The organism is Hydrogenophaga aquatica (genome assembly GCF_054780915.1).
In genome coordinates this window covers 453,751-510,038 of sequence record NZ_BAAGVK010000011.1, presented here as the reverse complement: position 1 = coordinate 510,038, position 56,288 = coordinate 453,751, and the positions used below count along the sequence as shown (strand labels likewise).

Annotated in this window: 51 protein-coding genes and 4 tRNA genes (2 of these 55 only partly in view); 28 read left to right on the top strand and 27 right to left on the bottom strand. The window is 65.0% G+C overall.

The window, feature by feature from the left end; genetic code table 11:
• The 3 genes in view from ACYVHH_RS09785 to ACYVHH_RS09775 are tightly spaced (at most 47 nt apart) and all read right to left on the bottom strand, a layout consistent with a single transcriptional unit that may run on beyond the window.
• Positions 1-273, bottom strand: partial view of a chromate transporter gene (locus ACYVHH_RS09785; RefSeq protein ID WP_460564953.1) — the beginning only. The gene continues 339 nt to the left of window position 1, outside the view; the window shows 273 of its 612 coding nt (coding positions 1-273); the start codon lies at positions 271-273; its stop codon lies off the left edge, out of view.
• Between the two features lie 14 nt (positions 274-287).
• On the bottom strand, positions 288-1,031 hold the full coding sequence (fabG, locus tag ACYVHH_RS09780) for a 3-oxoacyl-ACP reductase FabG (protein WP_460564952.1): 744 nt from the start codon (positions 1,029-1,031) through the stop codon (positions 288-290).
• Between the two features lie 47 nt (positions 1,032-1,078).
• Positions 1,079-1,684, bottom strand: coding sequence for an IMPACT family protein (locus ACYVHH_RS09775; protein ID WP_460564951.1), 606 nt, complete (start codon positions 1,682-1,684; stop codon positions 1,079-1,081).
• An 84-nt stretch (positions 1,685-1,768) separates the two neighbouring features.
• Here ACYVHH_RS09775 and ACYVHH_RS09770 point away from each other — a divergent pair, with 84 nt between their 5' ends.
• Positions 1,769-2,731, top strand: a complete 963-nt coding sequence (locus ACYVHH_RS09770; RefSeq protein ID WP_460564950.1) for an asparaginase — start codon at positions 1,769-1,771, stop codon at positions 2,729-2,731.
• Between the two features lie 69 nt (positions 2,732-2,800).
• Here the strand turns inward: ACYVHH_RS09770 and adk are convergent, their stop codons facing one another.
• From adk to ACYVHH_RS09740, 6 genes are all read right to left on the bottom strand, one after another.
• Positions 2,801-3,457 (bottom strand): adenylate kinase, encoded by a 657-nt coding sequence (gene adk / locus ACYVHH_RS09765; RefSeq protein WP_460564949.1) that lies wholly within the window; start codon positions 3,455-3,457, stop codon positions 2,801-2,803.
• A gap of 156 nt (positions 3,458-3,613) precedes the next feature.
• Positions 3,614-4,399, bottom strand: coding sequence for a 3-deoxy-manno-octulosonate cytidylyltransferase (kdsB, locus tag ACYVHH_RS09760; protein ID WP_460564948.1), 786 nt, complete (start codon positions 4,397-4,399; stop codon positions 3,614-3,616).
• On the bottom strand, positions 4,396-4,611 hold the full coding sequence (locus tag ACYVHH_RS09755; protein ID WP_460564947.1) for a Trm112 family protein: 216 nt from the start codon (positions 4,609-4,611) through the stop codon (positions 4,396-4,398). Before ACYVHH_RS09755 ends, kdsB begins: the two co-directional genes overlap by 4 nt.
• A complete protein-coding gene (lpxK, locus tag ACYVHH_RS09750) occupies positions 4,592-5,707 on the bottom strand; it encodes a tetraacyldisaccharide 4'-kinase (protein ID WP_460564946.1) in 1,116 nt (371 codons plus the stop codon). The genes ACYVHH_RS09755 and lpxK overlap by 20 nt, the downstream gene beginning before the upstream one ends.
• Positions 5,697-6,116, bottom strand: coding sequence for an ExbD/TolR family protein (locus ACYVHH_RS09745; RefSeq protein WP_460564945.1), 420 nt, complete (start codon positions 6,114-6,116; stop codon positions 5,697-5,699). Before ACYVHH_RS09745 ends, lpxK begins: the two co-directional genes overlap by 11 nt.
• Positions 6,117-6,136: 20 nt before the next feature.
• Positions 6,137-6,772: a MotA/TolQ/ExbB proton channel family protein gene (locus ACYVHH_RS09740; protein WP_460564944.1), complete on the bottom strand. Its 636-nt coding sequence runs from the start codon at positions 6,770-6,772 to the stop codon at positions 6,137-6,139.
• A 277-nt stretch (positions 6,773-7,049) separates the two neighbouring features.
• On the opposite strand from ACYVHH_RS09740, the gene xseA reads away from it, so the two are divergent.
• Positions 7,050-8,354, top strand: a complete 1,305-nt coding sequence (gene xseA, locus ACYVHH_RS09735) for an exodeoxyribonuclease VII large subunit (protein WP_460564943.1) — start codon at positions 7,050-7,052, stop codon at positions 8,352-8,354.
• 49 nt (positions 8,355-8,403) lie between these two features.
• Positions 8,404-8,985 carry a superoxide dismutase gene (locus ACYVHH_RS09730; RefSeq protein WP_460564942.1) on the top strand — a complete coding sequence of 194 codons (582 nt, stop codon included), beginning with the start codon at positions 8,404-8,406 and terminating at the stop codon, positions 8,983-8,985.
• A 72-nt stretch (positions 8,986-9,057) separates the two neighbouring features.
• Here ACYVHH_RS09730 and ACYVHH_RS09725 read toward each other — a convergent pair whose 3' ends face one another.
• Positions 9,058-9,564: a DUF192 domain-containing protein gene (locus ACYVHH_RS09725; RefSeq protein ID WP_460565274.1), complete on the bottom strand. Its 507-nt coding sequence runs from the start codon at positions 9,562-9,564 to the stop codon at positions 9,058-9,060.
• Positions 9,565-9,677: 113 nt separating this feature from the next.
• Here ACYVHH_RS09725 and icd point away from each other — a divergent pair, with 113 nt between their 5' ends.
• From icd to sbcB, 5 genes are all read left to right on the top strand, one after another.
• Positions 9,678-10,931, top strand: a complete 1,254-nt coding sequence (icd, locus tag ACYVHH_RS09720; RefSeq protein ID WP_460564941.1) for an NADP-dependent isocitrate dehydrogenase — start codon at positions 9,678-9,680, stop codon at positions 10,929-10,931.
• 245 nt (positions 10,932-11,176) lie between these two features.
• On the top strand, positions 11,177-13,417 hold the full coding sequence (locus tag ACYVHH_RS09715) for an NADP-dependent isocitrate dehydrogenase (protein WP_460564940.1): 2,241 nt from the start codon (positions 11,177-11,179) through the stop codon (positions 13,415-13,417).
• A gap of 122 nt (positions 13,418-13,539) precedes the next feature.
• On the top strand, positions 13,540-13,887 hold the full coding sequence (clpS, locus tag ACYVHH_RS09710) for an ATP-dependent Clp protease adapter ClpS (RefSeq protein ID WP_460564939.1): 348 nt from the start codon (positions 13,540-13,542) through the stop codon (positions 13,885-13,887).
• 78 nt (positions 13,888-13,965) lie between these two features.
• A complete protein-coding gene (gene clpA / locus ACYVHH_RS09705; RefSeq protein WP_460564938.1) occupies positions 13,966-16,311 on the top strand; it encodes an ATP-dependent Clp protease ATP-binding subunit ClpA in 2,346 nt (781 codons plus the stop codon).
• An 82-nt stretch (positions 16,312-16,393) separates the two neighbouring features.
• The gene (gene sbcB / locus ACYVHH_RS09700; RefSeq protein WP_460564937.1) at positions 16,394-17,851 is read left to right on the top strand and encodes an exodeoxyribonuclease I; all 1,458 of its coding nucleotides are present in this window, start codon (positions 16,394-16,396) and stop codon (positions 17,849-17,851) included.
• On the opposite strand, the gene ACYVHH_RS09695 is transcribed toward sbcB, so the two are convergent.
• From ACYVHH_RS09695 to ACYVHH_RS09685, 3 genes are all read right to left on the bottom strand, one after another.
• Positions 17,821-20,415 carry a sensor domain-containing protein gene (locus ACYVHH_RS09695; RefSeq protein ID WP_460564936.1) on the bottom strand — a complete coding sequence of 865 codons (2,595 nt, stop codon included), beginning with the start codon at positions 20,413-20,415 and terminating at the stop codon, positions 17,821-17,823. The genes sbcB and ACYVHH_RS09695 overlap by 31 nt on opposite strands.
• A 93-nt stretch (positions 20,416-20,508) precedes the next feature.
• Positions 20,509-20,997, bottom strand: coding sequence for a DUF1499 domain-containing protein (locus ACYVHH_RS09690; RefSeq protein WP_460564935.1), 489 nt, complete (start codon positions 20,995-20,997; stop codon positions 20,509-20,511).
• On the bottom strand, positions 20,994-22,529 hold the full coding sequence (locus ACYVHH_RS09685) for a helicase HerA-like domain-containing protein (protein ID WP_460564934.1): 1,536 nt from the start codon (positions 22,527-22,529) through the stop codon (positions 20,994-20,996). Before ACYVHH_RS09685 ends, ACYVHH_RS09690 begins: the two co-directional genes overlap by 4 nt.
• 88 nt (positions 22,530-22,617) lie before the next feature.
• Between ACYVHH_RS09685 and ACYVHH_RS09680 the strand changes: the two genes are divergently transcribed.
• Genes ACYVHH_RS09680 through ACYVHH_RS09645 form a run of 8 tightly spaced genes read left to right on the top strand, consistent with a single transcriptional unit; the run spans position 22,618 to position 29,600 of the window.
• A complete protein-coding gene (locus ACYVHH_RS09680) occupies positions 22,618-23,343 on the top strand; it encodes a YebC/PmpR family DNA-binding transcriptional regulator (RefSeq protein ID WP_460564933.1) in 726 nt (241 codons plus the stop codon).
• A gap of 8 nt (positions 23,344-23,351) precedes the next feature.
• On the top strand, positions 23,352-24,632 hold the full coding sequence (purD, locus tag ACYVHH_RS09675) for a phosphoribosylamine--glycine ligase (protein ID WP_460565273.1): 1,281 nt from the start codon (positions 23,352-23,354) through the stop codon (positions 24,630-24,632).
• Positions 24,629-25,549: an oxygen-dependent coproporphyrinogen oxidase gene (hemF, locus tag ACYVHH_RS09670; protein WP_460564932.1), complete on the top strand. Its 921-nt coding sequence runs from the start codon at positions 24,629-24,631 to the stop codon at positions 25,547-25,549. Before purD ends, hemF begins: the two co-directional genes overlap by 4 nt.
• Positions 25,550-25,581: 32 nt before the next feature.
• Positions 25,582-26,193, top strand: a complete 612-nt coding sequence (gene nadD, locus ACYVHH_RS09665) for a nicotinate (nicotinamide) nucleotide adenylyltransferase (RefSeq protein ID WP_460564931.1) — start codon at positions 25,582-25,584, stop codon at positions 26,191-26,193.
• Complete coding sequence (rsfS, locus tag ACYVHH_RS09660; RefSeq protein ID WP_460564930.1) at positions 26,190-26,972, top strand: ribosome silencing factor; 783 nt, start codon at positions 26,190-26,192, stop codon at positions 26,970-26,972. Before nadD ends, rsfS begins: the two co-directional genes overlap by 4 nt.
• Positions 26,969-27,436 (top strand): 23S rRNA (pseudouridine(1915)-N(3))-methyltransferase RlmH, encoded by a 468-nt coding sequence (gene rlmH, locus ACYVHH_RS09655; protein WP_460564929.1) that lies wholly within the window; start codon positions 26,969-26,971, stop codon positions 27,434-27,436. Before rsfS ends, rlmH begins: the two co-directional genes overlap by 4 nt.
• Positions 27,433-28,053 (top strand): Maf family protein, encoded by a 621-nt coding sequence (locus ACYVHH_RS09650; RefSeq protein WP_460564928.1) that lies wholly within the window; start codon positions 27,433-27,435, stop codon positions 28,051-28,053. The genes rlmH and ACYVHH_RS09650 overlap by 4 nt, the downstream gene beginning before the upstream one ends.
• Before the next feature lie 8 nt (positions 28,054-28,061).
• The gene (locus ACYVHH_RS09645) at positions 28,062-29,600 is read left to right on the top strand and encodes an Rne/Rng family ribonuclease (protein WP_460564927.1); all 1,539 of its coding nucleotides are present in this window, start codon (positions 28,062-28,064) and stop codon (positions 29,598-29,600) included.
• A gap of 31 nt (positions 29,601-29,631) precedes the next feature.
• Here ACYVHH_RS09645 and msbA read toward each other — a convergent pair whose 3' ends face one another.
• On the bottom strand, positions 29,632-31,422 hold the full coding sequence (gene msbA / locus ACYVHH_RS09640; protein ID WP_460564926.1) for a lipid A export permease/ATP-binding protein MsbA: 1,791 nt from the start codon (positions 31,420-31,422) through the stop codon (positions 29,632-29,634).
• Between the two features lie 177 nt (positions 31,423-31,599).
• Here msbA and tolB point away from each other — a divergent pair, with 177 nt between their 5' ends.
• The 7 genes from tolB (at position 31,600) to ACYVHH_RS09605 (ending at position 36,609) form a co-directional block, all read left to right on the top strand.
• Positions 31,600-32,889, top strand: a complete 1,290-nt coding sequence (gene tolB / locus ACYVHH_RS09635; protein WP_460564924.1) for a Tol-Pal system beta propeller repeat protein TolB — start codon at positions 31,600-31,602, stop codon at positions 32,887-32,889.
• Between the two features lie 44 nt (positions 32,890-32,933).
• Complete coding sequence (pal, locus tag ACYVHH_RS09630) at positions 32,934-33,530, top strand: peptidoglycan-associated lipoprotein Pal (protein ID WP_460564923.1); 597 nt, start codon at positions 32,934-32,936, stop codon at positions 33,528-33,530.
• Positions 33,527-34,336: a tol-pal system protein YbgF gene (ybgF, locus tag ACYVHH_RS09625; RefSeq protein WP_460564922.1), complete on the top strand. Its 810-nt coding sequence runs from the start codon at positions 33,527-33,529 to the stop codon at positions 34,334-34,336. The genes pal and ybgF overlap by 4 nt, the downstream gene beginning before the upstream one ends.
• A gap of 37 nt (positions 34,337-34,373) precedes the next feature.
• The gene (locus ACYVHH_RS09620) at positions 34,374-35,489 is read left to right on the top strand and encodes a YeeE/YedE family protein (protein WP_460564921.1); all 1,116 of its coding nucleotides are present in this window, start codon (positions 34,374-34,376) and stop codon (positions 35,487-35,489) included.
• A gap of 17 nt (positions 35,490-35,506) precedes the next feature.
• Positions 35,507-36,352 (top strand): tRNA threonylcarbamoyladenosine dehydratase, encoded by an 846-nt coding sequence (locus ACYVHH_RS09615; RefSeq protein ID WP_460565272.1) that lies wholly within the window; start codon positions 35,507-35,509, stop codon positions 36,350-36,352.
• A gap of 54 nt (positions 36,353-36,406) precedes the next feature.
• Positions 36,407-36,482 (top strand) — tRNA-Lys (locus ACYVHH_RS09610).
• A gap of 51 nt (positions 36,483-36,533) precedes the next feature.
• Positions 36,534-36,609: transfer RNA gene (locus ACYVHH_RS09605), tRNA-Lys, on the top strand.
• 44 nt (positions 36,610-36,653) lie between these two features.
• On the opposite strand, the gene ACYVHH_RS09600 is transcribed toward ACYVHH_RS09605, so the two are convergent.
• On the bottom strand, positions 36,654-37,535 hold the full coding sequence (locus tag ACYVHH_RS09600; protein ID WP_460564920.1) for a LysR family transcriptional regulator: 882 nt from the start codon (positions 37,533-37,535) through the stop codon (positions 36,654-36,656).
• A 113-nt stretch (positions 37,536-37,648) separates the two neighbouring features.
• Here ACYVHH_RS09600 and ACYVHH_RS09595 point away from each other — a divergent pair, with 113 nt between their 5' ends.
• Both ACYVHH_RS09595 and ACYVHH_RS09590 read left to right on the top strand, forming a co-directional pair.
• On the top strand, positions 37,649-37,993 hold the full coding sequence (locus tag ACYVHH_RS09595) for an HPF/RaiA family ribosome-associated protein (RefSeq protein ID WP_460564919.1): 345 nt from the start codon (positions 37,649-37,651) through the stop codon (positions 37,991-37,993).
• 48 nt (positions 37,994-38,041) lie between these two features.
• Positions 38,042-38,644: a flavin reductase family protein gene (locus tag ACYVHH_RS09590; RefSeq protein WP_460564918.1), complete on the top strand. Its 603-nt coding sequence runs from the start codon at positions 38,042-38,044 to the stop codon at positions 38,642-38,644.
• On the opposite strand, the gene thpR is transcribed toward ACYVHH_RS09590, so the two are convergent.
• The 12 genes from thpR to ACYVHH_RS09530 all read right to left on the bottom strand — a co-directional run bounded on the left by thpR (position 38,614) and on the right by ACYVHH_RS09530 (position 53,529).
• On the bottom strand, positions 38,614-39,165 hold the full coding sequence (gene thpR, locus ACYVHH_RS09585; RefSeq protein WP_460564917.1) for an RNA 2',3'-cyclic phosphodiesterase: 552 nt from the start codon (positions 39,163-39,165) through the stop codon (positions 38,614-38,616). The two genes, ACYVHH_RS09590 and thpR, sit on opposite strands and share 31 nt — an antisense overlap.
• Complete coding sequence (locus tag ACYVHH_RS09580) at positions 39,162-42,848, bottom strand: DUF748 domain-containing protein (protein WP_460564916.1); 3,687 nt, start codon at positions 42,846-42,848, stop codon at positions 39,162-39,164. Before ACYVHH_RS09580 ends, thpR begins: the two co-directional genes overlap by 4 nt.
• Before the next feature lie 22 nt (positions 42,849-42,870).
• The gene (locus ACYVHH_RS09575; RefSeq protein ID WP_460564915.1) at positions 42,871-45,153 is read right to left on the bottom strand and encodes a patatin-like phospholipase family protein; all 2,283 of its coding nucleotides are present in this window, start codon (positions 45,151-45,153) and stop codon (positions 42,871-42,873) included.
• A 20-nt stretch (positions 45,154-45,173) separates the two neighbouring features.
• A complete protein-coding gene (locus ACYVHH_RS09570) occupies positions 45,174-47,159 on the bottom strand; it encodes an ABC-F family ATP-binding cassette domain-containing protein (protein ID WP_460564914.1) in 1,986 nt (661 codons plus the stop codon).
• Positions 47,156-48,100 (bottom strand): 50S ribosomal protein L3 N(5)-glutamine methyltransferase, encoded by a 945-nt coding sequence (gene prmB / locus ACYVHH_RS09565; protein WP_460564913.1) that lies wholly within the window; start codon positions 48,098-48,100, stop codon positions 47,156-47,158. Before prmB ends, ACYVHH_RS09570 begins: the two co-directional genes overlap by 4 nt.
• Positions 48,097-49,275 (bottom strand): succinyl-diaminopimelate desuccinylase, encoded by a 1,179-nt coding sequence (gene dapE, locus ACYVHH_RS09560; RefSeq protein WP_460564912.1) that lies wholly within the window; start codon positions 49,273-49,275, stop codon positions 48,097-48,099. The genes prmB and dapE overlap by 4 nt, the downstream gene beginning before the upstream one ends.
• Before the next feature lie 15 nt (positions 49,276-49,290).
• Entirely contained in the window at positions 49,291-50,454 is a 1,164-nt protein-coding gene (locus ACYVHH_RS09555; RefSeq protein WP_460564911.1) for a PilT/PilU family type 4a pilus ATPase, read from the bottom strand.
• 29 nt (positions 50,455-50,483) lie between these two features.
• Entirely contained in the window at positions 50,484-51,308 is an 825-nt protein-coding gene (dapD, locus tag ACYVHH_RS09550) for a 2,3,4,5-tetrahydropyridine-2,6-dicarboxylate N-succinyltransferase (RefSeq protein WP_460564910.1), read from the bottom strand.
• A 6-nt stretch (positions 51,309-51,314) separates the two neighbouring features.
• Positions 51,315-52,553: a succinyldiaminopimelate transaminase gene (gene dapC / locus ACYVHH_RS09545; RefSeq protein WP_460564909.1), complete on the bottom strand. Its 1,239-nt coding sequence runs from the start codon at positions 52,551-52,553 to the stop codon at positions 51,315-51,317.
• A gap of 19 nt (positions 52,554-52,572) precedes the next feature.
• Positions 52,573-52,649 (bottom strand) — tRNA-Arg (locus tag ACYVHH_RS09540).
• A gap of 48 nt (positions 52,650-52,697) precedes the next feature.
• Positions 52,698-52,774 (bottom strand) — tRNA-Pro (locus ACYVHH_RS09535).
• Positions 52,775-52,824: 50 nt separating this feature from the next.
• On the bottom strand, positions 52,825-53,529 hold the full coding sequence (locus tag ACYVHH_RS09530) for a glutathione binding-like protein (RefSeq protein WP_460564908.1): 705 nt from the start codon (positions 53,527-53,529) through the stop codon (positions 52,825-52,827).
• Positions 53,530-53,765: 236 nt separating this feature from the next.
• Between ACYVHH_RS09530 and rimP the strand changes: the two genes are divergently transcribed.
• The 3 genes in view from rimP to infB are tightly spaced (at most 45 nt apart) and all read left to right on the top strand, a layout consistent with a single transcriptional unit that may run on beyond the window.
• The gene (rimP, locus tag ACYVHH_RS09525) at positions 53,766-54,341 is read left to right on the top strand and encodes a ribosome maturation factor RimP (protein WP_460564907.1); all 576 of its coding nucleotides are present in this window, start codon (positions 53,766-53,768) and stop codon (positions 54,339-54,341) included.
• Between the two features lie 45 nt (positions 54,342-54,386).
• Positions 54,387-55,886, top strand: coding sequence for a transcription termination factor NusA (nusA, locus tag ACYVHH_RS09520; protein ID WP_460564906.1), 1,500 nt, complete (start codon positions 54,387-54,389; stop codon positions 55,884-55,886).
• Positions 55,887-55,915: 29 nt separating this feature from the next.
• Positions 55,916-56,288 carry the 5' end (the start) of a translation initiation factor IF-2 gene (infB, locus tag ACYVHH_RS09515; RefSeq protein WP_460564905.1) on the top strand. 2,486 nt of this gene lie beyond the right edge of the window, so only the first 373 of its 2,859 coding nucleotides appear in the window; its start codon is at positions 55,916-55,918; its stop codon lies off the right edge, out of view.

Genomic DNA, 56,288 nt, shown 5'->3' with positions numbered 1-56,288 from the left:
CAGCGCGCCCGGCAGGCCGAAGTAGCGCCCGCCGATCATCAGCGAGAGGTTCACCACGTTCGGCCCAGGCAGTATCTGTGCCACGGCCCAGTCCTCGACGAACTGGTCGCGTGTCAGCCAGCGCTTCTTGTCGACCAGCTCACGTTGCACGACGGCCAGCACCCCGCCAAAGCCCTGCAGTGCCAGCCAGGTGAAGGACAGGAACAGATCCGTCTTGGAGCGAGGTTGACCCGCCACCTGGGGGCCTTCGGCAGGGGCGTTCGCCAGTGTCATCCAGTCACCTGCGGTCAGACCGTCATGCCGCCGCAGACCTCGATCACCGCGCCGTTGACGTAGCTGGCCTCATCGCTGGCCAGGAAGGCGTAGACGTTGGCGATTTCCTCGGGGCGGCCCAGGCGCTTGAGGGGCACCTTGTGCTCCATTTCCTGCAGCACCTTTTCGGGAATGGTCTGCAGGATGGGGGTGCTGACAAAGCCCGGCGCCACGGCGTTGACACGCACGCCTTTGGGCCCGAGTTCGCGGCTCCAGGTCTTGGTGAAACCGATCACGCCGAACTTGGTGGCGGCATAGTTGGTCTGGCCGAAGTTGCCGTAGATGCCCACGACCGACGAGGCGTTGAGGATGACGCCACTGCCCTGTGCCACCATGGCGTCGGCCACCGCCTGGGCGCAATGGAACACGCCACGCAGGTTCACGTCGACAACACGGTCGAACTGCTCTTCGGTCATTTTCTGCAGCCGCGCGTCCTGGGTGATGCCCGCGTTGTTGACCAGCACGTCAACGCGGCCCAAGCGCTGCAGCACCTGCTTCACGACGTCGTCCACCTGGGCACGCTGGGTCACGTCCATGGTGAAGCCGTGGGCTTGCGCGCCCGCAGCCAGGCATTGCGACACCACGTGGTCCACGTTGGCGGGGTTGACGTCGCAGACGATGACGACCGCGCCTTCCTGTGCGAACTTGAGCGCCGTGGCGGCGCCGATGCCCTGGCCCGCGCCGGTGACGATGCTGACTTTTCCTTCAAGACGTTTCATGCGGAGTGCGGGCGCCAAGCCCGGAAATGGACGAAATACTTCACATCTTAATCAACTGCGGCGCTGTCTTCCTTGAGCCAGCGAAGCTTGCCTTGTCCGCCTTCGTTCAGGCGTTCGACCAGGCCTGCGGCCAGGGGCTCGGGCAGGCGCCAGCGCAGCGTCACTTCGTCTGCGTGGCTCACGTCCAGCAGTTGGGCCTGGACGGCCTGCAGTTCGCGCCGCAGCCAGCCCTCCTGGGCGTACGGCACCTGGCAGACCAGGGTGGTCTGGCGTTCGCGGGCCACTTTGGGCGCGTCCAGCAGAGCCTGGGCCACCGCGTCGGTGTAGGCGCGCACCAGTCCGCCCGCGCCAAGCTTGACGCCGCCGAAATAGCGAACCACGGTGGCCAGCACCCCTTCCAGCTCCTGGTGGCGCAACACGTCCAGCATGGGGCGGCCGGCCGTGCCGCTGGGCTCGCCGTCATCCACGGCCGCCGACTGGCCGCCCGCAAGCAGCGCCCAGCACACGTGTGCCGCACCGGGGTGCTGCTGCCAGAGCTGCTGCACGATGGCCTGCGCCTCAGCCCGGCCTTCCACAGGCTGCACACAGGCAATGAAGCGGCTCTTCTTGATGACGAGCTCGTGGTGTACCGGATGGGGCAGGGTGAAGGCCATGGGGGCAGAAGCTTAACGGATGCGGGCGTGCCCAGCGGCTAGACTAGGCCCATCGATGATTCAGACAGTGCAGAGGAATGGGCAATGAAGGCGAACAAGCTGGTTGTGCTGGGCATGGGTGGCACGATTGCAGGGCGGGCAGCAAAGACGGCGGACCACGTGGGTTACGTGGCTGGCGAGGTGCCTGTTGGTGACCTGCTGGCGGGATTGCCCACCCCCGAGGGCGTGCAGGTGGGCTGCGAACAGGTGGCGCAGCTCGACAGCAAGGACATGGGCCCTGCCGCGTGGCGCGCCTTGCTGCAGCGTGTCGACGCCTGCCTGACCGACCCCGAGGTGAGAGGCGTCGTGGTGACGCACGGCACGGACACCCTGGAGGAAACGGCGTTCCTGCTGCAGGCCGTGCTGGCACCGGCCAAGCCTGTGGTGTTGACCTGTGCCATGCGGCCTTCCACGGCCCTGGTGCCAGATGGGCCGCAGAATCTGGTGGACGCCATGCAGGTGGCCAGCGAACCTGGCGCGCGTGGTGTGGTGGCCGTGTGTGCCGGGCAGGTGCATTCGGCGCGTCTGGTGCAGAAGGTGCACACCTACCGGACGGATGCCTTCGATTCCGGCGACGCAGGGCCTTTGGGTTTGGTGGAGGCCGGGCGGCTGACCCAGTGGCAGCCCTGGCCTTCCGAAACGCCTCCGGTGCCAGCCTTGCTGGAAAAGCTGTTGGCCGCGGCGGAATGGCCGCGTGTCGAGTGGGTCACCAGTCACGCGGGTGCGGATGGCCTGCTTGTGCGGGCGTTGCTCTCTCAGTCGCGTGAACCCGGTGTGCCGCCGCTGCGCGGCCTGGTGGTGGCTGGCACCGGCAACGGCACCCTCCATCAGGATCTGGAAGCCGCGTTGCTGCAGGCAGAAGCTGCTGGCGTGACCGTGTGGCGCACCACGCGTTGCGCCCGTGGGCGTGTCCTGGCCGCAGACCAGGCACGCTGGCCCACCGCGCCCGGGCAGCTGCCGCCAGCCAAGGCGCGTCTGGCGCTGCAGTTGCATCTGCTGTCACGCTGAGCGCCGGTTGCCCGTGCAAAACGAAACAAGCCCGGCATGCCGGGCTTGTTTCATGAGCATGATCCAGGGTCAGCTGGACAGTGCCTCGAATGCGCGGGAAGTGATGTCTTCCACGCTCCCGGTGCCGCTGATCTTGCGGTACTTGGGTGCGTTGCCGGGCTCCTTGGCGGCCCATTGGCTGTAATAGTCCACCAGCGGACGGGTCTGGTTGCTGTACACATCCAGCCGCTTCTTCACGGTTTCTTCCTTGTCGTCGTCGCGCTGCACCAGAGGCTCGCCGGTCACGTCGTCCTGGCCCTCGACCTTGGGTGGGTTGAACTTGACGTGGTAGGTGCGGCCCGAGGCCGGGTGGGAGCGGCGACCGCTCATGCGTTCGATGATGGCATCGAAAGGCACATCGATCTCCAGCACATAGTCCAGCTTCACGCCAGCCGCCTTCATGGCGTCGGCCTGCGGAATGGTGCGGGGGAAGCCGTCAAACAGGAAACCATTGGCGCAGTCTGCCTGGGCGATGCGGTCCTTGACCAGGTTGATGATCAGGTCGTCGCTGACCAGGCCGCCTGCGTCCATCACCTTCTTGGCTTCCAGGCCCAGAGGCGTGCCAGCCTTGACGGCGGCGCGCAGCATGTCGCCGGTGGAAATCTGGGGAATGCCGTACTTCTGGCAGATGAAGGTGGCCTGTGTGCCTTTGCCAGCGCCGGGCGCGCCCAACAGAATCAGTCTCATGACTTTCCTTTTCTTTCAAGTTTCAAATCTTCACGGCCAGCCTGTCTCCCAGGGCCGCTCCCTCTGGTACGGGTTCAACGCCCGAGGATAGCATGTGCTTACCCGACGCTGGCTTACAGCGCCCATACCCCGTGGGCTACCCGACGCCTGAGCCTCTCAGGTGCCCGTCACGAGGCGGCGGACCCGTTCCAGGTCTTCCGGCGTGTCCACGCCCGCACCGGGGGCCTGTTCGGCCACATGCACGGCAATGCGTTCACCGTGCCAGAGCACGCGCAGCTGTTCCAGCGATTCGCAGGTTTCCTGAGGACCAGGGGTGAGAGTGGGGAAGCGTTTGAGGAACCCCACTCGGTACCCGTAGATGCCGACGTGGCGCAGCGGTTGGGGGGCGGTGGGCACGGCTTTGATGCCTTCGTTCCAGGCCTGCGCCATGCCGTCTCGCCACCAGGGGATGGGGGCGCGGCTGAAATAGAGGGCGGTACGCTGCTTGTCCAGCACCACTTTCACGACATTCGGATTGGCGAAATCGGCCGGGGTGTCGATGGCGTGGGCGGCGGTGCTGACCACGCAGTCCGGCCGTTGCTGCAGCTCGCTGGCCACGGCCTGGATCAGCTCGGGGTCGATCAGGGGCTCGTCGCCCTGCACATTCACCACGATGGCGTCGTCTGGCAGACCGAGCAGGGTGCATGCTTCGGCGAGGCGGTCACTGCCGGAAGGGTGGTCCTGGCGGGTCAGCACCACGCTGATGCCGGCATCCTCGCAAGCCTTCACGATGCTGGGGTCGTCTGCGGCCACCACGCAACTGGCGGGCTGGCTCAGCGCCGCCCGGTGCGCCACGCGCACGATCATGGGCAGTCCGCCGATGTCGGCCAGCGGCTTGTTGGGCAGGCGAGTGGATGCCAGACGTGCCGGGATCAGCACGTGGAATGGGGCGGGGTGGTTCATGCCTCGTCCTGCGCGCTGGAACGGGGTGCGTCGCGTGAAGCTTCTTCCTCGGAAATCTCGCGGGCTTCGTTTTCCAGCAGGATCGGAATGCCGTCGCGGATGGGATAGGCGAGGCGCGCGCTGCGCGAAATGAGTTCCTGCGTGTCGCGGCGGTAGATCAGCGGGCCTTTGGTGACCGGGCAGACCAGCAATTCAAGGAGTTTGGCGTCCATGTGCCGATGATAGCCCCTCCAGTGCCGCATCCACGGCGTCATAAAACCCGGGGTCGGCTCGCATTACCAGGGGAACCGCCCAGACGTCCACGTCTGGCTTGCGGGACACCACGGGGAAGAGCTTGACCGCGTCCTTTTCCGTGCACAGCCAGGTGAAGCCTGACTGGGCGGCTTCCAGCAGCTGGGCTCCGGGCGCATGGTCGGGCAGGGGCAGAGTGGCATCCAGCTTCACACCACGCGCCTGCAGCATCGCGAAGAAGGCTTCTGGCTGCGCGATTCCCGCCAGCGCCCGAACGGTCATGCCCGCCGGTGGCGATGCAAAGTCCGCCAGCGGGCGGGAGCGTCCGTCGGGCGCCACCGACCGGTCAGCCAAGGTACGCAGGGCGCCGAATGCCGGCACATGCGACGGCATGTCCGGCAGCCGGACGGGCCGCACACCATCGCTGCTGTTGAGCAACGCCAGCATGGTTCCCTGGCCCCAGGGGCGGGCGGGCCAGGGCTCGCGCAGCATCCCGGCGGGCAGCAGCCAACCGTTGCCAACACCTCGTGCATCGAACACCACGATGGTCAGGTCGCGTGCCAGCGCCCAGTGTTGCATGCCGTCGTCGCTGATGATGATGTCCACCTCGGGGTGGAGGGCGAGCAGCCGCAGGCCTGCCTCGTACCGCCGCCGGCCGACGACCAAGGGTGCACCGGTCGCGCGCACGATCAGCATGGGCTCGTCGCCCACCAGCGAACTGTCGCTGTCGACGGTCACCTCGGTGCATTCCTCACCGCTTCGTCCATGGCCCCGGGATATGACGCCAGGTGTCCATCCCTTGCGGCGCAGATGTTCCACCAGCCCGGCCACGGTGGGGGTCTTGCCAGCGCCGCCCACGACCACGTTGCCCACCACCACCACGGGGACGGGGAGGCGGCGGGTGTGCTGCCAGCCCAGCTGGTATGCCAGCCGCCGTAGCTGCAGCAGGGCGGCATAGACCAGCGACAGGGGCCACAGCAGGCACGCCAGCGGTCCGCGGTTCAGCCACGCACGCCGCAGGTGCTCACCCGCGCGAAACGCTCTTGTCGCAGAGGAAGGGAGGTGTTCAGCGGGCACCGCTGCTCTGGGTGGCAAAGGTGATCTGGTTCAGGCCGCTGCGGCGGGCTGCGTCCATCACGTTGATCACAGCCTGGTGGGCCGCCGCCGCGTCGGCGCTGACGATGACCACCGGGTTGTTCTGGCCCGCGGCGGCATCGCTCATGGCGCGAACCAGCGCGTCCACGGACTGGCCGTCCAACAAGCGGCGGTTCACGGCATAGCGGCCATCTTGCGCCACGGTGACGACGATCTCCTTGGGCGCCTCGCGCATCTGTTCGGCGTCCGCCACGGGCAGGCTCACCTGTAGCTCTGCGAACTTGTTGTAGGTGGTCGTCAGCATCAGGAAGATGAGCACCACCAGCAGAATGTCGATGAACGGGATCAGGTTGATTTCAGGTTCTTCCCGGGAGCCGTTGCGAAAGTTCATGGTCGCCCCTTTTTGCTGGCTCAGCGGCGCAGCGTCAGGAGATGGTGCGCGAACCGCTCGGCCGCCACCTCCATCTGCAGCAGGTAGGCGTCCACGCGGGCGCGAAAGTACCGCCAGAAGATCAGGGCGGGAATGGCCACCATCAGGCCGAAAGCGGTGTTGTACAGCGCAATGGAAATGCCGTGGGCCAATTGCGCGGGGTTGCCGCCACCGGGGCTCATCCCGCCGTCTCCCCCTTGGGAGCCGAAGATTTCAATCATGCCGATCACCGTGCCCAGCAGCCCCAGCAATGGGGCCGCCGAGGCGATGGTGGCCAGCGCGCCGAGGTAGCGCTGCAACCTGGCAGCCGCCAGGCGCCCTGCGGATTCCAGCCCGGAACGCAGTTCGTCCTCGGTGGCCTGCGGGTGCTCGTTCAGGTGCCGGAAGCCTGCTGCAAGCATTTCGCCCATCACGGAGTTCTCGGACAGCTGCTCGACCACGGCCGGGGTGGGCACCCCCGCGCGCGACGCCATGATGGCTTCTTCGAGCAGCTGCGCGGGCGCCACCTTGGCCGTCTGCAGGCTCAGGAAGCGTTCGATGATCAGGGCCAGGCCGATGACGGAACATGCGATGAGGGGCCAAATTGGCCAGCCGGCGGCTTGTATGATGGACAGCAAAACGGGACTCCAGATGCGGGCAAAGCGTGCACAGGGTGATTGCCGCGCATTATGGCGCAGTGCCGTTGACTTGCTGCTGCCGAGGCTGTGGATAACTTTGTGTGTAAGTGGGTCCTGCCAGCCCTGGCGGCCGCGTGAAATCTGGGCTTTCTCGCTGCCCTTCGAGTGAGGTTCTGAAAAATGCCTTTGAAAACATATGCTTGCGAGACTCCTTGCGAGCACCGGACGAACGCCGTATCACGTGTTCCGCCCGGGCGTTTGTGTGGAAACATGCACTATGACTGAGCACGTTGGGCGAGGGTTGGAGGGGCGCTCCGCCTCTCAGGTGTGGGGGGTGGGGGCACTGCTGCGTGCCCTGGCCGACGCGCTGCAGGCGCGGTTCAACCCGGTGACGGTGCGCGGCGAGATTTCCGGTTTTTCACGAGCCGCCAGCGGCCATTGCTACTTCAGCCTGAAAGACGAACAAGGCCAGTTGCGTTGCGCCATGTTCCGCCGCGCCGCACAGACCAGCGGCCTGGAACTGCGCGATGGACTGCTGGTTGAGGCGCTGGGCCGCCTTGATGTGTATGGCCCGCGTGGCGACTTGCAACTCATTGTCGAAAGCGCCCGGCCAGCCGGGCAGGGTAATCTTTTTGAGCAGTTCATGCACCTGAAGGCGGAGCTGGAGGCGCAGGGCTACTTCGACGAATCGCGCAAGCGGGCCTTGCCAGCCATGCCGCACAGTGTCGGGGTGGTCACCTCGCTCGACGCGGCAGCCCTGCGCGATGTGGTGTCTACCTTGCGCCGCCGGGTGCCTAACCTGCCCGTGCGGATTTTCCCGTCGGCCGTTCAGGGCGAGCAGGCGCCTGCCGCCTTGTGCGCGGCCTTGGACAAGGCCTACATGCACCACGAGCGCACGGGCGAATGCGATGTGCTTCTGGTCGTCCGTGGTGGCGGTTCGCTGGAAGACCTGTGGGCGTTCAACAGCCCGGCGCTGGTGCGCAAGCTGGCCGATGCACCTATGCCCGTGATCAGCGGCGTGGGGCATGAGACCGATTTCACCCTGGCCGATTTTGTTGCCGATCTGCGTGCGCCCACGCCCACTGCTGCCGCCGAGCTTTGCGCACCGGCACGCGACACCCTGCTGCGCGGGCTCGACAACCTGGCTGGCAAGCTCAACGATACCGTCTGGCGGACCTTTGACACCCGTGCACAGAGGTTGGACAGGCTGGCTCAGCGGCTGGGGCGGCCTTCGCAGCGGTTGGGGGACGAGCGCTCCCGCCTGTCTGGCCTGGCACACCGGCTGCAGCGCATTGCCGCGCTGCGTCTGGACCGCGAGCGCGGCAACGTGCAGCGGCAGGCGCAGGGCTGGCCACAGGCCTTGCAGCGCGATCTGCAGCGCCAGACCCGCCTGCTGGAGCAGGCACAGGCCCGGCTGGCCTTGCTGGACCCGCGGCTGGTGCTGCAACGGGGTTATGCATGGTTGACCGACACCCAGGGCCAGGCGTTGACCAGCGTTGCCCAGGTGGAAGCGGGTCAGGACGTCCAGGCCGTGTTGGCCGATGGAACGCTCGATTTGACCGTGAAGGCTGCAAGGCCGTGACTTGTTTCCTACAATCGTCGGCTGTTTTAACCAACCAGAGGAAGAAGACATGGAACACACCTTGCCCCCGCTCCCCTTTGCCATTGACGCGCTGGAGCCGCACTACTCCAAGGAGACACTGGAGTACCACCACGGCAAGCACCACAACGCCTATGTCGTGAACCTGAACAACCTGCAGAAGGGCACCGAGTTCGAGAGCATGGACCTGGAGTCCATCGTCAAGAAGTCCAGCGGCGGTATCTACAACAACGCTGCCCAGATCTGGAACCACACCTTCTTCTGGAATTGCATGAAGCCCAACGGCGGCGGCGAGCCCACTGGCGCGCTGGCAGCAGCCATCAACGCCAAGTGGGGCAGCTACGCGGCTTTCCGCGAAGCCTTCGTCAAGAGCGCCGTGGGCAACTTCGGCTCTGGCTGGACCTGGCTGGTGAAGAAGGCCGACGGTTCCGTGGACATCGTCAACACCGGTGCGGCCGGCACCCCGCTGACCACTGCTGACAAGGCCCTGCTGACCGTGGACGTGTGGGAGCACGCCTACTACATCGACTACCGTAACCTGCGGCCGAAGTTCGTCGAGACCTTCCTGGACAAGCTGGTCAACTGGTCTTTCGCAGAAGCCAACTTCGCCTGATCGCGCTGTTTCGCCAGAAAAAACGCTGCCCCGGCAACGGCGCAGCGTTTTTTCATGCCCGGGCAGGAAAGGTCACTTCGGCTGGAATGGCGTGCCGCCCAGCTTGAAGCCTGCCTTCAGTCCGCGCTTGGCAAACCAGCCCTGGTTCATCTCCAGCACATAGCGTACCGGTTGCTCCGAGCAGTGCGAATCGGTGGTCTGCGGCTTCATGTCGGCCAGGTTGACGATGGTGCCGTCATCCGCGACGAAGGCCGCCGTCAGCGGGATGAGGGTGTTCTTCATCCAGAAACACTGTGTGGCAGGCTGCTCGAAGACGAACAGCATACCCTCGTGGCCCGGCATTTCCTGCCGCCACATCAGGCCCACCGCGCGCTGCTCCGGCGTGGCCGCCACCTGGGCGTCTATGCGGTGCATGCCAGCGCTCAACTGCACCCGTGGCAAGTGCATCTGCGGCGCCTGTGCCTGCGCGGGCAGAAAGCTCAGGCAGGCCAGCGCGGCCAGCAGCCAGCGGCCCAGGAATGAGGGGACGGAGTGCGCTGAACGGGTTGGCCGCGTTGCTGCCTGCAAGGTGTGTTTCATGGCGGGGTTCTTGGTGTTCATGCCGGTCAGGCCCATGCCTGTTTTGGGCATAGAATTTTAGGCTGACTCCCTTTGTGGGGCGTCCATTCCCAATCACCGGAGACCTGCTTCTCATGTACCAGCACATCAAGGTGCCCGCGCAAGGCCAGAAGATCACCGTCAACGCCGACATGTCGCTCAACGTGCCGGCCGAGCCCATCATTCCCTACATCGAGGGCGACGGTACCGGCTTTGACATCACCCCGGTCATGCTGAAGGTGGTGGACGCCGCTGTCGAAAAGGCCTACGGCGGCAAGCGCAAGATCCACTGGATGGAGGTTTACGCGGGCGAGAAGTCGACCAAGGTCTACGGCCCGGACGTATGGCTGCCCGAGGAAACCCTGGCGGTGCTGAAGGAATACGTGGTGTCCATCAAGGGCCCGCTGACCACGCCTGTCGGCGGCGGCATCCGCTCGCTGAACGTGGCGCTGCGCCAGGAACTGGACCTCTACGTCTGCCTGCGCCCGGTGCAGTACTTCCGTGGCGTGCCGTCCCCGGTCAAGGAGCCCGAGAAGACCAACATGGTCATCTTCCGCGAAAACTCCGAGGACATCTACGCAGGCATCGAATACCCCGCGCAAAGCGACAAGGCTAAGAAGCTCATCAAGTTCCTGCAGGAGGAAATGGGCGTCACCAAGATCCGCTTCCCCGAGACCTCGGGCATCGGCATCAAGCCCGTGTCCATTGAAGGCACCGAGCGCCTGGTGCGCAAGGCCATCCAGTACGCCATCGACAACGACAAGCCCAGCGTCACACTCGTGCACAAGGGCAACATCATGAAGTTCACCGAAGGCGGCTTCCGCGACTGGGGCTATGCGCTGGCCCAGCGCGAGTTCGGCGCGGAACTGATCGATGGCGGCCCTTGGTGCAAGTTCAAGAACCCCAAGACGGGGCGTGACATCATCATCAAGGACGTCATTGCCGACGCATTCCTGCAGCAGATCCTGACGCGCCCTGCCGAGTACTCGGTCGTGGCCACGCTCAACCTGAACGGCGACTACATCTCCGACGCCCTCGCGGCGCAGGTGGGCGGCATTGGCATCGCGCCCGGCGCCAACATGAGCGACTCGGTCGCCTGCTTCGAGGCCACGCATGGCACGGCGCCCAAGTACGCGGGCAAGGACTATGTCAACCCGGGCTCCGAAATCCTCTCCGCCGAAATGATGCTGCGCCACATGGGCTGGAAGGAGGCTGCCGACCTCATCATCTCCTCCATGGAGCAGGCCATCCTGTCCAAGAAGGTGACTTACGACTTCGCCCGCCTGATGGAGGGTGCGACCCAGGTCAGCTGCTCGGGCTTTGGGCAGGTGATGATCGACAACATGTGATTTCAGGCGCTTTGGCCGCCGTTGCTGCATGTCCGGGCCGAGGGGCTTTGTCCCTCGGCTTTTTTCATGTGCTATTCATCACGAACATCATGGCTGTAAGGGATATGTCGGCGCTTATGACCGATAATGCCGGGTTGTATCGGCACATTGCAGCAAGATATTGCGCCATGTGAAAAACAAGGATTCACGAAGACAAGCCCCGGGTCAGGCCCGGTTTGCCACAAGCCCCTCACGAGGATTCCCCCATGTCTGCACAGAAGCCCCAGATCATCTACACGCTCACCGATGAAGCGCCCCGTCTGGCGACGGCATCATTCCTGCCGATCATCCGCACCTTCACCGAGCCGGCAGGCGTCGAAGTCGTGGAAGGTGACATTTCCGTGGCGGCCCGCATCCTGGGTGAGTTCCCCGATTTCCTGCGCGAAGACCAGCGCGTGCCCAACACCCTCGCCGAGCTGGGCAAGAAGACGCTGCAGCCCGACGCCAACATCATCAAGCTGCCCAACATCAGCGCATCCGTTGCGCAGCTGATGGCCGCCATCAAGGAACTGCAGGCCAAGGGCTATGCAGTGCCGGACTTCCCCGAGAACCCCAAGACCGACGAGGAAAAGGCCATCAAGGCCCGCTACGGCAAGTGCCTGGGTTCCGCCGTGAACCCGGTGCTGCGTGAAGGCAACTCCGACCGCCGCGCCCCCAAGGCCGTGAAGGAATACGCCCGCAAGAACCCGCACAGCATGGCCGAGTGGAGCCAGGCTTCGCGCTCGCACGTATCGCACATGCACGCTGGTGACTTCTACCACGGCGAAAAGTCCATGACCCTGGACCGCGCCCGCGACGTCAAGATGGAGCTGATCACCAAGAGCGGCAAGACCATCGTCCTGAAGCCCAAGGTCTCTTTGCTTGACCGCGAAGTCATCGACTCGATGTTCATGAGCAAGAAGGCCCTGCTGGCCTTCTACGAAAAGGAAATTGAAGACGCGCGCAAGACGGGCGTGATGTTCTCCCTGCACGTCAAGGCCACGATGATGAAGGTGTCCCACCCCATCGTGTTTGGCCACTGCGTCAAGATCTTCTACAAGGAAGCCTTCGAGAAGCACGGCAAGCTGTTCGACGAACTGGGTGTGAACGTCAACAACGGCATGGTCAACCTGTACGACAAGATCGCCACGCTGCCCACGGCCAAGCGTGAGGAGATCATGCGCGACCTGCACGCCTGCCACGAGCACCGCCCTGAACTCGCCATGGTGGATTCCGCCAAGGGCATCACCAACTTCCATTCGCCCAACGATGTGATCGTGGACGCCTCCATGCCCGCCATGATCCGCAACGGCGGCAAGATGTGGGGTGCCGATGGCCGCCTGAAGGACGTGAAGGCTGTGATGCCCGAGTCCACCTTCGCCCGCATCTACCAGGAGATGATCAACTTCTGCAAGTGGCATGGCGCTTTCGACCCGAAGACCATGGGCACGGTGCCCAACGTCGGCCTGATGGCCCAGCAGGCCGAGGAATACGGCTCGCACGACAAGACTTTTGAAATCCCCGAAGACGGCGTGGCCAACATCACCGACATCAATACCGGTGAAGTGCTGATGAGCCAGAACGTCGAGGAAGGCGACATCTGGCGCATGTGCCAGGTGAAGGACGCCGCCATTCGCGACTGGGTGAAGCTGGCCGTCAACCGTGCCCGCAACTCCGGCATGCCCGTGGTGTTCTGGCTGGACAGCTACCGCCCGCACGAGGCACAGCTGATCACCAAGGTCAAGATGTACCTGCACGAGCACGACACCACTGGCCTGGACATCCAGATCATGAGCCAGGTTCGTGCGATGCGTTACACGCTGGAGCGCGTGATCCGTGGCCTGGACACCATCAGCGCCACCGGCAACATCCTGCGCGACTACCTGACCGACCTGTTCCCCATCATGGAGTTGGGCACCTCGGCCAAGATGCTGTCCATCGTGCCCCTGATGGCTGGCGGCGGCATGTACGAAACGGGCGCTGGCGGCTCCGCCCCCAAGCACGTGCAGCAGCTGGTGGAGGAAAACCACCTGCGCTGGGATTCGCTGGGTGAGTTCCTGGCCCTGGCGGTGAGCCTGGAAGACCTGGGCATCAAGAACGGCAACCCGCGTGCCAAGCTGCTGGCCAAGACGCTGGATGCCGCCACCGGCAAGCTGCTGGACAACAACAAGGGGCCGTCTCCCAAGACCGGCCAGCTGGACAACCGCGGCAGCCAGTTCTACCTGGCCATGTACTGGGCACAGGAACTGGCCACCCAGACCGAGGATGCTGAAATGGCCGCCAAGTTCGCCCCGCTGGCCAAGGCCCTGGCCGAGAACGAAGCCAAGATCCTCGAGGAACTCAATGCAGTGCAGGGCCAGCCCGCTGACATCGGCGGCTACTACCTGCCTGACAGTGCAAAGCTGGCAACGGTGATGCGCCCGAGCGCGACGTTCAACGCCGCCCTGGAGTCGCTGCGCGCCGCCTGACGCCCGCAGGGTCTTTCGCACCGGCCACCGCTCCCTTGCCAGGGCGGTGGCTTTTTCTTTTTTTGGGCTCCCTGGCTGCGCAGTCAGCAGGGAAATGGCAGCTCTCGCTAGAATCAAAAATCATGGCTACCACACCCAAACAACCAGACCTCAAACCTTCGGTGCCCGGCGGCGGCGACTCCGTCGTTCTGGAACGCAAGGCGCAGCGCGTCGAGCCGCCGAAGATGTTCCAGGTCGTCTTGCTGAACGACGATTTCACGCCCATGGAATTTGTTGTTCTCGTGCTGCAGGAGTACTTCAACAAAGACAGAGAAACTGCCACCCAGATCATGCTCAAGATTCATGTCGAAGGCAGGGGGGTGTGCGGCGTTTTCACGCGCGACGTGGCGACCACCAAGGTGGAGCAGGTGCTGCAGGCAGCACGCCATGCCGGGCACCCGTTGCAGTGTCTCAGCGAACCCGTTGAATAAAGGGGGAAATGCCCCATTTGCATGAAACCGGCGGCCAGATTCGCTGTAAATTAGAGACTCGTTTTAAGGAAGTGCCCCATGATTGCCCAGGAACTTGAAGTCAGCTTGCACATGGCCTTTGTCGAGGCCCGGCAACAACGGCACGAATTCATCACCGTCGAGCACCTGCTGCTCGCCTTGCTGGACAACCCCAGTGCCGCCGAGGTGCTGCGTGCCTGCTCCGCGAACGTTGACGATTTGCGCAAATCGTTGACCAATTTCATCAAAGACAACACGCCGCAGGTGGCTGGCACCGAGGAGGTGGACACCCAGCCCACGCTCGGTTTCCAGCGAGTCATCCAGCGCGCCATCATGCACGTGCAGTCCACGGGCAATGGCAAGAAGGAAGTCACTGGCGCCAACGTGCTGGTGGCCATCTTCGGTGAGAAGGACTCCCATGCCGTGTATTACCTGCACCAGCAGGGCGTCACCCGGCTGGACGTGGTCAACTTCATTGCCCACGGCATCCGCAAGAGCGACCCGCCCGAGCCCACCAAGCCGGCCGAAGGCGGTGGCGCGGCAGAGAACGAGGAGGGCGGCGAGGCCAAGGGCAACGAGAAGGCCTCCCCCCTGGAGCAGTTCACCCAGAACCTGAACCAGGCCGCCAAGGATGGCAAGATCGATCCGCTCATCGGCCGTGAGTACGAGGTCGAGCGCGTGATCCAGATCCTGTGCCGACGCCGCAAGAACAACCCGCTGCTGGTGGGCGAGGCCGGTGTGGGCAAGACCGCCATCGCCGAGGGCCTGGCTTGGCGCATCGTCCAGAAGGACGTGCCCGAGATCCTGGCCGAAGCGAACGTGTACTCGCTGGACATGGGCGCGCTGCTGGCTGGTACCAAGTACCGCGGCGATTTTGAGCAACGCCTTAAAGGAGTGCTCAAGACGCTGAAGGACAAGCCCAACGCCATCCTGTTCATCGACGAGATCCACACCCTGATCGGTGCGGGTGCGGCTTCTGGCGGGACGCTGGACGCTTCCAACCTGCTCAAGCCCGCGCTGTCCAGCGGCCAGCTCAAGTGCATCGGCGCCACCACCTTCACCGAGTACCGCGGCATCTTCGAGAAAGACGCCGCGCTCAGCCGCCGCTTCCAGAAGGTTGACGTGGTGGAACCCACGGTGGAGCAGACGGTGGACATCCTCAAGGGCCTGAAGTCCCGTTTCGAGGAGCACCACAGCGTCAAGTACGCCAACGCCGCGCTGCAGGCTGCGGCAGAGTTGAGCGCGAAGTACATCAACGACCGCCACCTGCCCGACAAGGCCATCGACGTGATCGACGAGGCTGGTGCCGCGCAGCGCATCCAGGTGCCGTCCAAGCGCAAGAAAACCATTGGCAAGGCCGAGATCGAGGAGATCGTCGCCAAGATCGCCCGCATTCCGCCCGCCAACGTGTCCAGTGACGACCGTGGCAAGCTGCAGAACCTGGAGCGTGACCTCAAGGCCGTGGTGTTCGGGCAGGACAAGGCGCTGGATGCGCTGGCTTCCGCCGTGAAGATGTCGCGTTCCGGCCTGGGCAAGCCCGACAAGCCGATCGGCGCCTTCCTGTTCAGCGGTCCCACGGGCGTTGGCAAGACGGAAGCGGCCAAGCAGCTGGCCTACATCCTGGGCATCGAGCTGATCCGCTTCGACATGTCCGAGTACATGGAACGCCACGCCGTTAGCCGCCTGATCGGCGCGCCTCCGGGCTATGTGGGTTTCGACCAGGGCGGCCTGCTCACCGAAGCGGTGACCAAGAAGCCACACTGCGTGCTGCTGCTCGACGAGATCGAAAAGGCGCACCCGGACATCTTCAACGTGCTGCTGCAGGTCATGGACCACGGCACGCTGACCGACAACAACGGACGCAAGGCCGACTTCCGCAACGTCATCATCATCATGACGACGAACGCGGGGGCCGAGACGATGAACAAGGCCACCATCGGTTTCACCACCGAGAGGCAGGCTGGCGACGAGATGGCCGACATCAAGCGCCTGTTCACCCCTGAGTTCCGCAACCGGCTGGACGCCATCGTCAGCTTCAAGGCGCTGGACGAGCAGATCATTCTGCGCGTGGTCGACAAGTTCCTGCTGCAGCTGGAGCAACAGCTGTCGGAGAAGAAGGTGGAGGTCACCTTCACCGACACGCTGCGCAAGCACCTGGCCAAGAAGGGGTTCGACCCGCTCATGGGTGCTCGCCCCATGCAGCGCCTGATCCAGGACACCATCCGCCGCGCGCTGGCCGACGAGCTTCTGTTCGGCCGCCTGACCGAAGGTGGCCGCCTGACGGTCGACATCGACACCACCGTGGAGGACAAGCCCGAGGTCAAGCTAGACATCCAGCCGCTGCTGAAGAAAGAGCGTCACGCAAAGTCGGAGCCGGCAGAACCGGAAGAGGCTACGGCAGACTGACGGTCGAGCCAGCTGGGAAGGGGCCTGCGCAAGCAGGCCTTTTTCTTTGGCGCGGGTGTGATCGGTTGTAATACACACTAGCATGAGCACACACACCTTCCTCTGGCACGACTACGAGACTTTTGGCGCCAAGCCGCGCCTGGACCGGCCCGCACAATTCGCGGCAATTCGCACCGATGCCGATCTCAACGAGATCGGGGAGCCGGTGATGATCTATTGCAGGCCCGAGCCTGATTACCTCCCAGACCCGGAGAGCTGCCTGATCACGGGGATCACTCCCCAGCTTTGCCTGGAAAAAGGCTTGCCGGAGAACGAATTCGCCGCCCGGATCGAAGCGGAGCTGGCGCAGCCCGGCACGGTTGGCGTGGGTTACAACACCATCCGCTTCGACGACGAGTTCACGCGGTATCTGTTCTGGCGCAACCTCATCGATCCCTATGCGCGGGAGTGGCAGAACGGTTGTGGCCGCTGGGATTTGCTGGACGTGGTGCGCATGACCTATGCCCTGCGCCCCGAGGGGATCGCCTGGCCCAAGAAACCGGACGGGCGCCCCAGTTTCAAGCTGGAGGACCTGACCCGGGCCAACGGGATTTCCCACGAGGCGGCGCACGATGCCTTGTCGGACGTGAGAGCGACCATCGCCATGGCGCGGCTGATCCGGCAGCACCAGCCCAAGCTGTTCGACTTCGCGTTTGCGCTGCACAAGAAGGACCGTGTGATGGCCGAACTCGGCTTGCCGACGGAGCCCGGTCAGGCCAAGCCCTTTTTGCACGTGACAGGCATGTTCCCGCCGGAGCGCGGCTGCCTGGGGGTGATGTGGCCGCTGGCCAGCCACCCGACGAACCGCAACGAATTGCTGGCCTGGGATCTGGCCCATGACCCGTCCGAGCTGGCGGGGTTGAACGCCGCACAGGTTCGCGAAAGACTCTTCACCCGGAGCGACGAGCTGCCGGAGGGGGTGGAGAGGCTGCCCATCAAGAGCATCCACCTCAACAAATCGCCCATGGTGGTGGGCAATATGCGTACCTTGCGCCCCGAGCTGGCCGAGCGTTGGGGGCTGCAGCTGGAGCAGACCATGGCGCACGCCGCCCGGGCGGCGGCGCTGCCCGACATGAGCGCCATCTGGCGGGAGGTTTTTGAACGTGCCGCACCCGTGGCTCCCGCCGACGTGGACCAAGACTTGTACGGCGGGTTTCTGGAGCAGGCGGACCGGCGCCGGCTCAACCACTTGCGCTCGCTGGACCCGTCCGAGCCCGCCTGGGCACAGACGGGGTTTGACGATGAGCGCCTGCCGGAGCTGGTGTTCCGTTACCGTGCGCGCAACTTTCCGCAAAGCCTCTCCCCCGAGGAGGTGGAGCGTTGGCAGGCCCATTGTGCTGCCCGTCTGCTGGAGGGCGAGGGCGGGGCGCTCACGGTGGAGCGGTTGTTTGAACGCATTGACACACTGGCCGACCAGGCCAGCGAGCGCGGAGACGAGCGTGCCGAGATGATCCTGGGGGCGCTTTACGACTATGCAGAGTCCATCGCGCCCGGCTGGTGAGCGCCTCGGGCCACGCGGTCCAGGTAGCCCGGGACTTGTGCTGGTGGCATGGGACGGCTGAACAGGTAGCCCTGCACTGCATCACAACCCAGGGTCTTCAGCAACCTGAGCTGTTCCAGGGTTTCCACGCCTTCAGCGACGGTATCGCGGCCCAGGCGGTGCGCCAGCCCTATGGCCGCGCTCACGATCGCCTCGTCGTCCGCGTCCTTGCCCAGGTCCTGCACGAATGAGCGGTCGATCTTGAGCCGGTCGATGGCGAAGTGCTTGAGGTAGCTGAGGGAGGAGTGCCCGGTGCCGAAGTCGTCAACCGAGCACCGGGCCCCCATCGTCCGCAGGGCGTGGAGTTGTGTCTGGGTCCGGCCCGGGTCGCGCATCATCGCGCCCTCCGTGATCTCGAATTCGATGCCCTCCAGACCCACGCCTTCTTCGCTGAACAGCTCCTGCAGACGCTGGGCGAGTTCGTCGCGGTCGAACTGGCGAGCCGACAGGTTGATGCTCAGGTGGAAAGGCCAATGCGCGTGCGACTGCCGCCAGTGCCGCAGCTGCCGCGCGGCGGCCCTGCAGACCCACTCGCCAATGGCTTCGATGAGGTCGGACTCCTCCGCCACAGGAATGAAGCGGTCTGGGGGAATATAGCCCCCCTGGCCGTCCGGCCAGCGCAGCAAGGCCTCGAAGCCTGACAGCGGCAGCCCGTCGCTCAGGCGGTGGATGGGCTGGAAGTGCAGCTGGAACGCGCCGTCGCGCACCGCCTGGCGCAGCCGGGTTTCAAAGTCGATGCGGGCCTGCACCGCAGCATTCATGCTATCGGTGTAGAACTGGTAGGCTGCACCGCCAGTGCTCTTGGCGTGGTACATGGCCAGGTCGGCCAGGCGCAGCAGTTCGTTTTCTTCGCGCGCATCCTGGGGGTACAGGGCAATGCCAATGGAGGGTGAGAGGAAGATTTCCCCTCGTTCGGTACGGAAGGGGGCGCTCAGCGTTGCCACGATCTGGCAAGCCACCTGGGCGGCGTCCAGCGGCTCTTCAATGCCCGTGAGCGCCACGACAAACTCATCGCCACCGATACGGGCGACCACGTCACTGGCACGCAGCCGCTCCCGCAGGCGGCGCGCGGTTTCACGCAGCACGGCATCGCCTGCCTCGTGCCCCAGGGAGTCATTGACCGCCTTGAAGCGGTCCATGTCGATGAAAAGCACGGCCAGCTCGGCGTGGCTGCGTTCGGCCTGGGCGAGCGCCTGGGCCAGGGCGATGGTGAAGGCGCCGCGGTTGTCCAGGCCGGTGAGCGGGTCGGTCCGGGCCAGGCGCTTGATTTCGGCTTCCGCTTGCTTGCGCGCGGTGATGTCGGTGTAGACGGTGACGAAGCCGCCGGTGGCCAGCGGCTGCCCCTGGATGTGGAGCACCCGTCCGTTGGGGCGGGTGCGCTCGAAGACGTGCGGCTCGAATGTCAGCGATCGCTCGACCAGGCCGCGCACGATGGCGTCCGGGTGCTCGGTGTCCCCGTATTCCCCCCGGGCAACGTTGTAGCGGAACAGCGATTCCAGCGTTACCACGGGCTGCTCGAAGAGTTCAGGCGGGAAGTCGAGGATTTCGCGCAGCCGGTCGTTCCATGCCAGCAGGCGCAGTTCCTTGTCGACCATGGTGATGCCGGCAGGAATGTGCTCGATCAGCGTACGCAGCATGTCGCGTGTCTGTTCCAGCCGTTCGCGCTCCCGTTTCTGTTCGGTGATGTCGGTGTACGTGGTCACGAATCCGATGACCTTGCCGTCGGCCGTCACGGGCTCGCCGATGACCAGGTGCGTCCGGCCGTTCGGCCGGGCTCTCTCAAAACGGTGCGCCTGAAAACGCAGGGCCAGTTCCCTGCGCGCGGCGACCATGGCGTCCACATCGCCGGGGCCGTATTCGCCGCGTTCCGCCGGGATGCGGATCAGTTCGGCGAAATCCACCCCTTCGCGAACCACGTCCTCGGGCAGGTCGAGCACTTTCGCGAACTCGGCGTTCCAGGCACGCAGCTTCAGGTTGGCGTCGAACACGCTCAGGCCCATGGGAAGCTGGCGCACGATGGCCTCAAGATAGGTGGTTCGCTCCTGCAGCACCCGCTGAAGGTTGACCTGGGTGGTGACGTCGAGGTTGAAGCCGTAGGCCAGCCGTTTCCCTGTCGACGGACTCGTCTCCACCGCGATGCGCACCACATGATGGCGCACGTCGCCAGCAGCCGTGCGGGAGCGGTAGGTGGTTTCGCCTTCCCCCTTGACGTAGGCTTTTTCCAGTTCCTGGACGAATCTGTCGCGGTCCTCGGGAAGCAGTATTTCCAGTATCTGGTCCCTGACGGCCGGAACGCCTTCGGCGATGCCATGCTGGTGGCGAAAGCTGTGGGACCACCACATCTCACCTGTTTCGAGGTTCCGTACCCAGTGCCCCACGCCCAGGCGTTCGAGGAGTTCGGAAAAACGGACCTCCTCGGGCGTTGAGTTGGCCTCTATCCGGCGGCGTGCGCGGCGCTCGTGCCGCCAAGCTGCTGTTGCTGCGGCGGCCGCAATCAGCCCGACAGCACTCAGCGGGTCGATCATCCGAGTCTCCTACGGCTCTTGTTCACGGGTTTTGGCCCAGTATAGACCGGACGCCAAGGGCTGAATGCGCGGGGCGGGAAACCCCCTATGGCGTCAGCGCAAGCCCGTTTCGTAAGGCCTGCGCAAGGCTTCGATGCGACGACGGTTGACCCCGAAATCCTTCTTGCCAAGGCGGCTGGCGCTGCGCACCTCGATCACACCGGTGGCCGGGTTTGCCCAGAACTCCAGGTCGTCCACAAAGCGCAGCCAGCGTGTCTCGGCTTCGGCGTGCAGGTAGCCGGGCTGCCGGGTGACGATGGTGATGCCCGGTGTGGCCTGAAGCAGCGCCGACAGGCGTTCCATGGAGGCGGCCAGGTCGCCCCCGTGTGCCGGGAATGGCTGGATGACGGCGAGCTGGTGCCCTGGCCGATCCGGGTACAGGCCTGCCTGGCTCGACACACTGTTGTCCGTCAGGGAAGGCGGGGTGAGCCTGCCGTCGCGCACCCCCAGATCGGCGGGCCGCTGGCCCCGAAGCCAGCCCAGCTGGCCCGCCAGCAGCAGCATCGCGGCCAGCGCCACCAGCACGTAGAACAGGATCTTCACTTGCGTCCGCCCAGCAAGCCGCCCAGCAGGCCGCGCACCAGCTGGCGGCCCAGGCTGGAGCCCACCGTCCTGACGGCGGTCTTGGCCACGGTCTGGACCAGGCCGTCGTACTGGCCGCCGCGAGGGCCGGTGCGCCCGAACAGCAGTTCATTCAGCGCGTTGCCTGAACCCCCACTCTGCCCCTGGCTGGCACCGCCTGGCACGCGTGGAGGCGTGCCGCCTGAGGCGGATGAAGCGGGGGCTGCCGCACCTTGGGCCTGCGCGTGCGCGCGCAGCAGTTCGTGGGCGCTTTCGCGGTCCACCACCTTTTCGTACACACCTGCCACCAGCGAACCTTGCAGCAGCCCCTGGCGCTGCTGCGGCGTGATGGGGCCGATCTGGCTGCCCGGCGGCAGCACGTAGACGCGCTCGGTCTCGCACGGGCGCCCCTTGGCGTCCAGAAAACTGACCAGGGCTTCGCCCACGGCCAATTCGGTGATGGCCGCTTCGATGTCCAGCCCTGCCTTGGGCCGCATGGTCTGTGCCGTGGACTTCACGGCCTTTTGGTCGCGCGGGGTGAAGGCGCGCAGGGCGTGCTGCACCCGGTTGCCCAGCTGGCCCAGCACGCTGTCCGGAATGTCCAGCGGGTTCTGCGTGACGAAATACACCCCCACGCCCTTGGAGCGCACCAGCCGCACCACCAGTTCGATGCGCTCCACCAGCACCTTGGGCGCCTCGTTGAAGAGCAGGTGTGCCTCGTCGAAGAAGAACACCAGCTTGGGCTTCTCGGGGTCGCCGATCTCGGGCAGCTGCTCGAACAGCTCGCTCAGCATCCACAGCAGGAAGGTGGCGTACAGGCGCGGCGAGTTCAGCAGCTTGTCTGCCGCCAGGATGTTGATCACCCCCTTGCCGCCAACGGTCTGCATGAAATCGTTGATGTCGAGCATGGGCTCGCCAAAGAACTTGTCGCCGCCCTGTTGTTCGATCTGCAGCAGGCCGCGCTGGATGGCACCCACACTGGCCGCGCTGATGTTGCCGTATTCCGTGGTGAACTGCTTGGCGTTGTCGCCCACGTGCTGCAGCATGGAGCGCAGGTCCTTCAGGTCCAGCAGCAGCAGGCCGTTGTCGTCGGCGATCTTGAACACCAGGTTCAGCACGCCGGCCTGGGTGTCGTTCAGGTCCAGCATACGGGCCAGCAACAGAGGGCCCATGTCGCTCACGGTGGCGCGCACCGGATGGCCTTGCTCGCCAAACACGTCCCACAGCGTGGTGGGGCAGGCCAAAGGGTCGGGCAGGGCAATGCCCCGGTCGGCCAGCACCTTGGCCATTTTTTCGCCAATGTTTCCCGCCTGGCTGATGCCAGTGAGGTCGCCCTTCACGTCGGCCATGAACACGGGTACACCTATGCGCGAGAAGCCTTCCGCCAGCGTCTGCAGCGTCACGGTCTTGCCCGTGCCGGTGGCTCCGGTGATGAGGCCATGCCGGTTGGCCTTGTCGGGCAGCAGCAGGCATTCGGTGGCGGCGTGGCGGGCGATCAGCAGGGGCTCGGTCATGGCGGCGGTCCGTGTAGGCAAAAAGTACAGAAAAGTACAATGACGGGTTATCTACGAATCAGCGTACACGAATTTCACGAGGGTTGACATGGCAGGGCATTCCAAGTGGGCCAATATCCAGCACCGCAAAGGCCGGCAGGATGAGAAGCGCGGCAAGATCTGGACGCGCGTGATCCGCGAAATCATGGTGGCGGCGCGCCAGGGTGGCGGCGACCTCAACGCCAACCCGCGCCTGCGTCTGGCGGTGGACAAGGCCAAGGCGGCAAACATGCCGGCCGACACCATCAAGCGCAACATCGACAAGGCCACCGGCAACCTCGAAGGCGTCAACTACGAGGAGATCCGCTACGAAGGCTACGGCATCGGCGGCGCGGCCATCATCGTGGACACGATGACCGACAACCGCGTGCGCACCGTGGCCGAGGTCCGCCACGCTTTCAGCAAGCACGGTGGCAACCTGGGCACCGAAGGCTCGGTGGCCTTCCAATTCAAACACTGCGGCCAGATGATCTTCGCACCGGGTACCTCGGAAGACAAGGTCATGGAGGTGGCGCTCGAGGCGGGTGCCGAAGACGTGATCTCGGATGACGACGGCGCCATCGAGGTGATCACCGCGCCTGGCGACTTTGAGACCGTGAAGAACGCCCTGGAGGCGGCAGGCTTGATGCCGGAGGTGGCCGAGGTGACGATGCGCGCGGACAACACCATTGAACTCAGCGGTGAGGATGCGGCCAGGATGCAGAAGCTGCTGGACGTGCTGGAGGACCTGGACGACGTGCAGAACGTCTTCCACAACGCGGAAATCAACGAATGACCGACAAGATGAAGGTGCTGGTGGTGGGTGGTGGCGGGCGCGAGCACGCGCTGGCCTGGAAGCTCAAGCAGTCGTCCCGTGTGGCGCAGGTGTTCGTGGCACCGGGCAACGGCGGAACCGCCCGCGATGCCGGTCTCACGAACGTCGATATCACCGACGTGCGCGCGCTGCGCGAATGGGCTCAGGCGCAGGGCATTGCGCTGACCGTGGTGGGCCCCGAAGCGCCGTTGGCTGCCGGTGTGGTGGACGAGTTCCGAGCCCACGGCTTGCGCATCTTTGGTCCCACCAAGGCGGCAGCACAGCTCGAAAGCTCCAAGGCCTTCTCCAAGGCCTTCATGAAGCGCCACGGTATTCCCACTGCGGCCTACGAAACTTTTTCCGACCCGGCGCAGGCGCACGCCTATGTGGACCAGATGGGCGCGCCCATCGTCGTCAAGGCCGACGGCCTGGCGGCAGGCAAGGGCGTGGTCGTGGCCATGACGCTGGCCGAGGCCCATGAGGCGATCGATTTCATGCTGGTGGACAACACCCTGGGCGTGGCGCACAACGAAGGTGGCGCGCGCGTGGTGATCGAGTCCTTCCTGCAGGGTGAGGAAGCCAGCTTCATCGTGCTGTGTGACGGCAAAACGGTGACTGCCCTGGCGACCAGCCAGGACCACAAGCGTCTGCTCGATGCCGACCAAGGCCCCAACACGGGTGGCATGGGTGCCTATTCGCCCGCGCCTGTGGTCACGCCCGAAGTGCACCGCCGCGCGATGGAAGAGATCATCCTGCCCACCGTGCGGGGCATGGAGGCCGACGGCATTCCCTACACCGGCTTCCTCTACGCCGGGTTGATGATCGAACCCAGCGGCGCCGTGAAGACGCTGGAGTTCAACTGCCGCATGGGTGACCCGGAAACCCAGCCCATCATGATGCGCCTGCAGAGCGACTTGGCTGAAGTGATGCTGGCTGCGGCGGAGCAACGGCTGGACGAGGTGACACTGCAATGGGATGACCGCGTGGCCCTGGGTGTGGTGCTGGCCGCCCATGGTTACCCGCTGACGCCGCGCAAAGGCGACGTCATTTCGGCGTTGCCGGTGGACAGCGCCGACGCGGTCGTCTTCCACGCTGGTACTGCCATGAAGGACGGCGCCGTGGTGACTTCCGGCGGGCGGGTGCTGTGTGCCACCGCGTTGGGCGCCGACGTGGCCGATGCGCAGAAGCGCGCCTACGCCCTGGTGGCAGGTGTGGCGTTCGACGGCATGCAGTACCGCAAGGACATCGGTTACCGGGCTTTGAAAAAATGATTCAGACGCACGTCGAGACCATGCGCGAGTACCTGCTCGGGCTGCAGCAGCGCATCACCTCCGCCATCTCCGAGATCGACGGCAAGGCCTTCCTGTCGGACGCCTGGGAGAAACCTGCGGGTGAAGCCTTGCAGGGCAACGGCATCACGCAGATTCTGGAAGACGGGGCTGTGTTCGAGCGTGCGGGCTGCGGTTTTTCCCACGTCAGCGGCCCGAAGCTGCCGCCGTCGGCCACGCAGCACCGCCCGGAACTCGCAGGCGCCCCTTTCGAGGCGCTGGGTGTGTCGCTGGTGTTTCACCCGCGCAATCCCTACGTGCCCACCGTGCACATGAACGTGCGCATGATCACCGCCAAGCCGGTCAATGGCGGCGAGGCCGTGAGCTGGTTTGGCGGTGGCATGGACCTCACACCCTACTACGGGTACGAGGAAGACGCCGTCCATTTTCACCAGACCTGCGCCACGGCTCTGGAGCCTTTCGGTGCAGACAAGTACCCCCGCTTCAAGGCCTGGTGCGACGACTACTTCTGTCTCAAGCACCGCAACGAGCAGCGCGGGATTGGCGGCGTGTTCTACGACGACTTCTCGGAGTTGGGCTTCGAGGGCGGTTTTGCCATGACCCGCGCCGTGGGCGATGCTTTCCTGCACGCCTATCTGCCCATCGTGCAGCGCCGGAGCAACACTCACTACGGCGAACGCGAGCGCCAGTTCCAGCTGTACCGGCGCGGCCGCTACGTGGAGTTCAACCTGGTCTGGGACCGCGGCACGCACTTTGGCCTGCAGTCAGGCGGCCGTAGTGAGTCCATCCTGCTGTCCATGCCGCCGCTGGTGCGCTGGGCCTACAACGAGCGCCCGGCGCCTGGCACGCCGGAGCACCGGCTGTACCAGGAATTCCTGGTGCGGCGGGACTGGTTGTGAACGGCGGCACCACCCCAAAGCGGCGCGTAGGCATGTTCGGCGGGGCTTTCGACCCGCCGCACTGGGCGCACCGTGCCCTGGCTGAAACCGCGCTCACGCAGTTGGGTCTTGATGTCTTGCACATACTTCCCACAGGCCACGCCTGGCACAAGACGCGCGTGCTGTCCCCGGCAACGCACCGGCTGGCCATGTGTGCCCAGGCGTTTGACGGATTGCCCAACGTCTCTATCGACGACCGCGAGATACGCCGCGAAGGCCCCTCGTACACGGCAGACACGCTGCGCGAACTGGCGGCAGAATACCCGGGTGCCCAGTTGTACCTCGTGCTCGGGGCAGACCAGCTGCTGGCCTTCAAGTCCTGGAGCCGTTGGGAGGAGGTCCTGGGCTTTGCCACCCTGGCCGTGGCCAACCGGGCGATCCACATCGGGGCCGATGCCGACCCCGACCAACAGGTTGAGCAGGACCTGAGCAAGGTGGACGTGCCTTTCGTGCGTCTGGACATGCCGTTGCACAACATCAGTGCCACCGCAGTGCGCGCCCATGTGCACGGGCAAAGCCGCCGTTTCCCCGATCTGGACGTGCTGGTGCCCGAAGGCGTTGCGCGTTATATTTCTGAACACCATCTCTACGAAACCCCCACATGACCAGCGAAACCGTCGCCAAGAAGAACATCCAGAAACTCCAGCGTGCCATCGTCGATGGCCTGGAGGACGTGAAGGGGCAGGACATCCAGGTCTTCAACACCGAAGGACTCTCGCCATTGTTCGAACGGGTTGTCGTTGCCAGCGGCACTTCCAACCGGCAGACCAAGGCGCTGGCGGCCAGCGTGCGAGACGCGGTTCGCGAGGCCGGTTTTGACAAGCCGCGCATGGAGGGCGAGGAGAACGGCGAGTGGATCATCGTGGACTGCGGCCAGGCCGTGGTGCACGTGATGCAGCCCAGCATCCGCCAGTACTACCGGCTGGAAGACATCTGGGGTGAAAAGCCCGTGAGGATGAAGCACGGCGACGCCAAGTCCCGACCCGTGCGCGCTGCCGCCGCTGAACCGGAACAGGCTCCGGCCAAAAAGGCACCCGCCAAGAAGGCCGCAGCGAAGGCGGAGTCCGCCCGCAAGGCGGCTCCGGCGGCCAAGAAGCCCGCAGCCAAGAAGCCAGCGGCAAAGGCCGCGGTTTCCTCGGCCAAGCCCGCTGCCAAAAAGGGTGCAGCCAAGAGCGTGGCGGCCAAGTCTGCCGTGGCCAAGAAGGTGCCGGCCAAGAAGGCCGCCACCAAGGTGGCGGTGGTCAAGGTGGCGGTGGTCAAGGTGGGCGTGCCCGCGAAAAAGACTGCCGCCAAGAGTGCTCCTTCCAGGAGCGCCCCCAAGGCTGCTAAACCCGCCGCCAAGACGGCTGCCAAACCCAAGGCCAAGGCCAAGAAACCGGCATGAAGTTGCTGATCGTCGCAGTGGGGCAGCGCATGCCCGACTGGGCGCAGACGGCCTACGACGATTACGCCAAGCGCTTCCCGCCCGATTGCCGGGTGGAGATCAAGACCGTCAAGACCGAACCCCGTGGCTCCAAGACGCTGGAAACGTTGCTGGCTGCGGAGCGTTCCCGCATCGAAGCGGCCATTCCGCGCGGCGCGCGTATTGTCGTGCTCGATGAGCGCGGCAACCAGCTGACCACCGTCGCGTTGGCTCAGCAATTGCGCCAGTGGCAGATGGCCGGTGATGACGTCGCACTGGTGATCGGCGGGCCGGACGGGCTGGACCCGGACTTCAAGGCCAAGGCCCAGCTGCGCATGCGGCTGTCGGACATGACCCTGCCGCACGCGCTGGCGCGGGTGCTGCTCATCGAGCAGCTCTACCGCGCCTGGTCCGTCAACGCCAATCACCCCTATCACCGAGAATGAGTGTGCCTTCCAAGTCCGCATGGGTGTACCTGGCGTCGCAAAGCCCGCGCCGCAAACAATTGCTGGAGCAATGGGGTGTTCGCTGCGAACTGCTGCTGCCGGATGACCACGAGGATGCCGAAGGGCTGGAAGACGTGCGCCCCGGCGAAGCGCCCGCGGCCTACGTCAGGCGCGTGACGCGCCTCAAGCTGGCGGCGGCGGTTGAACGCCTGCAGCGGCGGGGCTGGCAGGACGGGCCAGTGCTGTGCGCCGACACCACCGTCGCGCTTGGGCGCGACATCCTGGGCAAACCTTCGTCCAAGGCCGATGCCCAGCGCATCCTGCAACACCTGTCCGGGCAGAAGCACCAGGTGCTGACGGCGGTGGCCGTGGCACACCGAGGTCAGGTCTGGCAGGCGCTGAGCCGTTCGCAGGTCACATTTGCCGAACTTTCACCAGCAGACATCCGCCGTTACGTCGCCACGGGCGAACCCATGGGCAAGGCGGGCGCCTATGGCATCCAGGGGCTGGGTGGCCTGTTCATCAGCCATATCGCTGGCAGCTATACCGGCATCATGGGGCTGCCCGCGTTCGAGACGGCGCAGGTGCTGCGCGCGGCGGGCCTGCGTCTGCTGTAATGCATCCCATGGCACAGGACATACTCATCAACTGGGCGCCGCAGGAAACCCGCGTGGCGGTGGTGGAACAGGGCGCGGTGCAGGAAGTGCACATCGAGCGCACGCTGGAACGCGGGCTCGTGGGCAACATCTACCTCGGCAAGGTCTCGCGTGTGTTGCCGGGCATGCAGTCCGCCTTCATCGACATTGGCCTGGACCGCGCGGCGTTCCTGCACGTGGCGGACCTGCTGCCCAACATCACGGCGCGGCACGCGGGCAACAAGGACCGTGCGCCCGTGGTGGCCAGCGGGCAGGCGGCCGACGAAGGCACGCCCACGGTTTCCGCGCCACCAGCGGTGGAGGCGGCGCTGCCCATCGAAAAGCAGATATTCGAGGGCCAGGCGCTGATGGTGCAGGTCCTCAAGGACCCGATCGGCACCAAGGGTGCGCGACTGACCGCGCAGGTGAGCATCGCCGGCCGCCTGCTGGTCTTCCTGCCGCAGGACAAGCACATCGGCGTGTCGCAGAAGATTCCCTACGCCCAGCGCGAGGCGCTGCGCCAGCGGCTGGTGGCACTCACTGCCGATGGCGGGGGCGGCTTCATCCTGCGTACCAACGCCGAGGATGCATCCGATGAGGAGCTGGCCGAGGACATCGCTTACCTGCGCAAGACCTGGGCGCACATCAAGGCGGCATCCACCCGCCAGCCGCCCGGCACGCTCCTCTACCAGGACCTGACGCTGCTGCAACGCGTGCTGCGCGATCTGGTGGGGGCGCAGACCCAGTCCATCAAGGTGGACTCTCGGGAGCAGTTCGGCTTGCTCCAGGGCTTTGCCCGCGAGTACATGCCCGGTACGCTGTCGCGGCTGGAACTCTACAGCGGCGAGCGCCCGATCTTCGACCTCTTCAACATCGACGAGGACATCGTGCGTGCCCTGGGGCGCCGTGTCGATCTGAAGTCCGGTGGGTACCTGGTGATCGACCAGACTGAGGCGCTCACCACAGTGGACGTGAACACTGGCGGCTACGTGGGAGCGCGCAATTTCGATGACACGGTGTTCCGCACCAACCTGGAGGCGGCCCAGGCCATCGCCAGGCAGTTGCGTCTGCGCAACCTGGGGGGGATCGTCATCGTCGATTTCATCGACATGGTGCGCGAGGACCACCGCGAGGCCGTCCTGGCCGAGTTCCGCAAGCAACTTGCGCGGGACCGCGTCAAAACCATGACCGGTGGTTTCTCGCAACTCGGGCTGGTGGAGATGACGCGCAAGCGCACGCGCGAATCCCTGGCGCAGATGCTCAGTGAGGGCTGCGAAGCCTGCGGCGGCAAGGGGCATGTCAAGACGGCGCGCAGCGTCTGCTATGACATCCTGCGCGAGATCCTGCGCGAGGCGCGCGCCTTCAATCCGCGCGAGTTCCGTGTGGTGGCTTCGCCCAAGGTGGTCGAGCTGTTCCTGGATGAGGAAAGCCAGCACCTGGCGGGCCTTAGCGACTTCATTGGCAAGCCCATATCGCTGCAGAGCGAGAGCAGCATGACCCAGGAGCAATACGACATCGTGCTGCTTTGAGCCGCGGCAGCCTGCTTGCGGCTTCCGGCGCTTATGGGGCGGAGGATTCGGTTCTGTTGCCCTGGGCCTGCAGGCGCGCGTACAGCCCGTCTGCAGCCATCAGTTGCGCGTGGCTGCCCTGTTCCATGACGCGCCCAGCGGCCAGCACCACCACACGGTCGGCGTGTTCGATGGTGCTGAGGCGGTGGGCAATGACCAGCGTGGTGCGGCCTTGCATGAGGCGCGCCAGGGCATCCTGTACCAGCCTTTCGGACTCGTTGTCCAGGGCGGAGGTCGCTTCGTCCAGGATGAGGATGGGGGCGTCCTTGTAGATGGCTCGGGCGATGGCCAGGCGCTGGCGCTGGCCGCCGGACAGTTCCGTGGCATTGTGGCCCACCGGGGTGTGGATGCCCTGAGGCAGGCCTGTGACCATGTCCCCCAGGTTGGCTGACTGCAGCGCGGACAGCACCCGGGCTTCGTCGATGTCCCGGCCGAGTGCAACGTTCGCGGCGAGGGAGCCGTTGAGCATCACCACGTCCTGGCTGACCATGGCGAACTGTGAACGCAAATTGCCCAGGTCCCAGTCCGGCAGAGGAATGCCGTCGAGCAGGACGCGGCCCTCGGTGACCTCGACGAAGCGGGGCAGCAGGTTGACCAGCGTCGTCTTGCCCGAACCGGAGGGCCCGACCAGCGCCACAACTTCCCCTGGGGCGATTTCCAGCGTCACGTCGCGCAGGGCGGCTTCGTCCTTGCCCGCGTAGCGAACGGTTGCATGGTCAAAAAGCAGGCGGCCGTGCGCGCGCGGGGCGCTGTGATGCCCGCTGGATTGTTCCGGAGCCTCTTCGATCAGTTCCAGCGCCCGTTCCAGCGCGGCCAGGCCGCGAGTGACCGGCCCGGCCACGTCGGCCAGTTGCCTGATCGGCGTGATGAGCATGAGCATGGCGGTGACGAACCCCACGAAACCGCCCACCGTCACGCCCTGGCCGGAACTCTGCCAAAGGGCCACCGCGATCACGGCCGACAGCGCCGCCGCAGCGAGCAGCTGCGTCAACGGTGTCATGGCGGCACTGGCAATGGTCGCCTTCATCGCCAGTCGGCGCAACGCGACGCTGAGCCGGTCAAAGCGCTGTGCCTGTTGCGCCTGCGCACCGTGCAGGCGGATCATGCGGTATGCCAGCACATTCTCTTCAACGACGTAGGCCAGCTCGTCGGTGGCCTGCTGGCTTGTTCTGGTGAGCTGGTACAGGCGGCGCGACAGCACGCGCATGACCCACACCAGTGCCGGAAACAGGCACATGACGATCAGCGTCAGCTGCCAGTTGAGATAGAACAGGTAGCCCAGCAAAGCAACCAGGGTGAGGGAGTCTTTCGTCAGGCCCAGGAAGGCGTTGACCAGCAGTGTCGAGCCGGTCTGAACTTCGTACACCAGGGTGTTGGACAGCTTGCTGGCGCTTTGCTGTGCGAAAAGCTCCATGCGCGCGGCGTTGAGCCTTTCGAACATGGCGCGGCGCAGGGCCAGCATGCCTTGGTTGGCTGTGTAGGTCAGCGCATATTTCGCCAGGAAGCTAGCTACGCCGCGTATGCCAAAAAGTCCCATCAGTGCCACTGGGACCATCCACAGCGGAAAGCTGTCTGCGACGAAGCCCTCATCAAGGAGTGCTTTGAGCAGCGCAGGAATGGCGGGTTCGGTGGCCGCTACAACGATGGTTGCCAGCAACGCCATCACGATGCCCGTGCGCGCACCGCTGAAATACGGCAGCAGGCGTTTCAGCCGTTGCCACAGTGTCAGGTCAGGCGGGGTGATTTCGGTGCGCGGCGCGCCAGGGGAGGTGGGGTCTGTCACGTGTGGAAATTTGAGGCTGTGCGGGGCTGCCGGGGAACCTTTTCGAAACAACTTGTCACTTTAGCAGTAGGCGCGTCCGGTATTATCGGCGCGTTGTGTTACAGCCGGGGCGAGGCCTGTGCTGCCCGGTTCCGTTTCAAAAGAAATATGACGCTTTTACACCCCTTTCGTTCTCCGATGGCAGGTAACCGCCGTCAATGCCTGGGGGCTCTCGCTGGTGCGGGTCTCGTGGCCAGCCCGCTGGGGCAGGCTTGGGCGCAGTTTCGCGTTGAAGTCTCTGGCGTTGGTCTGAAGCAGATACCTTTTTCCATCGCCGCGTTTCGTGTGGCGGGAGCGCCTTCCGGCGTCGACGTTCCTGCCATCGTGCGAGCCGACCTGGAGCGCAGCGGCCTGTTCCGTTTCATCCAGGCGTCCAGCGAGGTTCTGGACGAGAACGCACGCCCCGATCTTGGCGTGTGGCGCGACCGCTCCGTCGATGCACTGGTCACGGGCAGCGTGACGCGACTGGCGGATGGCCGGTTCGATGTGCGCTTCCGCTTGTGGGACGTTGTCAAGGCTCAGGACCTTGGCGGCGTGAGCTTCCCCGTCGGGCAGGCAGATCTGCGTCTGGCGGCGCACCGTGTCGCCGACCAGGTCTACGAGAAGCTGCTGGGCCATCCGGGGGTGTTTTCCACCCGGATTTCTTACGTGTCCAAGCAGGGGGAGCGTTACAACCTCTGGGTGGCAGACGCTGACGGCGAGAACGCCCAGACGGCGCTGGCCAGCCCGGAGCCCATCATTTCTCCCGCGTGGTCTCCCAATGGCACCCAGCTGGCTTACGTGTCTTTCGAGGCGCGCAAGCCCGTCATCTACACGCATGAGGTGGCCACTGGCCGCCGCCGCCTGCTCGCCAATTTCAAGGGTTCCAACAGTGCGCCGGCTTGGTCGCCCGACGGCCGACAGCTGCTGGCAACGCTCACGCTGGGCGGCAATTCCCAGATCTATGCGCTGGATTCGGCAGGCGGGCAGCCTCAGCGGCTGAGCCAGAGCGGAAGCATCGACACCGAGCCTGCCTATTCACCTGACGGAAAGTTCATCTACTTCGTGAGCGACCGTGGCGGTTCGCCCCAGATCTACCGGATGGCGCCCAATGGCCGCGGTGCCGACCGCGTGACTTTCGACGGGTCCTACAACATCTCTCCTGCCATCAGCCCCGATGGCCGCTGGATGGCCTATGTGTCACGTTCGGGTGCCGCGTTCAAACTGCAGCTCATGGACCTGGCCAGCGGTGCTGTCACCGCCCTGACGGACACGGCAGCGGACGAAAGCCCGAGCTTTGCGCCCAACAGCCGCATGATCATCTACGCCACCAAGCAGCAAGGCCGCGAGGCGCTCATGACCACCACGCTGGACGGCCGCATCAAGACGCGATTGGCCAGCGCACCGGGCGACATCCGCGAGCCTCACTGGGGCCCTTTCCTGACCTGAGTTCCTGTTTTTTCTCTCAACCCATTTCTCATTGCGAGTGATCCATGTCCAGTCTTTCCTCTTCCTTCCGTACGCGCCCGGCATCTGGCCTGACCCGCTGGTCTGCCGCAGGCACTTTGCTGGCTGCCCTGGTTCTGGCCGGATGCGGCTCCAGCGTCAAGCTGGATGAAAACGTGCCCGTGACCGACCGCACCGCCGTGCCGGTTGGCCAGGCAGGCAACGGCGCCGGCGGCGCTGGCAGCACCGGTGTTGATCAACGCAGCGTGACGGGCGTCCAGGCTGACTCGCAGATGCCGGGTCAGCCGCCGCAGAACCTGTCCCGCGTCATCTATTTCGATTACGACGATTTCACTGTTCGCCCCGAGTTCGCCGCGACGCTGGAAGGGCATGCGCGCTTCCTGACGAGCGACCGCCAGCGGCGTGTGGTTCTTGAAGGCCACACCGACGAGCGCGGCGGCCGTGAGTACAACCTTGCGCTGGGGCAGAAGCGTTCCGAGGCTGTGCGCCGCGCCTTGTCCCTGCTGGGTGTGAGCGACGTGCAGATGGAGCCGGTGAGTTTCGGTGAGGAAAAGCCTGCCCGCGTTGGCACGGACGAGGAGTCCTACCGTCTGAACCGTCGCGTTGAGTTGTCTTACCGATGAACAGCAGCCGTTACGCCTTTCGTTCTGCCGCAGCCTGTCTCGCCGCCAGCCTGGTGATGCTGGTGCCGATGCAGGCGCAGGCGGCACTTTTTGGCGATGACGAAGCCCGGCGCGCGATCCTCGATCTGCGCAACCGGGTGGAGGCCAACCGCCAGGCGGCCGAGAACGCGAACCGCGAACTGGCGGAGCAGCTCAAGTCGCTGGTCGAGGACAACGGCGCGCCCACGCGCCGAGCACTGCTCGATATCGTCAACCAGATCGAGGCCCTGCGGGCCGAGTTGGCGCAGCTTCGCGGGCAGAACGAGCGCATTGCACGTGAACTGGCCGAGATCCAGCAGCGCCAGAAGGACACCGTCAGCGCGGTGGACGAGCGGCTGCGCGTTCTGGAGCCGGTGAAGGTCACCGTCGACGGGCAGGAGTTCCTGGCGCAGCCGGAAGAGAAGGCCGCGTTCGAGTCCGCCATGGACGTGTTGCGCTCGACGGACTTTCCCCGCGCCGCACAGCTCTATGGGCAGTTCATCCAGCGCTACCCGAGCAGTGGCTATGTGCCGGTGGCACTGTACTGGCAGGGCAACGCCTATTACGCGGCGCGCAACTACAAGGAAGCCGTGGCAAGCTACCAGCGGCTCATTGCGCGCACGCCTGGGCACCCGCGTGTGCCAGAGGCCAAGCTGGCCATTGCCAACTGTCAGCTGGAACTCAAGGATGTGAAGGCAGCGCGCGCCACGTTGCAGGAACTCGTGAAGGCGCACCCCGACACGGAAGCCGGGGCGACCGCGAAGGATCGCCTGGCCCGCATGAAGTGACCTGAAAACATGCCCCGGAACTCCTACAATCCGGGGCATGGAAATTTCCGATCTTCATAACCTGCAATCGCAGGTGCTTTGGGCTGCCTTTGCCGTTTCCGTGGCTTTCGGGGCCATTGCCCAGCGCACCCATTTCTGCACCATGGGTGCCATCAGTGACATCGTCAACATGGGCGACTGGACCCGCATGCGCATGTGGGGGCTGGCCGTCGGCGTGGCGATGATCGGCTTTTATGCCATGGCCTGGCAGGGCTGGATCGATCCTTCACAGACCATTTATGCCAGCGGGCGTGTCATCTGGCTGTCGGCGCTGGTCGGTGGCGCCTTGTTCGGTTTCGGCATGGTGCTGGCGTCCGGTTGCGGCAGCAAGACGCTGGTGCGCATTGGCGGCGGCAGCCTGAAGTCCCTGGTGGTGTTCGTCGTCATGGGCGTGGCTTCTTTTGCCACCCTGCGAGGCATCACGGCGGTACTGCGGGTCAACACGGTCGATCAGGTGGCGTTTGAAATGCCTGGGGGCAGCGCACTGCCCGCCTGGGCTGCCAAGGTTGCAGGCTGGGACGTTGCTTCCACCGGGCTGGCCTTCGGTCTCGCCGTTGGCGTGCTGCTTGTGCTCTGGGCTCTTGCGGGTGAAGGGCTGCGCCGTTCGCCTAACGCATTGCTGGGCGGGATTGGTATCGGAGCCACCGTGGCCGGGGTGTGGTGGGTCACGGGGCGGCTGGGCTATGTGCCGGAGCACCCGGAAACGCTGGAAGCTGTGTACCTGGCCACCAACTCGGGGCGCATGGAGTCGCTGACTTTCACCGCCCCCATGGCCTATGCCCTGGACTGGCTGATTTACTTCAGCGACACCTCCAAGGTCTTGACGCTTGGCGTCGTTTCCGTGGGCGGGGTGGTTGCCGGTTCCTTCCTGCAGGCGCTGGTGTCCCGCTCATTTCACTGGGAAGGTTTCAGAAGCACGCAGGACACGGCGCTTCACCTGGGCGGGGCCGTCTGCATGGGCGTGGGCGGCGTGACTGCCATGGGTTGCACCGTAGGGCAAGGGCTGTCGGGCCTGTCCACGCTCAGCTTGACGAGTTTCATCGCCGTGGCGGGGATCGTGCTGGGAGCCTTGGCTGGTTTCCGCTTCCAGCTGTGGCTGCTTGAGCGCGAGTGAACACGCCTGCCACCCATTTGCCCGCTGGCACGGCCGAGCCTGGAGCGTCCGAAGCGTTTGAGCGCCGCTTCGGCGGCTTGCGGCGGCTTTACGGTATTGAGGCTGCGCAGCGCGTGTTTGATGCGCATGCCGTGGTGATTGGCATTGGCGGCGTGGGCTCTTGGGCTGCGGAAGCGTTTGCCCGCAGCGGTGTGTCGCACCTCACTCTTGTGGACATGGACCACGTGGGCGAGTCCAACACCAACCGGCAGATCCACGCGCTGCAGGGCACGCTGGGACAGGCAAAGGTACTGGCGATGCGTGACCGGATTGCACAGATCAACCCTTGGGCGCAGGTGGATGTGGTGGACGACTTCGTCACACCCGAGAACTGGCAGGGCTTGGCCGACGCCATTGCGGCACAAGGGCGTGTGCCGATGGTGCTGGACGCTTGTGACCAGATGGCCACCAAGGTGGCCATGGCCGCCTGGGCCCTGGACAGCGGAGCGTTGTTCATGGCCGCTGGCGCCGCAGGAGGCAAACGGTTCGGTCATCTGGTGGAGGTGGCTGATCTGGTGGACACCACACACGATCCGCTATTGGCGCAGTTGCGTTACCGGCTGCGCAAGCACCATGGTGTGTCCAGGGACGGATCGATCGGGTTGAACTGCGTGTTCAGCCGCGAGGCTGTGTCCTCACCCGACGCCGAGTGCGTGGCCGCAGGGCAGGGTGACGGTTCACTGAATTGCCACGGCTATGGTTCCAGCGTGGGTGTCACCGCAACGTTCGGCATGTGTGCCGCGGGGTGGCTGATGGAAAGGCTGGCTTCCGGCCGGACTTCTTTGAAGAAAAAATCGAGGCAGTTCAAAAGAGCCAAAAATTAACGCTATAATCTAAGGCTTAGCTTTCAAGCATATTGATTGCGAAAGTTAAAGGATGGGTCGTTAGCTCAGTTGGTAGAGCAGCGGACTTTTAATCCGTTGGTCGCAGGTTCGAATCCTGCACGACCCACCATCCTGCTGATACTGCGTGTGCAGACTTTGTGTCTGCAGCCGAGTTACGGTAGGGTCGTTAGCTCAGTTGGTAGAGCAGCGGACTTTTAATCCGTTGGTCGCAGGTTCGAATCCTGCACGACCCACCAAACAGACAAGCACCCGAGTCCCTGGACCGGGTGCTTTTTTGTTTTCAGTGCTGGGCCAGTATCTTCTGAACCAGGGGGTGCTGGACACGGCGGTGAGCGCTGATGGCGTAGAAGTGCTCCTGCACACCATCGCAGTGACCGATGAGCCGGACATGGCTGCGGCGCAAGAGGTCGTCCTGCACAGCCAAGGCGGCAGGGAACACCCCAAGCCCCCTTCCGCCAAAGGTTTCGAGCAGGGCACTGTCCTCGAATTCACCCACGACCCTGGGGTGAAGCCCGCGGTTGAGCAGCCAGTGGTCGATGTGGCCCCGAACGGTGGAATGGACCGTTGGCAGCAGCAGGGGAACATCTGCCAGAGACATGGGAAACCCGTGATGGGCCTTCTCCCACCAGTCCGGTGTGCCGTACCAGCCGATGCCTGAGACGCCCAGATGGTGGTTGTGTACCTTGAGGTGGGGCGTGAACGGCGTGGGGTGGTCGGCCAGGACCACGTCAAGCTTGTGCACGGCGAGATCGGCCAGCAGGTCTGCCATCTCGCCTTCGTGGCAGACGAGCCGCAGATCGGGGGTGTCGAGCACGGGTTGCAGCAGCCGCTGCACCTCCAGTTTGGGCAGACCATCGGCAATGCCGACATTCAGGCGCATCACCGGTGCCTGGGCCGCTGCCCGGGCCTGCTCCGGCAGTGCCTCGCCCAGTTCAAAGATCTGTTCCGCCTGGCGGTAGACCGCAATGCCGGCGTCCGTCAGGGCCACGCCGCGCCCGGCAGGCTTGAGCAACTGGCACCCCAGATCCTTCTCCAGTTCGCGGACTTGGGCGCTCACCGTCTGCACGGCCATGTTCATGCGTGCAGCTGCGTGCGACATGCCGCCTTCCTTGGCCACCATCCAGAAGTAGTACAAATGCTTGTAGTTGAAGACGAGGCTCATCGCGGACGGGAAAGTTCAGGTAACGCAGGAATGAAATGTAGCCATTGTCTGCTTTTTCGTGGCGCGTGCAAGGTTTACGGTAGAGCTTCCTTTCACTCCACAGGAGATGCAACATGCAAGTGATTGTCGAAACCCGTGACCCCCAGGGGGCCGAATGGCGCAGCTGGTCCGAGCAGCGGGTGCGTTTCGCGATGCGCCGTTTGCAGGCCCTTGTGCCCATGGCCAAGGTGAGCCTTTCCGACGTTGCTGGGGGCCACCGTGTCAGCACCAAGCGCTGCCAGATCCAGTTGCGCACGGACAAGCAGGGCTTGCTCGTGGTGGAGGCAACGGCCGAGGACTGGCGCAGCGCGCTGGACAACGCTCTGGGGCGTGCCGTTCACGCCCTGACGCGAAGCTGGCAACGTATTCAGAAGCGATCCAGGGCGCGTGTTCCCCTGTCCCTGGCGGCGGCAGTCTGATGGGCGGGCTTGCCACGCAACGGCCAGCGCAGTGGCATGATGCGCGGCATGCTCGAAGATTTCACCAGTTCAAACGGCCCATGGCCTGACCACGCGGTTTCCGTTCCGCTGGACAAGGCCTATCGGCTGCTCAACCACGGCCCCACGGTGCTGGTCTCGGCCAGCCATGGGGGCCGCGACAACCTGATGGCGGCGGCCTGGGCCTGCGCGCTGGACTTTTCCCCGCCGAAGGTCACCGTCGTGCTGGACAAATCGACGCTCACGCGGGAACTGGTGGAAGCCAGCGGCTGGTGGGCGCTGAGTCTGCCCAATGTTGCGCAGGCAGCGTTGACGGTGGGTGTCGGCTCGGACAGTGCCAGGGACGACCCGGGCAAGCTGCGCAAGCATGGTGTGGAGCTGTTCCGCGCGCCGAATGTGCCCGCGCCGCTGGTTGCGGGTTGCAGCGCGTGGCTGGCGTGCAGGCTGATTCCCGAGACGCACAACCAGCAGACGTACGACCTGTTCATCGGGGAGGTGGTCGGTGCCTGGGCGGATGAGCGCGTGTTTCGCGGCGGCAGGTGGCATTTTGAAGATGCCCCGCAGCAGTTGCGGACGCTGCATTACGTCGCTGGCGGCCAGTTCTACGTGACGGGCGAGTCCTTGCAGGTTTGACTGGCGCGGTCTGGGTAGCGGTGCAGCACCCGGTAGCGTGCTTTGGGGTTGCCCGTGGATTCGACCAGGGCGTAACCCTGCACCTGCCACGTCAGGACTTCAGGCTCTGCTGGCGGGGTTGATCCCTGGGCCTGGCGCGCCAGCGTCAGGTGTGGCGTGTAGGGCCGTTCATCGGTGGCGATGCCCAGATGCCGCAATGCCAGTTCCAGGTGATGGTGCAACTCGCGCAAGGCCTGCGGGGTCTCGCTGGCGCGCACCACGGCCAGCCCGTGGGGCCAGAGAACGGGCTGATCCAGGTGCAGGGCGAATGGCGTGAATGGGGTGTCGAGCGCGTTCTGAAGCTCGGGCAGTCTGGCGATGTCAAACGCGCCGATGAAGTGCAGGGTGACGTGCCAGTCGAGCGGGTCGTAACGTCTGGCGGCAGGGGGCCAGAGCCAGCGCATGGCCAGCGCTGAGAGCCGGTTGCGCAGATCCTCTTCGGGCCAGAGCGCGACGAAGAGTCTGGTCCTGGCCGGTGTCAACGCGGCTCCAGGCGAAGTTCCACCACCGGTTTGCAGGCGGTGGTTGCCGGTTCACCCGGCTTTGCAGCAGGTACTGCCGAGGCCGCTGTGCACGGCGCCGTGTTCATGAACAGCCGGTCCGCAGGCACCTGGTGCTCGATCAGGTAGTCCTTGACCGCCACTGCGCGGGCCAGCGCGAGTTCGCGCATGGCGTCGGCCGAGACGGGGATGGACGCCAGCAGCAACGCTTCCATTTCGGGCAACGGGATGTCCTTGGCGATGCCGACGATGTTGCGTGGCTTGGGGATGTCGGCGCGGCGGTAGACCTCTTTCAGCAGGGCAGGGTATTCCTCCGCCTTCACATTGACAGGCGCGTTGATGGGCTGGCCGTCGCGTGCAAGCTGGCGGCGTTTTTCGGCTTGCACCCATTCGTTCAGCCGGGCACGGCGCCAGCCATCGCGTTCGGTTTCCAGGTCGCTGTGCCCCACCACGGTCAGCTGCAGGCCGGGCCGGTCGTTCAGCGCCTTGGCCACGGCATCAAGCCGGTTGGCTGCGTCGGCGTCCAGGTTGCGCTGACCAGGGGTGAAGGCGAGCTGGGACAGGTCTTCGCCACCGCCCGAGAATGCACTCGCCAACAGGGAGAAGGGCGACGTGATGGCCTTGCCGATGAGGTTGAAGATCAGGCGGACGATGATGGGACCGACTCGGAACTGCGGGTCGTTGATGGACCCGCTGACGGGCAGGTTGATGTCGATGACGCCATTGCGGTCGGCAAGCAGGGCAACGGCCAGTTTCACGGGCAGGTTGGGCGCGTCGCTGTCGGCGGACCTGTCGCCGAAGCGCAACTGGTTGAGGATGACCTGGTTGCTGGCGTTGAGCGTGCCGTCGGGATCGATGCGGTAGCTCACGTCCATGCTGAGTTTGCCGCGCTCTATGCCATGCCCGGCGTATTTAACCGTGTAGGGTGAAAGAGGCGGGAGCTCCAGCTCCCGGACCGTGCCCTTGACGTCCATGGCCAGCGGCTTGGCCAGGGGGTTGAGCTTGCCCGATACGTCGAGCGTGGCGGTGCCTTCCACACGGCCACGCAGCGAGAGGTCGGCCATCTGCGGCGGGCTGCCAGCTGCGCTGCTGGCAAAGGCGCCCAGAGAACCGCTGAGATCGCTCAGGTTGGCGGAGTAGTTCGGGCGGATGAAGCGGTCGGCAAATGCAACGCGGCCATTGACGAGGCCGACCGGGCCGAAGCGTATGTCGGCTGGCGCGGCGGCGGAGGGGCCGGGGCTGGTTGACGCGACGGGCTGGCCAGCGGTGGCGCCAGCAGGCGAGCCCACAAGATCCTGCAGGTTGATGCGCCCGGTTTCGTCGATGAGCACGCGTGCGTAGTAGTCGCTGAGAACGGTCTCGGCAACGGTGAGCCTGAGGGGCTGGCTGGCGTTCCATGTCAGGTCAATGCCGCGCAGGTTCAGGGCTTTCCAGTTGAGCAGGTCCTCGCTCGGCTGCAGGGTGTTGGCGCGAAAGTCTTCTACGGCCAGATCCCCTCGGAAGCCGACTTGCGCGCCAGTGGCGGGCAGGCCGACGTCGATGTTGCCGCGCACGCTGGTGTCTGCGCGCAGCAGCTCCAGGTTGAGGTGCTGCGCCACGTAAGGCTCGAAGGCATGCAAGGGGAGGTGGTCGGCGTTGAGGCGGCCCTGCCAGCGCAGGCCATTCTGGGCGGTCAACGCGCCCGACGCGGGGGGCAGGCGCAGGCTGCCCTGGAAGTTCAGGCGGCCGGGATGGCCCTTGCGCCCATCAATGCCAGCACTCAGGTTCAGCGCCAGGGTCATGGGCATGACCGCCGGGCGCTCGGCCAGCGGTCGAAGGTTCTGCAGGTCGAGCCGCAGGTCTTGAACGGTCAGGCGCACGGGCTGGCCGGGCGTGTCGTCGCGAAAAGTGATCCGTCCCCGGTTGACCGACAGCGATTGCACGGCCACGTCCCATGTGGCCTGGGGTGCCGGTGCGGCTGGTGCAGCGGAAGATGTTTCAACTGGAGGGGTGTGCAGCCAGTCCTGGAACATCCACTGGCCATTGGATTGGCGGGACACGTTGGCCTGCGGTCCATCGGCGGTCACCCTGGAAATGCTGACGGTTTGTTTGCCGCTGTGTACCGATGTGTTCTCCAATCGCAGGCTGTCCAGCCCTGCCAGGTCCTGGCGCCCTTGCCGCAAGGCGAAGCCACGCAGTTCCAGTTGAGTGGCGTTCAGTGCCAGGCCCGCGTCAGGCTCGCCGGCCGCGTTCCAGCTCAGGTCCAGGCGGGCGGTCAGGGACCCGTCCAGAGCGGGTTTGATCAGCCCAGCCAGGTAGGGTCGTGCCAGACTGAGGGGGAGAGCATCGAAGGCCAGGCTGGACTTGGCGGACGTCTGCGTCGCCTCGCCTTTCCATTCGATCAGCGAGCCTGCCACACGGGTGCTGCCCTCGAAAGGCACGGGTTTTTGCACCGGCCAGGTGGCGCTGCTCAGCTGCAGGCGGACGTCTTCCAGCGTGACACTGGCGGCAGGAGCGGTGCTGGCATCGCGCCAGTGGAGCACGCCGTCCTCCACGGCCATTTGTGCCAGGGAGACCTGCCAGTTCGCCGCCGGGGCCGAGGTGTCGCTGGCGCTGGTTTTGTCAGGCGTCCAGGCGCGGGCCAGGCGTTCCAGGTTCAAGCGGCCCTGGCCGTCTCGCCCGAGCCATACCTGCGGGCGTTCCAACGCGACGCTGCTCAGTTCCAGAGTGCCTGCCAGGGGCTCTGCGTGGGCGACATCCACCGACAGGCCTGACAGACTCAGCAAGGGCCGTTCCTCGCCGCCGATGCGCTCGTTCAGCACCAGATGGCTGAGCGCGGCCTTGCCCTTGACGACGACCTTGGGCGTGTCATGCTGCTCGAACGTGACGGTCAAGCCCAGCTGCAGCTCTGCCTGCGAAGGACGCACTGGCCACTTGGCAGGCCAATAGGGCAGGTAGGGCGCCAGGTCCAGGCCAGGCAGTTGAATGGACGCTTCGGTGTGTCTTGTGCTGGCAAAAGGCGTGGTGGACGCGGTGGTGTCGAAACGGTCGCCGTTGAGAACGAAGGACAGGTGCGGCTGCGTGACGACGTCGCGCCGGGACGCGAGGCTGCTCAGGAAGGGCACCTGCAGTTGCAGTTGTTCGACCTTGTGGGCGGCATTGACCGGCGCGTCGACGAATTCGAAGCTGCCATGGTTGATGGCGATATTGAACACTGCGAACCGGGGCAGCGGCCCGGCCGGCTCCTCTGGCCGGGCGAGCTTGTCAAGTATGTCGTCGATGTCGTAGCGGCCCGCACCCTCGTGTTTCAGGTACACCTTGGGCTCGTCGATGGTGACCGCATCGATCACGGGGGCGAGGCGCATCAGGGACTGAAGCTCGGCGTCGACGTAGATGCGCCGGATCTCCAGCTGGGGGGATGAGCCGTCCTGCCGGGCAACGCTCAGGCCGCGCAGCTCAAGCTCCAGCGACCAGGGCTTGAAGGCGACCTCTTGAAGCCGGACCTGCCGCCCCAGTACCTGTGCGAGCTGTTTTTCCGCCTGCGAGCGCAGGATGGGAGGCACGGCCAGCCAGCCCAGAAGCCACGTGGCGAGCACCATGGCAAGCACCCATGCCGCCCTGCGGCGCCATGGGGTGGATTTGATCTTGGACTGGACGGGGCTTGGGGTTGCAGGGTGGCTGGTCATGGCTGCTGAGCAGGGCCGAGGGTCAGGGTCTTCCGAGCAGGAAATATACCCCTGTGTAACCCCGGGGGGCATGCACGATGCTGAAGTAGACGGGGCCGAAACCCGTGTCCGCACCGATGAAGATGCTGCTGCCCAGGCGCAATCCCCGCCAGGAGATGTCGCGGCTGTTCGTCCATGCGTTGCCCAGCTCCGCCGTGGCGCCAGCAAACAGCGCGCGTGCCGGGCCGCTCTCGAATGGCAACCGCTGGTAGTAGCTCAGCCGGGCCAGCAGCAGGTTGTTGCCCACGATCTGGCCAACGCGGTATCCCGACAGGTTCTGGAACCCGCCGAGGGAATACTCGTCGACGGCGCCCAGCGGCACATGGTTGGAGCGCGCCAGCCTGAGGTGTGCATTCCAGGTGTGCACGCCCCTTGTCGTCACGCCGGTGATGCTGCTGTCCCAGCGCAGGAAGCCGGTGGTTTCACCAGCCTGGCGGGTATGGCCGGCCTGCACGTCCAGTTTGAAACGGTGCCCTGATTGGGGGAAATTGGCGTGGTCCAGCTGGTCTGTGACAACGCCAAGCCGCAGTGCGCTTTCGGTCCATTCCAGCGAGCGCACGCTGGCGAGCTCGGCGTCGTTGATGTATTGGGGGATGGATTTGCGCAGCGACCCTATCCAGCCCAGGCGCACGTCCCCCCAGTGACCGGCCTGGCCCAGGCTCCACCCGTGATCCAGCCCCACGCGGGTGGTGTGCCGCTGGAAGCGGGCGAATGGGTCGCCCTGGGCGTCGAAGAGTTCAATGTTGCGCAGCTCATAGTCAGCGTAGGCACTCAGGAATCGGCCTTGCGTCAGCCCCAGTGGCTGCAACAGCTCGGTGCGGGCCGCAATGGTGGAGCCCAGTTCCAGCTGGTTGCGCCATTGCGCGCCACGCTCGTTGAACCAGCGCCGCGTGTGACTCAGCCGCAGGTTGAAGGCGCCCTGTCCCTGGAAGTCGGTCTGCAGGTCCAGGCCGATGCGGAACTGGTTGCGGCCCCATGGGTCGTCACGCAGTTCATACACCAGGCCTTCGCCGGGGGAGTCCGCCGATGGTTCAAGCCGATAGTCGATGCGCGCGAAGTCCTCTGTGGCGGCAAGGCGCTGCAAGTCAGCTTCCACCTTGGCGGGGTCCAGCAGGTCGCCAGCCCGGGTGTCTATGCGGCTGTGCAGCCTGGGCTGCTGGCTGTCCGGCACACCCTCGATGCGAACAAAGGCCAGCCGTGTCTGGGTCTGTTCCTGCAGTGCATGGTGCATGCGGGCGCGGGCTTCGCGCCACTCGCTGTAGCTTTGCGGAGACGCCGCGAACCGTTCCAGCGACGACTGCATGGTCTGCGCATAGGCGTTGCCGAGCCTGACCAGCTCCTCGGCCTTGTCGAAGTCTGCCGCGGTGATGGCTCCCAGCGGCGGTGCAAGCAGCAGGTCAGCGCGGGTCAGCGTGCCAATGCTGCGTTGCACGTTCTGTTCCGTGAGGATGTTGATCATCTGCACGGTGACGCCCAGCACGGTGTCCAGGGTGTCGCGGCTGGCCAGCGGAGTGCCGATGTTGACGGCGATGATGGCGTCCACCCCGAGTTCTCGGGCCACGTCCACGGGCAGGTTGTTCACCAGCCCGCCGTCTCCCAGGATGCGGTCGTTCCAGTGAAGCGGCGAAAACAGACCTGGCACAGACATGCTGGCGCGCAGGGCGGCGGCAAGGTCGCCGCCGTGCAGGACGACGGCCTCGCCGGTTTCCATGTCGGTGGCCACAGCGCGAAAGCGTGTGGGCAGTTCATCGAAACTGCGCAAGTTGCGTGTGGGCAGCGTGTAACGGCGCAACAGCAGCTCCAGCGAACGGCTGGAGACGGCGCCTTGCGGCAGGCGGAACTCACCGTCCTTGAAACCCAACTGCAGCACGGGGGAGAACTCGAAGTCCTGCTCTTTCTGGCGTTGCGACAGGCTCTGGCGCGGCGCCCGCTGGCTGAACAGGGCGTCCCAGTCCACCTTGAGGATTTCGCGCTCGATGTCGGCCACCTGCATGCCGCTGGCGTAAAGCCCGCCGATGATGGCGCCCATGGAGGTGCCGACGACAACGTCCACAGGCACGCGTGCGGCTTCCAGGGCCTTGAGAACGCCCACATGGGCAAAACCCCGCGCACCGCCGCCCGACAGCACCAGACCGATGCGCGGACGGGCTGCGCCCGGCCCCGCATCAGGTGCCGTAGACGGGTCGGCGGAAAGCGCAGGTTGGCTGATCAGCAGGCCCAGCAGCAGCGGCCACCCGCGTCGCAACCATCGAGTAATCAGACGCATGGGCAGTTCTCCGTGAGGCTTCAGGCCTGTAGGGCTTCTTTTTCGATGCCCTCTATCAGATCACTGAGCTCCAGCCACCGTTCCTCGGCTGCCTCGGTTTCTTCTTCCAGGCGTTTGAGCTGCCGCCCGGCATCGGCCAGCACCTGTGGGTCAAGCGGCGTCATCAGCTTCTGCTCCAGTTCGCTGCGCAGTGCCTGGATCTCGGCCAATCGCCGGTCCAGCTTCTCCAGCTCCTGCTTGTGGGGCTTGATCTTCTGTGCCAGGGCCTGGCGGCGCTGTGCGTCCAGGCGGCGCTGTTCCCCTGGATTGAGCTTGGGTGCTTCTGCCGCAGGCGATGCGGGGCTCGCCTCGGGGCGGGCTGCCGCTGCCACGGCCTCACGTTTTTGCCGGGCCACGTCAAGCAGGTAGCGCTGGTAGTCGTCCAGGTCGCCATCAAAGGGGGAGATGCCCCCGTGCGAGACCAGCCAGAACTCATCGCAAACCGATCGCAGCAGCGCCCGGTCGTGGCTGACCAGCATCACCGTGCCTTCGAACTCGTTGAGCGCGACGGCCAGTGCTTCGCGCGTGGCCAGGTCGAGGTGGTTGGTCGGTTCGTCAAGCAGCAGCAGGTTGGGGCGCTGCCAGACGATCATGCACAGCACCAGCCGCGCCTTCTCGCCGCCGCTCATGGTGCCCACGGGTTGCTGCACCATGTCGCCGCTGAACTGGAAGCTGCCCAGGAAGTTGCGCAGGTCCTGCTCGCGGGTGGACTGTCCGGTGAGTGTGCCAGCGGCTTCGGTTTCGCGCGCCAGGCGGATCATGTGCGCCAGCGGGCTGTCGTCGGGCCGCAGCACGTCCAGTTCCTGCTGGGCGAAGTAGCCGATGTTCAGGCCCTTGCCTTCGGTGACAGTGCCCGCCAGCAGGGGCAGGGCACGTGCCACCGTCTTGACGAAGGTGGACTTGCCCTGGCCGTTGGCACCCAGGATGCCCAGCCGTTGACCAGCTTGCACCGAGCGCGTGACGTTGCGCACGATCACGGCCTCGGCACCGTCCTCGGCGCGGTAGCCAAAGGCGGCGTCACGCAGGCTGAGCATGGGGTTGGGCAGTTGCGCGGGCTCCTGGAATTCGAAGGTGAAGTCCGCCTCGGTCAGCACCGGTGCGATCTTCTCCATGCGTTCCAGCGCCTTGACACGGCTCTGCGCCTGCTTGGCCTTGGTGGCCTTGGCCTTGAAGCGGTCGATGAAGCGTTGCAGGTGGGCGATGCGGTCCTGCTGCCGCGCATAAGCTGCCTGCTGCTGCGTGATCTGTTCGGCACGCATGTCTTCAAAGCGGCTGTAGTTGCCGCCGTAGCGGGTCAGCCGACCCTGGTCGATGTGCAGGGTGACTTGCGTGACTGCGTCCAGGAACTCGCGGTCGTGGCTGATGACGAGCAGGGTGCCCTGGTAGCGTTTGAGCCAGCTTTCCAGCCAGACCAGGGCGTCCAGGTCCAGGTGGTTGGTGGGTTCGTCGAGCATCAGCAGGTCGCTCGGGCACATCAGCGCACGCGCCAGCTGCAGGCGCATGCGCCAGCCGCCCGAGAAGCTGTTGACCGGGCGCTGAAGCTCGTTGACTTGGAAGCCCAGCCCCAGCAGTAAGGCCTGGGCGCGGGCCTCTGCGTCGTGCGCGCCAGCGTCCTGCAACTCGGTGTGGGCGTGGGCAATGGCTATGCCGTCACCACTGGCTTCGGCCTGCGCCACTTCCTGCCGCGCCTCGCTCAGGCGGGTGTCGCCGTCGATGACGAATTCCGTGCAGGGCTGGGAGGTCTCGGGCATCTCCTGCGCCACCTGGCTCAGGCGCCACTGCCGCGGCCAGGCGAATTCGCCGCTGTCCTCATGCAGCACACCTTGCAGGAGCGCGAACAGGCTGGACTTGCCAGCGCCGTTGCGGCCCACGAGCCCCGCCTTTTCACCGGGGTTGATGGTGGCGTTGGCCTGGTCGAGCACGACCTTGGTGCCACGGCGCAGCGTGACGTTGCGCAGCGTGATCATGCGGCCCCCTGTGCCTGGGCAGCGTGTGCGGCCAGGGCCTCCTGCGTGAGCAGGACGATGGGCCCGGTGCCCGAGGTGGTGTCGGGCCAGTAGGCTTCCAGGCGCGGAAAGGCGCGCTCGAAATGCTCGCGCTCGTTGCCGATCTCCAGCACCAGCACGGCGCCGGGGTTCATGTGCTGCGCAGCGCCTGCCAGCAGGTGACGGACGAAGTCCATGCCGTCATCGCCGCCTTGCAGACCACCGTCGAGGGATATGCGCGGTTCGGCCAGGTACTCCGGCGGCAGCGCATCCATGCCTGCGCGGCACACGTAGGGCGGGTTGCAAAGGATCAGGTCGTATCGGCCGGGCAGGGCAGACCAGCCATCGGATTCCACCAGGCGGACACGGTCCTGCAACTGGTGGCGCTCCACGTTGATGCGGGCCACTGCCAGCGCATCTGCAGAGATGTCGGCGGCATCCACCTGCACGTCGGGCCAGGCCAGGGCAGCCAGCACAGCCAGGCTGCCGTTGCCGGTGCACAAGTCCAGTACCTTGCGGGTGTGTTCGCCCAGCCAGGGGTCGATGCTTTCGGCACCTTCCGCATTGGCAATCAGCTCGGCAATGAAGCTGCGCGGCACGATGACGCGCTCGTCCACATGGAAAGGCACGCCCTGCAGCCAGGCTTCCTGCGTCAGGTAGGCCGCGGGCTTGCGTGTGGCAATGCGCTCTTCCACCAAAGCCATGGCGCGTTCAGCCTGAGCGGCATCCACCGGTTGCGCGGTCACCTGTTCCAGGTCGCAGTCCAGCGGCAGGCCGAGCGACCAGAGAACGAGCCAGGCGGCCTCGTCCCGCGGGTTGGTGGTGCCATGGCCGTAGGCCAGCTGGGCTTGTGCCAGGCGGGTCTCTGCCACCGCCAGCAAGGACGCGACATCGCGGGGCGGGGTGCCCTCTGGCTGGGTCATGGCGTCACCTCGTCGGTGGCCGGCACCTTGGCCAATTGCTCCAGCACGCGGCGGTAGATGTTCTTCAGCGGTTCCAGATCGGCCACGGCCACGCATTCGTTGACCTTGTGGATGGTGGCGTTGGGAGGGCCCAGTTCGATGACCTGCGGGCAAACCTGCGCGATGAAGCGCCCGTCGCTGGTGCCGCCGGTGGTGGAGAGTTCTGTCTCCAGCCCGGTTTCCTCGCGGATGGCCGCGCGCACGGCATCCACCAGCGTACCGGGGCGGGTGAGGAAGGGCAGGCCACCCACCGTCCAGTTCAGCTCATAGTCGTCAACGCCGTGCTTGGCCAGGATTTCGGCCACGCGCTGCTGCAGCCCTTCGGCCGTGCTTTCGGTGGAAAAGCGGAAGTTGAAGTCCACCACCACGGTGCCGGGGATGACGTTGCTGGCACCCGTGCCGCCGTGGATGTTGCTGACCTGCCAGGTGGTGGGCGGGAAGTGGTCGTTGCCTTCGTCCCAGCGCGTGCCTACCAGCTCCGTCAATGCTGGTGCCAGCGTGTGGATGGGATTGCGTGCCAGGTGCGGATAGGCAATGTGCCCCTGGATGCCCTTGACCGTCAGCCGCCCGCTCATGGTGCCGCGGCGGCCGTTCTTGATCATGTCGCCCGTGCGCTCCACCGATGTGGGTTCACCGACGATGCAGTAGTCCAGACGCTCGCTCCGCGCCTGCAAGGCGCGGCAGACCACGACCGTGCCGTCGTTGGCCGGGCCTTCTTCATCGCTGGTCAGCAGGAAGGCAACACTCAGGTTGGCCGCAGGATGCTGCGCAAAGAATTCCTCGCAAGCCACAACCATGGCTGCCAGCGATGCCTTCATGTCGCTCGCGCCACGGCCGAAGAGCTTGCCCTCGCGGTGTGTCGGCACGAAAGGATCGCTCAGCCACTGGTCGAGCGGACCGGTGGGCACCACGTCGGTGTGCCCCGCGAACACCAGCACAGGTGCATCCGGCGTGACTGCAGTGCGCTTGGCCCACAGGTTGGTCACGCGAAAGTCATCGGGGCCGCTCACCAGGGTTTCGCATTCGAAGCCCAGCGGCTGCAGGCGATCTGCAATCAGGGTCTGGCAGCCAGCGTCGTCAGGCGTGACGGAGGAACGGGCAATCAGCGCCTCGGTCAGGCGCAGGGTGGAACTCATGGCAAGGGGCTCGCGTCAGTGCTTCACGTCAAGCGTGAAGTCGGAGAAGGAAGGGCCAGCGTTGGTCTCTGGCTGGTCGGCGGCAGGGCCGGCGCCGGGTTTGTGCCGCAATGCAACGTCGTTTTCCAGGCGCCACATCAGGTTGGTGGGGGAGTCCGCGTAGGCCAGGGCCTCCTTGCGGTCGACCTTGCCGGCCACCACCAGCCGCGCCAAGTCGGCTTCGAAGGTCTGGGACTCTTCCGCCATGGATTTTTCCAGTGCCTCGCGCACGCCGAAGAAGTCGCCTTTTTCGATCAGCTCGCTGACCAGGCGGGTGTTCACCAGCACTTCCACCGCCGGCATGCGGCCGCCATCCACGGTGCGCAACAGGCGCTGCGAAACGATCGCCTTGAGCGCCGAAGCCAGGTCGTTGAGCATGGAGGGGCGCACCTCCACAGGGTAGAAGTTCAGTACCCGGTTGAGTGCCTGGTAGCTGTTGTTCGCGTGCATCGTGGCCAGCACCAGATGGCCCGACTGGGAATAGGCAATGGCTTGCGACATGGTCTCGCGGTCGCGGATCTCACCGATCAGGATCACGTCGGGTGCCTGGCGCAGTGCGTTCTTCAGGGCGATCTGCAGCGATGCCGTGTCCGTGCCCACCTCGCGCTGGTTGACGATGGACTTCTTGTTCTTGAACAGGTATTCGACCGGGTCCTCGATGGTGAGGATGTGGCCGGAGAGGTTGGTGTTGCGGTGATCGAGCAATGACGCCAGCGTGGTGCTCTTGCCGGAACCCGTGGCGCCTACCACCAGCATCAGGCCGCGCTTGGCCAGGATCATCTCTGCCAGCACGGGAGGAATGTTGAGCGACTCGATGCCAGGGATCTCGGTGCTGATGAAGCGGACCACGACCGCACAGCTGCCCCGCTGGCGCATGGCGCTGACGCGGAACCGGCCCACGCCGCTGAGGGGCACAGCAATGTTGAGCTCGCCCGTGCTCTCGAATTCCTTCATCTGCTCGGGGCTGACGATCTCTTCCAGCAGCTGTTGGGGAGCGTCCACCGGCAGCGGTTGCCCGTTCACGGGCATGCACACGCCGTTGATCTTGATCTGCACGGGGGAATTGGCCGACAGGTAGACGTCAGACGCCTTCTTCTCGGCCATCAGGCGCAGCAGTTTTTCCATCATCCCGTTGGCCATGCCTAGTCCCCCGATGTGTGGTGTGCAGGTCAGTCGCGCAGCAGATCGTTCAGGCTGGTCTTGGCACGGGTCTGCGCATCCACGCGCTTGACGATGACGGCCGCGTACAGGCTGTATTTTCCACCGTCCTTGGGCAGGCTGCCACTGATCACCACGGAGCCCGCAGGCACGCGGCCGTAGCTGACTTCGCCAGTGGCGCGGTCGTAGATCGGGGTGCTCTGGCCGATGTACACGCCCATGGAGATGACGGAGTTCTCTTCGACGATGACGCCCTCGACGATCTCGGAACGTGCACCGATGAAGCAGTTGTCCTCGATGATGGTGGGGTTGGCTTGCAGGGGCTCGAGCACGCCGCCCAGGCCCACGCCGCCGGAGAGGTGCACGTTCTTGCCGACCTGTGCACAGGAACCCACGGTGGCCCAGGTGTCGACCATGGTGCCTTCGTCCACGTAGGCGCCGATGTTCACGTAGCTGGGCATGAGGATGGCGCCACGGGCGATGAAGCTGCCGCGGCGGGCAACGGCCGGGGGCACCACGCGCACGCCGGTGGCAGCCATTTCCTGGGGCGACAGGTGGGCGAACTTGGTGGGGACCTTGTCGTAGAAGGCCAGGTCACCAGCCTGCATGATCTCGTTGTCCTTCAGGCGGAAGCTCAGCAGCACCGCTTTCTTGATCCACTGGTGCACGGTCCACTGACCAACGCCTTCGCGGGTGGCCACGCGCAGCTTGCCCACGTTCAGTTCGGCGATCACGTGCTCCACGGCATCCGTGACTTCCTGGGGTGCCGTGGTGGCGGACAGCTGGGCGCGGTTTTCCCAGGCGTTTTCAATGATCTGTTGCAGTTGTTGCGTCATGGTGTCTCACTTGGAGGTTTGGATGAATTCGACGATGCGGCGTGCGGCCTCGACGCACTCGGCCGTTTCGGCAACCAGCGCCATGCGCACGCGCTGCGCGCCCGGGTTGAAGCCACGGGCCTCGCGCGCCAGGTAGCTGCCTGGCAAAACGGTGACATTGTATTGGGCGAGCAGGGCACGGGCAAAGTCGGTGTCGCTGCCGTTTTCCAGTCCGCCGAAACGCTTCGGCACCTCGGCCCAAAGGTAGAAACCGGCGTCGGGCAAGGCCACGTTCATCACCGGCGACAGCAGGGGCGTGACCTCAGCAAACTTGGCGCGGTACTGCGCGCGGTTGTCCACCACGTGGGCCTCGTCCAGCCAGGCGGCCGCACTGGCCGTCTGCACCGTGGTGCTCATGGCGCTGCCGTGGTAGGTGCGGTACAGCAGGAAGGGCTTGATCAGCCTGGCGTCACCGGCCACGAAGCCGCTGCGCAGCCCGGGCACGTTGCTGCGCTTGGACAGGCTGGTGAGCGCGATCAGGTTTCGGAAATCGCTGCGGCCCAACTTGGCAGCCGCTTCCAGGCCGCCCAGCGGCGGTTCATCGCGGAAGTAGATCTCGCTGTAGCACTCGTCCGACGCGATCACGAAGCCGTACTTGTCGCTCAGCTCGAACAGCATCTTCCACTCTTCCAGCGGCATGACGGCACCGGTGGGGTTGCCCGGAGAGCAGGTGTAGAGCAGCTGCGTGCGGCGCCACACGTCCTCGGGCACGCTGGCCCAGTCGGTGGCGAAGTTGCGCGCCGGGTCGCTGGGGGCGAACCAGGGTTGCGCACCGGCCAGGTAGGCCGCGCCCTCGTAGATCTGGTAGAACGGGTTGGGGCAGACAACCACGGGCTCTGTGCCCTGGGCGAAGGCGCGCGGGTCCACCACCACCTGCGCCAGGGCAAACAAGGCTTCGCGCGAGCCGTTGACCGGCAGGATCTGCGTGGCCGGGTCGAGCTGGAGGCCGTAGCGCCGCTCCATCCACGTCGCGCAGGCCTGTTTGAGTTCCGGTGTGCCGCCCGTGGCAGGGTAGGTGGCCAGGCCGCCGTCAGGTGACTGGATGGCTTCGCACAGACGGTCCTTGAGGAAACCCGGGGTGGGGTGGCGGGGCTCGCCAATGCCCAGGCTGATGGGGCGGTAGGCCGGGTTGGGCGTCACGTCGGCGAACAACTGGCGCAGACGCTCGAAGGGGTACGGTTGCAGGCGGGCGAGCAGCGAATTCATGGCGAAGCGCCTAGGCGGGTGGCCTGCCCGGAGGGACTCGAACCCCCGACCTGCTGCTTAGAAGGCAGCTGCTCTATCCAGTTGAGCTACGGGCAGTGTTGAAGGAACAAAGGCCCAACGAGTGGGCCTTTGTCTTTGTCCAAATGGTCGGAGCGAAAGGATTCGAACCTTCGACCCTCTGCTCCCAAAGCAGATGCGCTACCAGACTGCGCTACGCTCCGACGTCAGCCCGCCATTGTAGCCGCTCGGGGACGGTGCCGAGAGCCAGGGTTCATCTTTTCTGGTATTGCGTCGAGCCGAACAGCACTTGCCGCGACTTGTCGTCGGTCAGGGGTTTGCGGGCGTCCGCCAGCACCTGCACGGCGCGCTGCACCGCCGGACGCGCGGCAATCTTGTCGAACCAGGCTTTCAGGTGCGGGTAGTCTGTCCAGTCTATGCCCTGGTTCTGCCAACTGCGCAGCCAGGGGAACACGGCTATGTCGGCGATGCTGTAGCTGCGTCCGCCCAGGTAGGGGCTGGACGCCAGACGCTTGTCCATCACGCTGTAGAGGCGCCGGGCTTCGTTCGTGTACCGGTTGACGGCGTAGTCGATCTTCTCGGGTGCATAGATGCGGAAGTGATGGGTCTGCCCCAGCATGGGGCCGACACCGCCCATCTGGAACATCAGCCACTGCAGCACTTCGTATTTCTGCCGGTCTGTTTTGGGCAGGAGCTTGCCGTACTTGGATGCCAGATACAGAAGAATGGCGCCCGACTCGAAAAGCGAGATCGGCTTGCCGTCCGGCCCCTGCGGGTCCACGATCGCCGGAATCTTGTTGTTCGGGCTGATCTCGAGGAAGGCAGGCTGGAACTGGTCGCCCGCGCCAATGTTGACGGGGTGGACCTGCCAGTCGCGGCCCAGTCGCTGGCCGCATTCTTCGAGCATGATGTGAACCTTGTGGCCGTTCGGTGTGGGCCAGCTGTAAACGTCGATCATGGATTTCCTTGGTGGATGGATCGCCGGGGATTATGTGGGCTCGGCCCTGATGGGCGGGGCGTGCCTGCAGGTGTGGGGTGTTTCGGGTGGGGTAGGCACGAAATGTGCTGCACAGTTGCTGCAGTCGTGCTAAAATGCGAGCTTCACGACCAAATGGGCGGGTATCTACCGGCCCTTTTTTTTTTGGCTCGTTCGCAATTGCACCTACAAACAGCACGCAGGAAACACGCGCAGACATGACTTGGCAGCAAACCCTGGAGCAGACCGTCACCGGTCTGGGCTTTGACTTGGTGGACCTGGAGCGGTCTGCGGGTGGTCTGTTGCGCGTCACCATCGACTGGCCCTGGGTTCAGGGTGAACCCGAGCGTTTCGTCACCGTTGAGGACTGCGAGAAAGTGACCCGCCAGCTCCAGTACCTGCTGGAAGTGGAAAACGTGGATTACAAGCGCCTGGAGGTGGGTTCGCCCGGTATTGACCGGCCGCTGCGCAACGAGAACGATTTCCTGCGCTTCGTTGGCCAGGTGGTGGACATCACCCTCAAGGAACCCATTGGCGCGGCTGGTGGCGCCGTGGCTGCGAACCGCAAGAAGTTCCGCGGCACGCTGGAGCGGCCGGAAAGCGGTGAAGGCTGGCAGATCGTCTGGAGCGACGAGCCGCAACGCAAGCCCGGGCAGCGCGTCAGCAAGAAGGCCGCACCGGCACCGGTGCACGCGCTGGGCTTCACGCTGGACGAGATCCGCGAAGCCAGGCTGGCACCCATCGTGAATTTCAAGGGGCGCGGCGCGGGCAACGCGGGCGAACCTCAGGTTTGAACTTTATTCAGATAGCAGCAGAGAACGGAAAGGCAGGCGAGTCAAATGAACCGCGAAATGTTGATGTTGATCGATGCGATCTCCCGCGAGAAGAACGTGGAGCGCGACGTCGTCCTGGGTGCCGTGGAGTCGGCGCTCGCCTCTGCCACCAAGAAGCTGCACAAGGGTGAGGTGGACATCCGCGTCGCCATCGACCCCGACAGCGGTGCCTACGAAACCTTCCGCCGCTGGCTCGTCGTGCCCGATGAGGCCGGCCTGCAGAACCCCGATGCCGAGGAGATGTACTCCGACGCCATCGAAGACCATCCCGGCATTCAGGTGGGTGACTACATCGAGACTCAGATCGAGTCCGTGCCCATCGGCCGCATCGGCGCCATGGCCGCCAAGCAGGTGATCCTGCAGCGCATCCGTGATGCCGAACGCGAAATGCTGCTCAACGACTTCATGTCCCGCGGCGACAAGATTTTTGTCGGTACCGTCAAGCGCCTGGACAAGGGCGACGTGATCGTGGAGAGCGGCCGTGTCGAAGGCCGCCTCAAGCGCGGCGAAATGATCCCGAAGGAAAACTTCCGCTCGGGCGACCGCGTGCGCGCCATGATCATGGAAGTCGACCTGACCCTGCGCGGTGCTCCCATCCTGCTGTCCCGTGCCGCGCCTGACTTCATGATCGAGCTGTTCCGCCAGGAAGTTCCCGAGATCGAGCAAGGCCTGCTGGAGATCAAATCCTGCGCCCGTGACCCGGGTTCGCGCGCCAAGATCGCCGTGCTGTCGCACGACAAGCGCATCGATCCCATCGGCACCTGCGTGGGTGTGCGTGGCTCCCGCGTGAACGCAGTGACCAACGAACTGGCTGGTGAGCGTGTGGATATCGTGCTGTGGAGCGAGGATCCGGCGCAGTTCGTCATCGGCGCGCTGGCGCCCGCCAACGTGCAATCCATCGTGGTGGACGAGGAGCGCCACGCCATGGACGTGGTGGTGGACGAGGAAAACCTGGCCATCGCCATCGGCCGCGGCGGGCAGAACGTGCGTCTCGCATCCGACCTGACGGGCTGGAAGATCAACATCATGACCGCCGACGAGTCGGCGCAGAAGCAGGCTGAAGAAGCCAGTGCCATCCGCAGCCTGTTCATGGCCAAGCTGGACGTGGACGAAGAGATCGCCGACATCCTGATCGAGGAAGGCTTCACCAGCCTGGAAGAAGTGGCCTATGTGCCGCTGCAGGAAATGCTCGAGATCGAATCCTTCGACGAAGACACCGTCAACGAACTGCGCGCCCGCGCCAAGGATGCGCTGCTGACGATGGAAATTGCCAAGGAAGAAAGCGTTGAAGAGGTGTCGCAGGACCTGCGTGACCTCGACGGACTGACCACAGACCTGATCGCCAAGCTGGCCGAAGGCGGTGTGCACACCCGTGACGAGCTGGCCGATCTGGCCACCGACGAATTGACCGCCATCACCGGCCAGACGCCCGAAGAAGCGACGGCCCTGATCATGAAGGCGCGCGAACACTGGTTCACCGGTGACGACGCGAACGCGCAGTCCTGATCACGGAGGCCTAACGGAGAAGAAACTATATGTCTAGCAATACCGTCGCAGAATTCGCCGCCGAACTGAACAAGCCCACCTCTGTCCTGCTGGAACAGCTGGCCAGCGCGGGCGTGTCTAAGAACTCCCCGGCCGACCCGGTTTCCGAGTCGGACAAGCACAAGCTCCTCAGCTACCTGCAGGCCAGCCATGGCACGGCCAGCGCCGAGCGCAAGAAGATCACGCTGACCAAGAAGTCCACCACCGAGATCAAGCAGGCCGACGCCACCGGGCGTGCCCGCACCATCCAGGTGGAAGTGCGCAAGAAACGCACCTTCATCAAGCGTGATGATGAGCCGTCTGCTTCTTCGGGCGACGAGGAGGCCATTCCCGCCGTTTCCGCTGTGGATGAGGCCGAGCTGG

Bases quoted from the DNA above. Each gene is read 5' to 3' on its own strand.
- fabG (WP_460564952.1), bottom strand. From the start codon at position 1,031: ATGAAACGTCTTGAAGGAAAAGTCAGCATCGTCACCGGCGCGGGCCAG.
- ACYVHH_RS09775 (WP_460564951.1), bottom strand. From the start codon at position 1,684: ATGGCCTTCACCCTGCCCCATCCGGTACACCACGAGCTCGTCATCAAG.
- ACYVHH_RS09770 (WP_460564950.1), top strand. From the start codon at position 1,769: ATGAAGGCGAACAAGCTGGTTGTGCTGGGCATGGGTGGCACGATTGCA.
- adk (WP_460564949.1), bottom strand. From the start codon at position 3,457: ATGAGACTGATTCTGTTGGGCGCGCCCGGCGCTGGCAAAGGCACACAG.
- kdsB (WP_460564948.1), bottom strand. From the start codon at position 4,399: ATGAACCACCCCGCCCCATTCCACGTGCTGATCCCGGCACGTCTGGCA.
- ACYVHH_RS09755 (WP_460564947.1), bottom strand. From the start codon at position 4,611: ATGGACGCCAAACTCCTTGAATTGCTGGTCTGCCCGGTCACCAAAGGC.
- ACYVHH_RS09745 (WP_460564945.1), bottom strand. From the start codon at position 6,116: ATGAACTTTCGCAACGGCTCCCGGGAAGAACCTGAAATCAACCTGATC.
- xseA (WP_460564943.1), top strand. From the start codon at position 7,050: ATGACTGAGCACGTTGGGCGAGGGTTGGAGGGGCGCTCCGCCTCTCAG.
- ACYVHH_RS09730 (WP_460564942.1), top strand. From the start codon at position 8,404: ATGGAACACACCTTGCCCCCGCTCCCCTTTGCCATTGACGCGCTGGAG.
- ACYVHH_RS09725 (WP_460565274.1), bottom strand. From the start codon at position 9,564: ATGAAACACACCTTGCAGGCAGCAACGCGGCCAACCCGTTCAGCGCAC.
- icd (WP_460564941.1), top strand. From the start codon at position 9,678: ATGTACCAGCACATCAAGGTGCCCGCGCAAGGCCAGAAGATCACCGTC.
- ACYVHH_RS09715 (WP_460564940.1), top strand. From the start codon at position 11,177: ATGTCTGCACAGAAGCCCCAGATCATCTACACGCTCACCGATGAAGCG.
- clpS (WP_460564939.1), top strand. From the start codon at position 13,540: ATGGCTACCACACCCAAACAACCAGACCTCAAACCTTCGGTGCCCGGC.
- clpA (WP_460564938.1), top strand. From the start codon at position 13,966: ATGATTGCCCAGGAACTTGAAGTCAGCTTGCACATGGCCTTTGTCGAG.
- sbcB (WP_460564937.1), top strand. From the start codon at position 16,394: ATGAGCACACACACCTTCCTCTGGCACGACTACGAGACTTTTGGCGCC.
- ACYVHH_RS09695 (WP_460564936.1), bottom strand. From the start codon at position 20,415: ATGATCGACCCGCTGAGTGCTGTCGGGCTGATTGCGGCCGCCGCAGCA.
- ACYVHH_RS09685 (WP_460564934.1), bottom strand. From the start codon at position 22,529: ATGACCGAGCCCCTGCTGATCGCCCGCCACGCCGCCACCGAATGCCTG.
- ACYVHH_RS09680 (WP_460564933.1), top strand. From the start codon at position 22,618: ATGGCAGGGCATTCCAAGTGGGCCAATATCCAGCACCGCAAAGGCCGG.
- purD (WP_460565273.1), top strand. From the start codon at position 23,352: ATGAAGGTGCTGGTGGTGGGTGGTGGCGGGCGCGAGCACGCGCTGGCC.
- hemF (WP_460564932.1), top strand. From the start codon at position 24,629: ATGATTCAGACGCACGTCGAGACCATGCGCGAGTACCTGCTCGGGCTG.
- nadD (WP_460564931.1), top strand. From the start codon at position 25,582: ATGTTCGGCGGGGCTTTCGACCCGCCGCACTGGGCGCACCGTGCCCTG.
- rsfS (WP_460564930.1), top strand. From the start codon at position 26,190: ATGACCAGCGAAACCGTCGCCAAGAAGAACATCCAGAAACTCCAGCGT.
- rlmH (WP_460564929.1), top strand. From the start codon at position 26,969: ATGAAGTTGCTGATCGTCGCAGTGGGGCAGCGCATGCCCGACTGGGCG.
- ACYVHH_RS09650 (WP_460564928.1), top strand. From the start codon at position 27,433: ATGAGTGTGCCTTCCAAGTCCGCATGGGTGTACCTGGCGTCGCAAAGC.
- ACYVHH_RS09645 (WP_460564927.1), top strand. From the start codon at position 28,062: ATGGCACAGGACATACTCATCAACTGGGCGCCGCAGGAAACCCGCGTG.
- tolB (WP_460564924.1), top strand. From the start codon at position 31,600: ATGGCAGGTAACCGCCGTCAATGCCTGGGGGCTCTCGCTGGTGCGGGT.
- pal (WP_460564923.1), top strand. From the start codon at position 32,934: ATGTCCAGTCTTTCCTCTTCCTTCCGTACGCGCCCGGCATCTGGCCTG.
- ybgF (WP_460564922.1), top strand. From the start codon at position 33,527: ATGAACAGCAGCCGTTACGCCTTTCGTTCTGCCGCAGCCTGTCTCGCC.
- ACYVHH_RS09620 (WP_460564921.1), top strand. From the start codon at position 34,374: ATGGAAATTTCCGATCTTCATAACCTGCAATCGCAGGTGCTTTGGGCT.
- ACYVHH_RS09600 (WP_460564920.1), bottom strand. From the start codon at position 37,535: ATGAGCCTCGTCTTCAACTACAAGCATTTGTACTACTTCTGGATGGTG.
- ACYVHH_RS09595 (WP_460564919.1), top strand. From the start codon at position 37,649: ATGCAAGTGATTGTCGAAACCCGTGACCCCCAGGGGGCCGAATGGCGC.
- ACYVHH_RS09590 (WP_460564918.1), top strand. From the start codon at position 38,042: ATGCTCGAAGATTTCACCAGTTCAAACGGCCCATGGCCTGACCACGCG.
- ACYVHH_RS09580 (WP_460564916.1), bottom strand. From the start codon at position 42,848: ATGACCAGCCACCCTGCAACCCCAAGCCCCGTCCAGTCCAAGATCAAA.
- ACYVHH_RS09575 (WP_460564915.1), bottom strand. From the start codon at position 45,153: ATGCGTCTGATTACTCGATGGTTGCGACGCGGGTGGCCGCTGCTGCTG.
- ACYVHH_RS09570 (WP_460564914.1), bottom strand. From the start codon at position 47,159: ATGATCACGCTGCGCAACGTCACGCTGCGCCGTGGCACCAAGGTCGTG.
- prmB (WP_460564913.1), bottom strand. From the start codon at position 48,100: ATGACCCAGCCAGAGGGCACCCCGCCCCGCGATGTCGCGTCCTTGCTG.
- dapE (WP_460564912.1), bottom strand. From the start codon at position 49,275: ATGAGTTCCACCCTGCGCCTGACCGAGGCGCTGATTGCCCGTTCCTCC.
- ACYVHH_RS09555 (WP_460564911.1), bottom strand. From the start codon at position 50,454: ATGGCCAACGGGATGATGGAAAAACTGCTGCGCCTGATGGCCGAGAAG.
- dapD (WP_460564910.1), bottom strand. From the start codon at position 51,308: ATGACGCAACAACTGCAACAGATCATTGAAAACGCCTGGGAAAACCGC.
- dapC (WP_460564909.1), bottom strand. From the start codon at position 52,553: ATGAATTCGCTGCTCGCCCGCCTGCAACCGTACCCCTTCGAGCGTCTG.
- ACYVHH_RS09530 (WP_460564908.1), bottom strand. From the start codon at position 53,529: ATGATCGACGTTTACAGCTGGCCCACACCGAACGGCCACAAGGTTCAC.
- rimP (WP_460564907.1), top strand. From the start codon at position 53,766: ATGACTTGGCAGCAAACCCTGGAGCAGACCGTCACCGGTCTGGGCTTT.
- nusA (WP_460564906.1), top strand. From the start codon at position 54,387: ATGAACCGCGAAATGTTGATGTTGATCGATGCGATCTCCCGCGAGAAG.